Below are 52,710 nucleotides of genomic sequence, written 5' to 3' on the forward strand. Positions count from 1 at the left end.
CGCACCACACGCTTCTGAGGGACGTTCGCGTGGTCCAGCTCGGTCGTATGGGACTGAGTCGCGCGCATCCCAAGGGTGTCCCAATTTTCGATGGTTCTCCAGCCGGTGGCCTCCCGCGGCAGAAACCCAAAGATCAACGGCAGCTCGCCGTCTTCTCCGGTGGCCTCGACGTCCTTGCCGAACAGCCCAAGTCGGGTCCATACGGGAGCTAAGGTCGTGAAAATTTTGGTCCCGGTGAAGGTCACAGATCCGTCTTCAGAAACACGAGCCTCGGTGACTGAGTCAAAGAGGACGGCGTCGTTACCCGCCTCAGAGATGCCGAAGGCAAAGATGTGCCCCTGCGCCGCTTCACTCAGGACCTGTTCGAACGCGGTGTGGCCAAGCTGCACCATTTGCCGCGCAACCGATACCCAAATCTGGTGCATGTTCACCGCCAGGGAAGTGGCCGGAGCGTAGCTGGCCAAGAGTCGTTGAGCCTTCACCAGGTGCGGCAACTCCCACCCCAAACCTCCGTGTTCAGTCGGAACCAACGCACGTAAGTAGCCCGCCTCCTGGAGCTCATCAAGGTCTTCGTGGCAGAACTCGTTGCGTTCGTCGTACCCTGCCGCTCGTCCTCGAATACGTTCCAGCAGCTCTGCGCTCAGGACATCGTCGATCGACATATATGAACCTCTCACGTATTCAGGGCACCCGGGCGGTCCACGCAGGCGTGCCAAATTTTTCAGCCACCAGCTCCTCGGCCCGTTCGAGCTCATGGGGTCGGATTCTCGCCACCCTGGCTCCATAGCGCTGCGCGAATGAGTGGGTGAACACGCCCATGATGTCCTCGCGTGACATACCCGTCTGGCTGCGAAGCGGGTCTACCCGCTTGGCGGCGGAGGTATGGCCCTTGTCGGATAGCTTCTCGCGTCCGATGCGAAGCACCTGAAGCATCCGCTGCGCATCTATGTCGTAGCTCATGGTCACATGGTGGAGCATTCCTCCGTTCGCCAACCGTTTCTGAGCTGCGCCGCCGATCTTTCGACCGTGCCCCTGGCCTTCAGCTGCGGAGACGATGTCGTTGAGCGGCTTATAGGCCGCCTGCACCCCGACCTCGGCCAGCGCCTCCATCACCCAGCTGTCAAGAAACGGATAGGAGTCGGCGAAGCTCAACCCGTCGACCAGCGATTGGGGGAAACACAGTGAGTAGGTGATGCAGTTCCCTGACTCCATGAACATTGCCCCTCCACCTGATATGCGACGGACCACGACGGCATCCAGGTCTTCAGCAGCCTGACTATCGACCTCGTTGGCCAGAGATTGGAAGGAACCTATGACGACCGCGCGTTCGGTCCAGTCCCAGAGCCGCAGGAGCGGGGGGCGGCGGCCCGCACCCACCTCCTCCGTGAGCACTTGGTCCAGGGCGACATTGACTGCAATAGGCAACGTCGTCGCCGGTAAGACCTCCCAATCATAATCCTCCCAGCCCGTAGCGCGTCCCAAAGCCCGGCGAACCGCGACGGCGACCGCACCGGCATTGAACCCGATCATCTGGGCTTCTGCTGGAAGCCCCATCGTGACCGCGTGCGCGATCTCTTCACCAGAGGAGGAGACTGGAAGCCCTACTAGTGATGAGTTGAGCGCCGAGAGCGCCTCATCAGGTTCCAGGAAGAAATCACCATTGACCGAGGCGGCAGAGATGAAGGCACCATCCCCTGTCCCAGAGACCTCTAAATCGGCGACTACGAGTTTCCCTCCCGGGACCTTATATTCACCATGAACCATGGCTTCCATCCTAGGAGGTGAGACGGACTTGGGTATTCCGCTGACAGCGGATGTACATCCGGATGAACCCCAGGCACCTGGATGGTTGTACCGACCATGACCTCCACAGCTTCACGCCCGCTATCTCTGTTGGACCTCGCCCGTGTGCGAGAGCACGAGTCGATAGCTCAAGGGATCGGTCGGTCTCTTCGGCTGGCCCAGACGGCAGACGCACTGGGCTACAGGCGAATCTGGTTCGCCGAGCACCACAACATGCCCGCTGTTGCCAGTTCCGCGACTGCGCTGCTTATCCAGCATATTGCCGCCGGAACCCAGAACGTCCGGGTAGGCGCTGGCGGAATAATGCTGCCCAACCATTCGCCACTGATCATCGCTGAACAGTTCGGGACCCTCGAGACACTGTTCCCTGGCCGGATTGACCTAGGCTTGGGCCGCGCGCCCGGAACTGACGGGGTCACCACGCGCGCGCTGCGCAGGGACGGCACAGAGGCCGATAGGTTCCCTGAGGACATCATGGAGCTTTCCGGCTACCTCACTGGCCACACCAGAATTCCCGGCGTCCACGCCTACCCCGGACGGTCCACACGGGTTCCGCTGTATATCCTCGGCTCTTCCCTATACGGAGCCCAACTGGCAGCTCAGCTGGGAGTTCCCTATGCCTTCGCCAGTCACTTCGCGCCACAGATGCTGGAGCAGGCGGCACACACCTACCGGGAGAACTTCCAGAGCACGGGCTCACTCCAGGGCCCTGACGCCCGTCCTCACTTCATCGCCGCGGCAAACGTCATTGCACACGACGACGCCGCTATCGCCGCTGGGCAGCGCAGAGAAGCTGAGGACGGTTGGATTCGAACCATGCTCGGGAGAAACAAGACCCTTTCAACAGAGGACGTCACCCAGCTGAGGGATCACCCAGCAGGGCAGCAGGTGCTAGGCATGTTGTCGAAGACCGTCGCCGGTACCCAGGATGAGGTGGTCAGTTGGTTGGACACATTCGCGGACCAGGTCAGCGCTGATGAGCTCATCCTGGTGAACCTGGCTCCCGATGAGGACGTCCAGCACCGCACCCTCGAGCTGCTCGCTCCAGAGCCTGGCGGTGCCTAGCGCTTCCGATAGGGTCGTGACATGACCTCAGTAGCTGTGCCGATTGAACTCAGATGGGGAGATCAGGACCCCTACGGGCATATCAACAACGTAGCGGTCCTGCGGATTCTGGAGGAGGCTCGCGCACGGGCCTTTTGGACTCCGCCTGGATCATCTGGCCCGCCGGGAGTTTTTCCGCCACTTGAACCTGACCAGCAGGTCTGGGCATTAGTGGCTGACTTTCAGCTCAAATACCGCAGACAATTGCCCTATCAGCGGGAGCCAGTCATTGTCGAAATGTCGATCCCGCGAGTCGGAGGAGCGAGCCTCGTGATCGATTATGCCGTGAAGATCAGTGCGGAGTCCGCCGCATGTGTCACTGCTCAGTCGACGCTGGTCATGGTCGACCGGGACTCCGGCTCACCCCAGCGACTCAGTCCAGAAATACGCCGGAGGTTGCTGGACTACGGCCCAGCCGCGCGGATCTAGGCTGAGGTGTAGAAGTGATGTTCGAAGACTTGTCTTGCCCGCCGTGTGGTGCGCAGGTAATAGTCTTCGAATTCGGCCGCATGGCCAGGTTCAAACCCGCACCATCGTGACACCGCTTCCAAATCGCGGCGGGAGCTTGGCAGAACATCGGCAGTCTTGGCCGACCAAATCATAATCCCTGAACGTACTTTGGTGCAGAGCTTCCAAGCTTCAGCCAGGACGTGGGCATCGTCGGGACCCATCAGTTCGGTGTCCACTAGCCCATTGAGCACCTGAAGGGTGTTGGTTCCTCGCAATACTGCGTGCTGATCGCCGTGCTGCAGCTGATACAGCTGAACGAGCCACTCCACATCGGAGAGCCCGCCCCTTCCCAATTTCACGTGCCGGGATGGGTCGGCACCGCGCGGAAGCCTTTCCGACTCCACCCGAGCCTTGATCCGTCGGATCTCCCGGAGCTGGTGGTTGGTCGGCGGAGAGCCGTAACGGACCTCGTCGACAAGCTCCATGAAGTCCACCGCCAGCCAGTCCGAGCCAGCAACGGGGCGAGCTCTTAGCAAAGCTTGCCGTTCCCAGACATCCATCCAGCGCCTGTAGTACTCCTCGTAGGAGTCCAGCGATCTGGAAAGGGGCCCCTTTTTCCCCTCAGGCCGCAGATCTGCATCAAGCTGCAGAGCGAACTCACCACGAATGGCAGGTTTGACCGGCTTCGAGAGCAACTGGGTCAGTCGCTGGGCCAGCTTCTGGGCTTGGCGATCTGCAGCGGACTTATCTGCATGTGGCAGTGGTCGGTGCACGAACATCGCGTCCATATCCGAGCCATAGCTGATTTCACGACCACCCTGCCGCCCCATAGCGATGACCAAGAAGTCAACCAACCGCCCTTCAGCTTCGAAAACTTCCTCCTCAGCCACCCGCAGCGCACCCAGAGTGGTGACTCGGTCGACGTCGGCCAGTGCTGCACCGACCATTTGTTGGTCCCGCACACCACAGGAATCTGCGATGGCGATGCGCAGCTGCTCGCGCTGCCGGATTAACCTGGCCAGCCGGACCGCGGTGTGGGCGACGCCCTCGTGGCGGTGCAGGGCGTTCTCCATTTCAGTCCACAACGTCTCGAAGCTGCGCGGAGCCAGCGACTCGTCATCACCGAGCCATTTGGCGGACTCTGGGAGGTGCTCCAGAACATCGGAGATGAACCGCGAGCTGGTCAGTAACTGGCAGAGCCGCTCTGCAGCCACAGAGGAGTCACGCAGCATCGTCAGATACCACGGGCTAGTCCCTAGGGACTCGCTGAGTCGGCGGAAGGCCAAGAGGCCGTGATCGGGGTCCACACCTTCAGCGAACCAGCCCAGCATCATCGGCAGAATCCGCTTCTGCAGGGTAGCTTTCCGAGACACTCCTGCGGTGAGAGCTTCAATATGCCGAAGGGCACCGTCGGCATCGCTGAATCCCAGGGCGGTGAGCCGATCGGCGACAGCCGCTGCGGAGAGGCGAACCTCGGCATCGGAGAGTACAGCGGTTGTGGACAACAGGGGCCGGTAGAAGATCGTTTCGTGGAATGATGAGACCTCGCGTGCCACTTTTTGCCACTCCGCACGGACATCCTGGGGTCCCGCCCGTCGCGCCTGACCGGGGCTTCGGATGGCGTGGGCCAACGCTCGGAGTCCGGAGTCCTTGTCAGGCATGAGATGCGTGCGCCGCATATCGGCCATCTGGATGCGGTGCTCGTAGAGACGCAGCTGCCGGTAGCACCGACTCATTGCCTCTTGGTCGTTACTGGAGACGTACTCCCCGGCCCCGAGAGCCTCAATGGCGGAGAGCGTATCCCGGATCCGGAGTGCTTCGTCGACCCTGCCGTGTACTAGCTGCAGCAGCTGCACAGTGAACTCGATGTCGCGCAGGCCACCGCGACCCAGCTTGATCTCCCGATCGGCAGTCCGGTGGGGAATGTTGGCAAACACCCGACGCCGCATGGCTTGGACGTCCTGGACGAATCCTTCGCGGGCTGCGGCTTGCCAGACGAGCGGCCCCATTTCTGTCATGTACTCCTGACCCAGCGCTGGGTTGCCGGCAATTGGGCGAGCTTTCAGCAGAGCTTGAAACTCCCATCCGGCCGCCCACCTTCGGTAGTACTCGCGGTGGGAGTCCACGGTGCGTGACAACGGCCCGTCCCGGCCCTCCGGGCGAAGATTGGCGTCGACCTCCCATAGTGCGGGCTCACCTTCGGACGACATGATGACCTTAGTCATGCCGCTGGCCAGTACGCCGGCAAGTTCACCCGCCTCGGCGGCGTCGAAATTCTCCGGCGCCCGGTGCGCAAACACCACATCGACGTCAGAGATGTAGTTCAGCTCTGCTGCGCCGCATTTCCCCATGCCGATCACGGTCAGTTCAAGCTCTTGGGCCTCGGGTCTTCGAGCGATGAGTTGTGCCCTGCTGACCGCCAGGGCCGCATCAATCGCAGCGGAAGCCAGATCTGCTAACTGCCGGCCCACCGTCGGTAGATAAGCCTGAGGATCAGGCGACACGAGGTCACGTAAGGCTACGCGAGTCAGTTCCCGCCGGTAGCCGATTCGCAGCGCAGATCCGGCATCCTTGGCAGCGAACGTCTCACTGAGTTCAGCGACCGGGTTCTCGACATCCGGATCGGCGTGGACCGCGCTCATAAGCAGCCGCCGAAGCTCACCGGTTGAAAGCTCATTATGAGCCTCCTCCCCGGTGCCAAGGTCTTCGTCGAAAAGTATCTCGACTTCATCCGGATGCCGAATCAGGAACTCAGCCAGTGCCTGCGACGCCCCCAGGAGTCTCACGAGTGGAACAGCTCGCGGATACCAGGAGCCCTCGGCTTTGCCAAAGAGTTCCCGCACCCGTGGAGCACGCTCCAGGAGCCGGATCAGCAACAAAAGTGCCTGATCGGCATCGGGGGCATCATGCAAAGTTCTGGTGAGCGCCCCGGCATCGAGGTCCTTCAGTTGGGGATCGGCCAAGAACTTCTGGGCACGGTCCAGCTCCTGAAAACCAGCGGCAATCAGTTCGCGGGGAGTCGACGCCTCAGTGGAAGTGCTCACGCTTCATCGCCGCTGGGTATATGGGATGGGCACCGCTCAAATCATCCCCAAATACGTGTTGACTTCAAATGGAGAGACGTTGACGCGGTACTCGTCCCATTCTTGCCGTTTGTTGCGCAGGAGGTTGTCGAACACCTGCTCACCGAGCACACTGGCGACCAGCTCAGAATCCTCCATTTGCCGGATAGCGTCGTGCAAGGTGCCAGGAAGGGGTTTTAGGCCCAGGACTTTGCGCTCGGCGGTGGTCAGTGACCACACGTCCTCATTGACGTGATCCGGCAACTCATAGCCCTCCTGAATACCTTTCAGTCCGGCACCGATGACCATGGCATAGGCCAGATACGGGTTAGCGGCCGAGTCGATGCCGCGGAACTCTACCCGGGCTGAGCCGCCCTTAGTGGGTTTGTAGAGAGGGACTCTGATGAGCGCCGAGCGGTTGTTGTGACCCCACGAAATGTGGCTGGGAGCCTCTCCGCCACCCCAGAGCCGCTTATACGAGTTGACGAACTGGTTTGTGACCGCGGTGAACTCCGGTGCATGGGTCAGAATCCCGGCAATGAACTGCCGCGCTGTCGTGGAGAGGTTGAACTCAGCGTTGGGACTGAAGAAGGCATTGGTATCCCCCTCGAAGAGGCTGAAATGAGTGTGCATCGCTGAGCCAGGGTGCTCGCTGAAAGGCTTGGGCATAAATGTCGCGTACTTGCCGTGGGCCAACGCCACTTCCTTGACGATGGTGCGGAAAGTCAGAATATTATCCGCGGTCGTCAACGCATCTGCATAGCGCAGGTCAATTTCGTTCTGGCCTGGACCGACCTCATTGTGGCTGAACTCCACAGAGATCCCTACTGCTTCCAGCATGTTCACGGTGTGGCGTCGTAGGTCCTGGGCCACGGAACCAGTGATGTGGTCGAAGTACCCGGACCGGTCCGCAGGCACGGGCCGCCCGCTGCTGTCCATCTCCTCCGATTCCAGCAGATAGAACTCAATCTCCGGATGTGTGTAACAGGTGAAACCCATTTGCCCGGCTGCGTCGAGCTGGCGCCGCAAAACGTACCGGGGGTCACCTACGGCAGCCTCTTGGTCTGGGGTGAGGATGTCGCAGAACATCCGCGCTGTGGGCTCATCCTCACTGCGCCAGGGAAGGATCTGGAAGCTGGAAGGGTCCGGCTTCAACAGCATGTCCGACTCGAACACTCGGGAAAGTCCCTCAATGGAGGACCCGTCAAACCCCAGCCCCTCTGCAAAGGCACCTTCTACTTCAGCGGGAGCAAGCGCTACCGACTTCAGCGCTCCGACCACATCGGAGAACCATAGGCGGACAAATCGGACATCGCGCTCCTCAATGGTGCGCAGTACAAATTCCTGCTGCCGATCCATGCTGATATTCCGCCTCCTGAAATTGGTCCTGCTCAAGCCATGCCCACTCTACCCAACCTCAGAGGCGCACCGGAGTAGTCTTGAGGCCATGTCCAATGATGAGCACAGCGCGCCCTACAACGGCCCGGAGAAAGCCGCTGCGGCAGAGACTCCGAAGAGGATCCGCACCCACCATCTTCAACGCTTCAAGAACGATGGTCAGAAGTTCAGCATGCTTACCGCTTATGACGCGATGATGGCCAATGTCTTCGATGAGGCAGGCATTGAGGTTCTCCTGGTGGGCGACTCCGCTGCCAATGTTATGCAAGGCAGCTCCTCGACACTGAGTATCACTGTGAATGAGCTGCTGGTCTACGCAAAGTCCGTAGTCAACGGGGTCAGCCGTTCACTTGTTGTTGCCGACTTGCCCTTCGGCAGTTATCAGGTCTCCCCGGAGCAAGCGGTGGGCACAGCCGTTCGTTTCATGAAGGAAGCTGGAGTGCATGCGGTGAAAATGGAGGCGCATGCGGCAACAGTGCCTCACGTAAAGGCGGTGGTGGAGGCGGGAATTCCTGTCATGGCGCATATCGGATTCACCCCACAGTCGGAACATCAGCTGGGCGGGTTTCGGGTCCAGGGCCGGGGTGAACACGCCAAGAAGGTGATCGACGACGCTCTCGCCCTGGAGTCAGCCGGAGCGTTCTGCGTCCTGGTAGAGATGATTCCTGCTGAGCTCACCGCTGACCTTGAGGCAGCGCTGCAGGTACCGACGATCGGCATTGGCGCCGGAGACGCAGCCACCGGCCAGGTGCTGGTCTGGCAGGACATGCTCGGGTTGAACAACGGCCGGCTTCCCCGGTTCGTCAAGCAGTACGCAGATCTGCGCGGGACGATCACCGATGCGGTACAGAGTTTCCGTCGCGACGTAATCGATGGGAAATTTCCTGGCCAGGAGCATAGCTTTCGAGCTGAGTGAGGGCACTCCAGGCGGCTCAGGCGTCGTCGCCGTCGTCTTCCCACTCTTCGTTGCGCTGCTCCACCTTCTCCAGCGCTCGGGCGGCCTCAGCGTAGGACTTGTACGGGCCCAGAAGGTGCTTCCACGAGGATTGGGCACCGTGCTCCACTTGGCCGGTCGTCATGTTGTACCAATAGTCAGTCACCTCACCAGACTACGCCCTCCGGGGGTGTGACCGATAGAATCGAGCACATGCCTTCTGCACCTTCTCCCGCCCCTGTCGGGACTCTCGTTCCAGGTTTTCTGACGCCGAAAAGGACGGTCCCAGAGCACATTGACAAGCCCAACTACGTCGGCCTGTCAGAGCCACCGAAGTACACCGGTCCTGATGCCTTCGATGCTGAAACCGTGGCGCGAATTCGGCGGGCTGGCCAGTTGGCAGCGAACTGTATGGTGGCCACTGGGGATTTGATCCGGCCCGGCATCACGACCGATGAATTGGATGCCTTCGCTCATGACTACCTCATCCAGCGCGGCGCCTACCCTTCATGCTTGTCGTACCGAGGTTTCCCGAAGTCGATCTGCACCTCAGTCAATGAAGTGATCTGTCACGGCATCCCCGACTCAACGGTGCTGCAAGAAGGGGACATCGTAAATCTCGACATCACCGCGTTCCTCGATGGCGTTCACGGGGACCACAACGTCACGTTCCTGGTGGGGGAAGTCGATGAGGAATCCCGCCTGCTTGTAGAACGCACCCATGAGGCCATGATGCGCGGTATCAAAGCGGTGAAGCCGGGACGGCCGATCAACGTCATCGGCCGTGCCATTGAATCGTACGCCCGACGTTTCAACTACGGAGTCGTCCGTGAGTTCATTGGTCACGGTGTGGGCCCTGCATTTCATACGGGGCTGGTCATTCCCCATTACGACGCCGCCCCCGACTATTCTCAGCCGATCGAACCTGGGATGGTCTTCACCATTGAGCCCATGCTGACCCTCGGGACGCGGCATTGGGACATGTGGGAGGACGGCTGGACTGCAGTGACTCGGGACCGGAAGCGCACCGCACAGTTCGAACACACTATCCTCGCCACAGAGAGCGGAACTGAAATTCTCACCGCGCCTACTGCCTGAGAATAGCCCAGTCGATGGTGTGGGCACGCTATTCTGTTGGGTGAATCACAGCGGTGCAGCGTGGCGCCGGTTTCCCTCTTTTGCCTGACCCTGGAGAGTCATGACCAAACCAGATACGTTCGCGCCCGCTGCCGAGGCGATGGGCCCCGCCAGCGCAACCCTTCCCCCACTTCCACATAGAGCCATCGGAATTGACGTGGGCGGTACGGGAATCAAGGGTGGAATCGTCAACCTGCGCAAAGGAAGCCTGACGGGGAAAAGGTTCCGCATCCCTACACCTAAGCCGGCAACTCCGGAAGCGGTTGCTGCTGTCATTGGGGAGATTCTCGATGAGCTTCTCTCACGCGAGAAGGCACCTGCTGCCGAGGAACTGTCCGTCGGAGTCACAGTGCCGGGGATCGTGATTGACAACGTGGTGCTTTCGGCAGCCAACATTGATGAAACCTGGTTGGAGTGCGATACGACGCAACTGCTGAAGAGCCTGCCTGGCCGGACCTCCACGCTCAATGACGCAGATGCGGCAGGTTTAGCTGAGGCGCGTTATGGTGCGGGCGCCAATCGGCCAGGGACCATCATGACCGTGACACTGGGAACTGGTGTCGGAACCGCAATAGTCCACGACGGAGTCTTGGTGCCGAACTCTGAGTTGGGGCATCTGGAGTTTGAAGGCGAGAATCCCGCCGAGCGTAAGGTCTCGGCTGCTGCGCGTGAGCGTCTGGATATGCCCTGGGCCGAGTATGGGGAGACCTTGCGACGGTTCTTAGTCCACATTGAGCGGATTCAACCCGTCAGCAAGTTCATCATCGGCGGAGGGATCTCTAAGCGCAGTGAGGACTTCTTGCCCGCGGTGACAGGACTCCGCGCCGAGGTGGTGCCCGCCCAGCTGACGAATGATGCTGGAATCGTCGGTGCCGCGCTTTATGCCGCTGAACGTGCGCGAACCGCCGATCTGCGATCGGCACACGCTTAGCGAGACTTTGCTCACTTTTCTTTCTTGAACCCCGTGTTACAGGAGTGTTTCGTGTAGCGTCTCGGTTCTCGCTTCACGCGGATGGTGGTCATCTGGCCATGTCCGCAAGGAGCCAACCGTAGAAGTAGATGACGCACCGAGCGTCTCCATGAGACCCCGTAAGACATAAGAAAGTGATGCAATGCGCAGCCTCAAAGAGAGCATCTTCAAGTCCCCTAAGAACAGCAACCGAATTCTCAACGTTCTCCGAGCGTCGGACCACACCGAAAGCCGCTCCGTCATGAACATCGCCTACGGGCAGCCCAGCCTCGGCAGCCACTCCGGGTTCAATCGCTGAGACCCAGGGCGTAGCGTGCGCCGAGCCGGGTCCCTCGTGGACACCGACTCGGCGCTCATTTGCTACTATTACTCCTTGTGCCGTTCGCGGTACTTGCGCCGATAGCTCAGTTGGTTAGAGCACTGCGTTTACACCGCAGGTGTCGGGAGTTCGAGTCTCTCTCGGCGCACCATAATTCTGAAGGTCTATTGTGGATCGAGATTGCTGATCGCAGGCCCTTCAAGAACCTCCCCGTCTGGGGCGAACCGTGAGGCATGCAGCGGACAATCCCAAGAGCACTCCGCGTCGTTCCACGTCAGCACTCCTCCCAAATGCGGGCACACTGCCGAGACTCGCCGGGTCACACCGCCGACTGTGGAGCTGCCGACTGGTTGGCCACCGAGCCGTCCTACCTCTCCCTGACCCTCATCGGGTGCCTCCTCCGGAAGCGTCCCAAGCTCGGCTTTGGCCCAGTCCCGGGTCATTCGCGCACCGATCGATGCGTTGTCCTTGAGGCTGGTGGTCAGTCCGCTGACGGAGGGCGAGCGTTCGGTCAGAGTCGTTGCCCATGGCATGTGTCCACCGAGGATCTGCGAAGTGATGGCCAATGCGGCAGCAACCCCGTTGGTCATGCCCCATTTGTTGAAACCGGTCGCGACGAACATTGAACCGCCACCGCCCGGGAGCAGACCGAAGTACGGCACACCGTCTGCCGGACGGTAGTCCTGAGCAGACCAGGCATGGGTCCGCTGCGCGCCCGGGAAGTGACGGTGCGTCCAAGCCTCCAAATCACGTACGGCCTCCGCCGGCGATGCAGCTCTGCCCACTTCGTGCCCGTTGCCGCCGACCACCAGCAGCTCGTCACCCGCTATCGGCGCCGACCTCAAACTGCGGCCCGGGGCGTCCACTCCGAGGTACATCCCCTGGGGAGGGGTCATTCCTGACGGAAGCGTGAACGCCTGCGCGTAGGAACGGAGCCCCTGCATTCTGGCAAAGTGAGCGCCACGGTCGAGGACCGGCGTGCCGGTAGCCAGCACCAAACTGCCACTGGTGAGATTCCCGGCAGTGGTTTCGATTGCTACCGGCGGACCTGAAGCGGCACCGACCAGGCGCGTCTGTTCAAAGATCAGCCCGCCGCGGTCCAGCACCTCGGTAGCGAGGCTCTGCAGTACCGCTGTTGGTTGGATTTGAGCTTGATCCGCCAGCCGTACCGCCCCTGCAATTGGATAAGGCAGTTCATCAACTTCTGCCCATTCCGCCTTGACCCCCGCCGCTTGGCAGGCTTCAAGCTCCTCCTCCAGTGTTCCAATACTGTCTGAGAAGTGTGCATACGTGTATGCAGGGCGCCTTTGGTATTCGACACCGCGGTCCTCCAAGTACCGCAACAACCAGGATTGGGCTTCACGATTGCCGTCGACATAGGCCTGGAGAATTTCGTCCGACCGGGAAGAGCGGACCGCTGAGAGGTTGGTGCCCTGAAGAAGGGAGACTTTCCCTGTGGTGTTTCCGGTAGCAACTGCCCCGACCTGCCGAGCTTCAATCACGACCACTCGCTGACCGGCTCGAGCCAGGAGCACAGCAGTAGTCAATCCGGTCAACCCCGCTCCAACGACCACGGTATCCCAATCAGAGCCAGCTGGGAACGGACCTTGGTCGGGAACCTGCACCGACTGCGCGTCAAGCCATAGTGAACTCATCGACAAACTTTCTCCTGGGAGCAACGGATCTCCATCTTCAAAATTGTCGCTGGACACCAGCGTGACATTGCCCCTGAAGAAGCTGACCAGGGCAGGATTGGCTGTGCGGTTCTGTACCAGTGAGTTTCGTTCAAGAGCTACTGTCGGGTATAGTAGATCAGTCGGACCTCAGTGGTCCGTGCGTCGTAGGAACGTTCTTCAGCCGAGCCAGTGGTCGTCACTGGTATCGAGCTTCATGGCAGTGGTCTTCTCGCGGCGAACTGAGTGCACCGTCCGGTGCGTTCGCGACTGCCAGGCTCTTGGTTGCACTGATTACTCATGCGCCCCGATGCCTGGCTCATCCTGAAAGGCATCCGCCATCTCTGATACACCCATGACGTTCGTTGACCTCAACGTACCCGCTCCCCTGGTTCGCGCTCTGGCCGCAGACGGCAAATTCCAGGCTTTTCCGATCCAGCAGCAGACTCTGCCGGACACGCTGACCGGACGCGACGTCCTGGGTCGGGGAAAAACTGGTTCTGGTAAGACGCTCGCCTTCTCCATCCCTCTGGTGGCGCAGCTTTCCGACAATGCCAAGCGAGTCCCCCGTAAGCCGCGAGGTCTTGTCCTGGCTCCCACCAGGGAGTTGGCAACTCAGATCAACGCCGTTCTGGAGCCACTGGCAGCTGCCTACGGCCTTCGGACCACCACCGTGTTCGGTGGTGTGAGCCAGAAGCGCCAGGTGGACGCCTTGCGGTCCGGTGTCGATATCCTCGTCGCTTGCCCGGGTCGGTTGGAAGATCTGCTCGACCAGGGCCAACTGACCCTAGACGCCGTTCGCGTGACTGTTCTTGATGAAGCCGACCATATGGCCGACCTTGGGTTCCTTCCGGGTGTCACGCGTATTCTTGCAAAGACTCCTCAAGACGGTCAGCGAATGTTCTTCTCGGCAACGTTGGACAACGGCGTGGATAAGCTGGTCAAGCGATTCCTCCACAACGAGCTGCTGCATTCAGTAGATGAAGTGACATCGCATGTCTCTGCGATGACTCACCACGTGTTCGAGGTTCCTTCAGATGAGAAGAAGCCATTGGTCAAGGCGCTGGCCTCCGGCACCGGCAAACGAATTCTATTTACCAGGACCAAGCATCAGGCTAAGAAGCTCGCCAAGCAGCTGACCGCTGATGGCACCCCAGCGGTGGATCTCCATGGCAATCTTTCGCAGAACCAGCGGGACAGAAATCTCGCTGCTTTCGGTGGCGGAGATGTGCGCGTGTTGGTTGCCACAGACGTAGCTGCTCGTGGTGTCCACGTAGATTCCGTAGAGCTCGTGGTCCACGTGGATCCACCGGCCGAGCACAAAGCGTATCTGCACCGTTCAGGACGCACCGCGCGCGCAGGGAGCAGCGGAGACGTGGTCACAGTGATGCTTCCAGAACAGCGTCACGACACGCAGGCATTGCTGCGCAAGGCAGAGATCAAGGCCCAGCCGCTAACTGTCACCAGCAACTCACCCGCCGTGGCCGAGCTGGTCGGTGCTGTCGCGGACTACGTGAAGCCACCGGTCCAGCCTCTCCAGCAGCAGAGGGCACCATCACCGCGTGGTGGACGGGGCCCGCGCAGTGCTCAAGGTTCACGCCGCAACCAGGGTGGTCGCCGCTCCAGGCAGGCCAGTGGCTCCAGAGGCTGATTGAACGCCGGGAGTTGTGACTCCCGGCGGTTCACCCATCTCAGTTGGGCGGCATTCGGAATGGCTGCTGGTACGTCTTCGGCTGAACTTCTCCCTCGCGGTTGATATTGGTCTCCGCTCCGGTGACTCGATCAGTGTTTTGCGCTGTGACCGTCCTCCAGCGCCCTTCTTGCTGGAGCACCACGAATGTGAAGAGCCCCCGCCTTCTGGCGGCTGGACTGCCTTCTGGTGACTGTTGTCCGGTCAGTGACCATTCCCACACAATGACTGCGGACTCTTCGCTCAGAGGCCGTACTTTCACATGGTCCACGGTCATATGAGAATCTGCGAAGATCTTCCGGAATCCGTAGTCGTGTGCTGAACGGATGCTGTCTTGGTCTTCCCACCAGAGACCGACGACATTGATGAAGTCAGCGTCCTCGACGAACAGTGCAGCCAGGGAGTTGGCGTCGTGCCTGTTCCAGGCTGCGGCAAAAGCGTTGGGGAGTTCTTCTGGTGTGCTCGGCTGTGCGCTCGGGTCGAGGTCAGAAATCTCTCGTATCCGTTCTCTCAGGTCTGGGTGGACTGAGCTGATCATACTGTCTGGGATGGTGTGAGCCATTTGGGAGTACACCCTCCAGGCTCTGCGTTTCCATCGGTCAACGCCGTGTGGAAGGCTTGGAATATGAATGCTCTGGAGAATAAGACAGTCGCCATCATCGGGGCGGGGAGCGTCGGCGCATCCACCGCGTATGCAGTGATGATCCGCGGCTCTGCTATGAACGTGCGACTCTATGACATTGATGCGGCGCGAGTCGAGGCCGAGGTGTTGGACCTTGCCCACGGCAGCCAGTTCACCGGTGCAGGCGAAGTCTCCGGCAGCAACGACCTTCGTGAGGTCGAAGGCGCCGACGTCGTTGTCATTACTGCTGGTGCCAAGCAGCATCCCGGTCAAACGAGGTTGGACTTGGCGGCTACGAATGTAGACATACTGAGGTCCCTGATGCCACAGCTGCTGGAGAGGGCTCCGCAGGCTATCTTCTTATTGGTGACCAATCCCTGCGATGTGCTGACCACTGCAGCGCAGCAGATCTCGGGCCTCCCCGCCCAGCGAGTATTCTCCACTGGCACCGTCCTCGATACGGCACGCCTCCGGTGGTTGTTGGCTCAGCAGGCCAAGGTGTCGCGGCAAAGCGTCCACGCCCAGATCATCGGCGAGCATGGAGATACTGAGTTTCCGCTCTGGTCCAGCGCCAGCATCGGCGCTACGCCTCTCGCTGAGTGGGAAGTTGGAGGAGAACAGATCTTCACGTCCGAACGCCTCAATTCGGTGGCCGACGAGGTCCGTAATGCCGCTTACCATGTGATTAGAGGCAAAGGCGCGACCAACTACGCGATTGGTCTCTCGGCCGCCCGGATCATCGAGGCTGTTCTCCATGATGAGCACGCGGTGCTCCCAGTCAGCACGGTGTTGCGGGGATTTAGGGGTATCGATGGCGTTGCACTGTCCGTGCCGAGCGTAGTCTCCAGACGCGGAGCTGAACCCGTCCTGACCACTTCATTGTCGGAGTCTGAGGCAGATCTCCTGCAACAGTCTGCCGCGGGGTTGCGTCACGTTCAGAAGTCATTGGGGCTCTGATTCCGCCCCCCCTCAGCTGTTGCCGAACGCCTCGCTCCGCAGCAGATGCGCCGCTGTCGGGGACCCTTTGCATCGTGAGATCCAGCAAACGAAATAACAATTCGGCCATGAAGAGAAAACGACCCGCCGGAGGAGGCGGGTCGTTTCACGTGGTGGCTCTACGGAGCCATGTGGGCAATGCGCCCGGATTTTGGTGGAGCATATCGGACTCGAACCGATGACCTTCTGCATGCCATGCAGACGCGCTACCAGCTGCGCCAATGCCCCATATTCGCTTGTCTTGCCGAGGCTTTCTGCCCGTTGGCAACCCCTACACGTTACACCGCTGTCGGAGGTTCGGGCAAATCCAGATCGAGCTTTGGTACGTCGGCATAGAGACGGTCCAGACCGTATACGGCTCGCTCTTGTTCGTGTTGGACATGCACCACCATGTGCCCGTAGTCCAGGAGAACCCACGTGCCTGAGTCCTTACCCTCACGGCGCAGCGGCACAGAATCGTGCACCGTCTTGACCTGTTTTTCAATCTCTTCGCAGATAGCACCAATCTGACGCTCAGAGGGCGCAGAGCAGATGAGAAAGGCATCTGTAATTCCCAGGCGTTCCCCCACGTCATACCCATTGATATTGGTGGCGAGTTTGTCGGTGGCGGCCGATGCGGCTGTGCGCAATTCGGCAAGTACGGTGTCAGGAACAGTCATATGTGTCATTCAGTTTAGAGGAAGACGAAGTAGACAACGGCTGCGATCGCAGCAAGCAGAAGGACTGCCATCACGATCACGGTCCATGTGAGGACCTTCTGCCGGTCTACTTGTCGTGAGGTGGCATCGATCATCTTGTTGAGATCAAGCCCATGGGCACCCCGAGCGTGCACCGGCTCGATCTGGCCGGTCGCGTACTGCATGTCCTCAGGGTCGTGCTCCAGCGAATCACGAACCATCTTTTGAGTCAGGATCGTCGACTCTGGCCGTTCGCGGCTCCGGCGGCGGCGGTCCTTCTCCGCCTTGGCGTGTTCCTTGCGCATGCGTTCTTGGTTGGCCTGCATGGCCTTGGCCGCAAGTGCCTGCTGTCGCTTCAGAAGCTCTGGGTCGACTGACGTCGGGTCGTCGACTCGGGCGATCTCCGCGTTGGTCGAATCCAGCTCAGCAAGCAATTCAGGACTCAGGGGCGGAATCGACTGAGTCTCGCGCAGCATTCGCCGAACCCTGCGTGATTCGGGGAGAGTATCGGGATCCACGTCTGAGTTTTTGGAATTTCCCTCAGCTTGTCCCTCGTCACCCGAGGAGGTCTCGACGATCTCTTCGGCCACCGGCTCAATTTCTTCGCCGGGGAAGTCCAGGACCCGACTCATGACCTGCGTGGTCTCCTCCCCAGCATCCAGGGCGAGATCAGCCTCAGCGTCAGCGATCTCCTCCTCAGGACGCGCCGGCGCTTCCTCGGGTTCAGGAAGCACTGCGGGGTCTGAAACTTCTTCGTCGGGGCCGAGTTCTTCAGCGGGTGAGTCATCTCCGTGGACCAACGGCTGAGCCGCGTCACTATCTAACTCCGGTTCGTCTTCGGCCTCGTCGTCTGTCTCCGGTTCCTGCGGGAGCTCGTCGCTCTCGGAGGCGATAGTTGCACTTACTGCTCGGGACAGTTCGTCCTGGGCGTGGTCCTCATCAAGCTCCGCAGTGGTTTCGGGCTCTGAGTCCGGCGATGAGTCCGCCTGCTCGCTTGAAGTACTGTGCTCGTGCTGGGCATCATTCTCTCCAGCCTCCGGGGTCTCTTCTACTTCGCGCTGGGCCGCTAATTCAGCCTCGCGGCGGCGGCGCAACTCCTTGCGGGAGACTGGCAGGTACCGCTCGCGGAGTTCTCCGCCGTTGGCTGCATTCTGCTCAGTAATGTCTGCGCTCATGAGGAACCCTCCCGGTGGTATTGCTCAATGGTATGCCCAGGTGAACTGAGATTCGGCTCATCAGCCGCGCGTGTGCCTGAACCATCTTGGTAGAGCCTGTGCTTGTTGATGTACTGGACCACACCGTCCGGAACCAGGTACCAGACCGGATCGCCAGCCTTACCTCGTGCCCGTAGATCCGTTGAACTGATAGCCATCGCTGGGATCTCCATCAGTGAGATGTTCTCGCTGCGCCCAAAGTCTTCACTCTGATAGCCCGGCCGGGTCACAGAGACGAAGTGGGCCAGCTCCCACAGCTCCTCCACATTCTTCCAAGACATGATCTGCGCCATGGCGTCCGCCCCGGTGATGAAGAACAAGTCGGCGTCTCCGTACATTGCCCGGAAGTCCCGAAGAGTGTCAATGGTGTACGTAGTGCCACCTCGGTCGATATCCACCCGCGATACTGAGAATCGCGGGTTAGAAGCAGTCGCGATCACGGTCAGTAGGTAGCGATGCTCCGCTGGTGTGACGCGCCTGCCGGCCTTTTGCCACGGCTCTCCCGTGGGCACGAAGATCACTTCATCAAGGCTGTATTCTGCGGCTACTTCGGAGGCAGCCACCAGGTGACCATGATGAATGGGATCGAATGTTCCACCCATGATGCCAAGACGGCGTTTGCGGTCATCCGGACCGGTCCGAGCGGGAGTGCTGAAAGGGGGTGTCAAATCAGTGGTGGCCCTGGGGGTCAGCTGGAAGTTCCTTACCCTTCCCGGAGAAACCGAGGGTGATCAACAAGCTCAGCATGAGGATGGCGAAGATGATGATGCCGTACCAGTAGGCTGGCATCGGCAACTCGTAACCATGGTACTGGTCGGCAAGCAGTGCGAGAACGGGCAGGTTCATGCCTCTCCCTTTGAATGGTGTGTCAAGATCTGACAAGAGTCTACTAGGAAATTGCTCAAATCCCCGCAATCTCGGCCTGAGAGCCGGGTTCGTCGCGGCTCTCCACCCTCGGAGCGGAGGACTGAGCGATGGACCTGGCTCAGCGCGTCTGGCCGTCTCCGCGGACGACCCACTTGGTTGTGGTCAGTTCCGCCATTCCCATGGGCCCGCGGGCGTGGGTCTTCTGGGTGGAAATGCCTACTTCAGCGCCCAGGCCGAACTCACCGCCATCAGTGAACCGTGTGGATGCGTTCACGATCACAGCGGCGGCATCTACCTCGGCGATAAACTGATCTGCCGCAGATGCTGAGTCAGTGACGATGGCTTCGGTGTGACCAGTGCTGTACCTGTGTATGTGGCTGATCGCCTCATCGATCGTGTCCACTACGGCCACCGACATCTCCAGGTCGAGGAACTCGGTGCGATAGTGCTCCTCGGTGGCGGATTCGGCGACCCCAGAACCGGTAGGCATCCACTGCGCGGCCCGCTGGTCAAGATGCAGCACGACGCCGGCATCCGCCAGCGCGGCCAAAGACTCTTTACCGGCCTGCTCAGCCTGAGCGTGAAGGAGCAGGGTCTCCGCCGCATTGCAGACGCTGGGCCGGTGAGTCTTCGCGTTCACTACTATCTCCCGGGCTTTTCTGGGGTCCGCCGTAGCGTCCACATAGACATGGACATTTCCTTCCCCGGTTTCGATGACAGGAACTCTTGAGTTGTTGACCACGTGTTGAATGAGCTCGTGGCCACCTCGGGGAATCAGAACATCGACGCTGCCACGCGTGGTCATCAGCTCCGTTGCGCCTTCTCTGCCGAGAGGGTCGATGGTTTGTACCGCGTCCACTGGGATATCGGCTGAGCGCAGGGCATCGCGTATAACGTTCAATAGCATCTCGTTGGTGGCCATAGCAGCAGACCCGCCACGCAGGATGACAGCATTGCCAGACTTCAGAGCCAGCGCCGCGATATCGACCGTGACATTCGGGCGCGCCTCGTAGATGACACCGATCACCCCAAGGGGCACCGCGACTTGGCTCAGTCTGAGCCCATTAGGCAGAGTTCGCCCCTGCACGACCCGACCAATGGGGTCTTCGAGCCTGATGATTTCCTCAACCGCCTGGGCTAAGCCTTCGATGCGCTCAGGGGTGAGTCTGAGTCGATCCTGGAGAGCGGCTGAGAGACCAGTCTCCCGACTGCGGGTGAGGTCGTGCTCGTTGGCGCCGAGGAGGGAGGTGGCTGAGTCCCTCAGCCCCGCAGCGATCGCCTCCAGGGCTCGATCCTTGTGCTGACGGTCCAACCGTCCCAATGGCCGGGCCGCTTCGCGGGCGCGCCGGGTGATCTGGGTGATGTCTGCAGTCATGCTGGTACCTCCACTCGGGCCATGTCATCAGTATGAATTACAGGGCGTTGGTAGTCCTCGCCCAGCTCTTGAGCTATTTGCGCAGTCTTCTTCCCGCGCATCGTCCGGACTTCCTCTGCCGAGAATGAACTCACACCACGCGCGCGCACCTGTCCGTCTGGACTGCTGATCTCGACGACGTCGCCGGCCTCGAAGCTGCCTGTCACCTCAATGATCCCGGCGGCGAGCAGGGAACGACGACGCTCAGCGACAGCGCTGACTGCCCCCTGATCAATGGTGATTCTGCCTTTGGTGTGGGCCAGATGCGCCAACCATGCGGACCGTGCCCCACGCCGCTTACCGCGCGGCAGAAACAGGGTTCCTACTTCTTCTCCAGCGAAGAGTCGCTCAGCGTTGGCCGCGGAGGTCAAGCGTGCGGGAATACCATGAGCTGTCACAATCTGAGCGGCCTCAACTTTGGTGACCATGCCCCCGGTACCGATCCCAGCACGACCCCGTGGGCCAAGAGTCACTCCACTGAGATCTTCGGTCCGGGCAATCTCCGCGATGGGCTTTCCCCCCGCCTGCGGCGGCCCATCGTAGAGCGCGTCGACGTCGGAAAGCAGGATGAGGCCATCAGCGTGGATCAGATTGGCCGTCAGGGCCGCCAACCGATCATTGTCACCGAATCGGATTTCTGCGGTGGCCACGGCGTCGTTCTCGTTGATGATCGGAATAACGCCCAGTGCAAGCAGTTTCTCCAGGGCGCGCAGAGCGTTGACGTAGGTGGCGCGTCGAATGAGATCTTCTACCGTGAGCAGCACCTGGCCGACTTCAGCGCCGTGGTGCCCGAATGCCCGTGAGTAGTGTGCCAATAACTGCCCCTGCCCGACGGCTGCAGCGGCTTGCTGGGCTGCCAGGTCTTGAGGGCGCCGGTCAAGCCTCAAAGGGGCCAATCCTGCAGCGATCGCCCCGGATGAGACCAGGACGATCTCAATGCCGCGGCTGCGCAGCCCCTGGCAAGCGTCGACGAGACGGTTCAAAGCCTGGACGCTGATCCCGCCGTCCACGGTGGTCAGGCTGGAGGATCCGACCTTGATGACAAGGCGTTTCGCTTCCGTGACGTTGAAGCTCACCGTTCCTCCTGCTGGCCGGCGACTGCGTCCACATCCTCGGCTTCATCTGTGGCATAGAGCTTGTCCATCTCAGCGCGAACCTGACGCTTGCTGGCGCGGCGGTCGGCCTGGTCTTGTTTCTTTTCCGCGCGGGTCGGCCGGTGTTGGTCCTCGAACCGCAGGTCGGTTCCTCGGGCACCGAGGTGTTCAGCGCCGGCTGCCATGGTCGGCTCCCAGTCGAAGACCACACCGTCCTCTTCGGCACCGATGACCACTGATTCCCCGGGCACAGCACCCAGGCGGAACAGCTCGTCTTCAATCCCGATGGCTTGAAGTCGGTCAGCCAGATAGCCGACTGCCTCATCGTTATTGAAGTCTGTCTGTTGGATCCAGCGTTCAGGTTTGGAGCCGCGAACTCGCCACAGAGGTTCGCCGCCCTTCTCTTCCCGGCTGATGGTGAAGCCCCTGTCGTTGATTGCCTTGGGCCGAATGGTGACCGGAACCGGTGCCGCCTCGACTTCCTGGGCAGCGCGAGCTTCTTGGACCAGCCCCGCCATGGCGAAGCTCAGTTCGCGGAGACCCTTCCTCGAAACCGCCGAGATCTCAAAGGTTCGGAATCCGCGCTCCTCCAACGTGGCGCGCACCAACCCAGCCATCTCTTCCCCGTCTGGAAGGTCCGTCTTGTTCAGTGCCACCAAGCGCGGACGTTCAGTCAGAGGTAAACCGTCTGCAGCGTAGGCAGCGAGCTCATGTTCGATCGCGTCCAGATCCGCAATAGGATCACGGTCCGTCTCCAGGGTCCCGCAGTCCAGGACGTGGACCAGGGCAGCGCAGCGCTCCACATGACGCAGGAACTCGTGGCCCAGCCCTTTGCCTTCGGCAGCACCAGGGATCAGTCCAGGTACGTCTGCGACCGTGAAGCGGGTCTCCCCTGCCTCGACGACGCCCAGATTGGGCACCAGTGTGGTGAAGGGATACTCGGCGATCTTCGGCCGTGCTGCGGACATGGCAGCAATGAGGCTGGATTTGCCTGCTGACGGGAAACCAACGAGAGCGACGTCTGCCACGGACTTCAGTTCAAGCACAACGTCGCTCTGCTGCCCGGGGGTGCCTAGCAGGGCGAAACCTGGGGCCTTCCTCTGTCTTGACGCAAGGGCGGCATTGCCGAGCCCGCCGACGCCGCCTTCTGCGATGCGGGCTCGGGCACCGGCGCCGACGAGGTCGACCAGAACGGTGCCGTCGCGGTCCTTGACGACGGTGCCGTCAGGGACAGTGAGTTCTAGGGTGCTGCCCTTGTGGCCGTGACGGAGGCTGCCCTGGCCTACACCGCCGCTTTCGGCGCGGCGGTGCGGGCGGTGGTGGTAGTCCAGCAATGTGGTGGTGTTGGGGTCGACGACCAATTCCACGTGGCCGCCGTCTCCGCCGTTGCCGCCGTCGGGACCGCCGAGGGGCTTGAATTTCTCTCGGTGGACGGAGATGCAGCCGCTGCCGCCATCTCCGCCGCCGGCATGCAGCACCACCCGGTCGACGAAATGTGCCATAGCTGGATCCCCTTTTAGATGTGGTATTCAGAATGCCAAAAAGCCCGGCGAGCGATGCTCAGCCGGGCCTTATGGAAGTGGTAGTCACCTCTGGTGACCACTACGAGGCGTTGGGAGTGAACCCGTCGCCGAAACTCATATGAAGGCCGGCTCAGCCGACCGCTGGAACAATGTTGACGACCTTGCGGCCGCGCTTGCTGCCGAACTCCACAGCGCCATCAGCAAGTGCGAACAGGGTATCGTCCCCACCGCGGCCAACATTTGTGCCGGGGTGGAACTTGGTGCCGCGCTGGCGAATGAGGATCTCGCCTGCAGAGACAGCCTGTCCTCCGAAACGCTTCACGCCAAGGCGCTGGGCGTTGGAATCGCGACCGTTGCGAGTCGAGCTCGCACCTTTCTTATGTGCCATGGGTCTTTACCTCTCAGGAAATGGAAAATCTAGGACCAGTCTATCGCCCAGTTCAGGCGATGGACGTTACCTTGACGCGGGTCAGCTCAGAACGGTGACCCTGACGCTTGTGGTAGCCGGTCTTGTTCTTGTACTTATGAATGACGATCTTCTTGCCACGAAGATTCTCTTGAACCTCGGCAGACACGGTGATCTTGGACAGCTCGTCGGCGGAGGTCGTGACCTCATCCCCGTCCACCAGCATCACCGCTGGCAGCTCGATGGTGCTGCCTGCCTCGGCCTCGACGCGGTCAAGGGTCACGTGGTCTCCGACGGAAACCTTCTCCTGGCGGCCGCCTGCGCGGACAATCGCGTACACCACTTGGGACTCACTTCTCTCGTTGAACGTGCATGAAAAAGTATCTGTGCACAGAATAGTGCCAGCGATCCAGTCTACTCAGACTTATTGGCCTGAGCAAGTTCTTCAGCACTGACACCCACACCCAGCATCACTGGCTCAGCCGCCGGTGTCTCGGTCTTCGGCTTAGCCGGAGCTGCGGTGGCGAATGATGCTTCCGAACCCTGGACAGCGGTCTTGACTTCTGTGACCTCACCGGAACTGCCTTGGGCGGACCCGGCTGCTCGGCGACCGCGCCGCCGACTGCGAGTCTCGAGCGCAGACTCGAGGTCTCCCAGTGAGGCTGGTGCTGGCGGTGCGGATGCTGCCGTGTTCTTGCCGCGCGGCAGCTCAACCGGTTCTCCCCCAATGGTCAGGGTCGGCGAATCGGCTGACTTCGCTGACTGCTGTGAAGTCGAGTCTGCGGCGTCGTCGTTCTCGGATTTGGCTGAGCCGTTGGTGGCCGCGGCAACTTTGGCCATGCCCTGAGAGGCCTTCTCCAGTTTCTGCATTTCTCTGGGATCTGGCTGGTGACCGGCGTCGTCGGTCTTCTTGCCACGCTTTTTGCGTTTCTTGGCGCTCTTACCGGAGGCCACATCGCCACCTGAGGTGTAGGAAGGCCTGTGCTCCACCGGTTCAGGGTGAGTGATGATGCCACGTCCTGAGCAGTGTTCGCATTCGCTGGAGAACACTTCCAGCAATCCGGTGCCCATGCGTTTACGAGTCATCTGGACCAGGCCGAGGCTCGTCACTTCGGCGACTTGGTGTTTGGTCCGGTCACGACCAAGGCACTCAACAAGGCGGCGCAACACGAGGTCTCGGTTGGATTCCAGGACCATGTCGATGAAGTCGATCACGATGATGCCACCGATATCGCGCAGGCGCAGCTGCCGGACCATCTCTTCTGCGGCTTCAAGGTTGTTCTTAGTGACCGTCTCTTCGAGGTTGCCACCAGAGCCGGTGAACTTGCCGGTGTTGACGTCCACTACGGTCATGGCTTCTGTCCGGTCGAAGACCAGTGAACCGCCGGAAGGCAGTTTCACGTTCCGGTCCATAGCCTTATTGAGCTGCTCATCGATCCTGTGGTGGGCGAAGATATCGTCGACCTCGTGGTCCTCCGACTCCCACTTACTGCACCTGTCGAGCAGGTGCGGCGCCACATAGGTCACGTAGGCCTCAATGTTGTCCCAGGTTTCATCGCCCTGGACGTCCATGGCAGAGAAGTCTTCGTTGAAGACATCGCGCACGACCTTGATGGTGAGGTCCGGCTCGGCGTAGAGGAGCTCTGGTGCAAGTACCTTTTTGTCCTGGGTCTGACTCTGGATAGTCTCCCAGAGCGAACGCAGCCGATTAATGTCGTTGGTGAGCTCTTGTTCGGAGGCACCTTCGGCGGCCGTGCGCACTATGACCCCGGCGTTGTCGGGTAGCTGCTCTTTGAGGATCTTCTTCAGTCTGGCGCGTTCGGTATCTGGGAGTTTCCTGGATATACCGGTCATGGACCCGCCGGGAACGAACACCAAATACCGCCCAGGAAGCGAGACTTGACTGGTGAGTCGGGCGCCCTTGTGGCCGACGGGGTCTTTGGTGACTTGAACCAACACTGAGTCGCCAGATTTGAGGGCGTTTTCGATCTTGCGGGGGGCGTTGCCAATATTGGCGCCCTCCCAGTCAACTTCGCCCGCGTACAACACGGCGTTGCGCCCGCGGCCGATGTCTACGAACGCAGCTTCCATGGATGGCAGAACGTTCTGCACCTTGCCCAGGTACACATTGCCGATCAGCGAATCCTGTGTGGTGTGGCTGACGTAGTGCTCGGCAAGAATCCCGTCTTCGAGGACGCCTATTTGGATGCGTTCCCCACGTTGCCGGACGATCATTTTGCGGTCTACTGATTCGCGGCGGGCTAAGAATTCAGCTTCCGTGATGATGCCGCGGCGGCGACCACCGTCCCGTGAGGCACGGCGCCGCTGCCGTTTGGCCTCCAGGCGCGTGGACCCCTTGACACTGGTGACCTTGTCAGAGGCATCCGAGGCGGCTTCTCTGCCGGCCCGGATGCGGGTCACTGTGTGGCCGTCCTCGGAGTCTTCTTCGATCTCCATGTCTGAAGAACCACGCCGGCGGCGGCGCTTCTTACGAATGACCTGGGACTCATCCTCGTCGTTAGGGGACGACGAGGGTTCAGGCTTGTCGCGGGCCTCTTCCTGAGCGGGTTCTTCCTTCGCCGAACCTTTGGACTGTTCAGCGTTGGAGCTGTCCTGATCCGTTGCGCCGTCTTCCTGGTTGTCGCCGGCCCGGTTTCGGCTGCGCCCGCCCCGACGGCGTTTGCGTCGGTTTTTTCGGTTGGAGCCGGACTCGCTGTTCTCATTCGAGTCGTTGCCCTCGTCGGAGTCGTCTTCCTGATCGTCAGACGGGTTGCGGCTGCGATCTGGGGACTGGTTGTGCTGAGGCTTCTGGTTTCGATCCCCAGAGTCACCCCGCTCCCCTTGACCCTCACCACGCGAAGGTTCGTTGCCATCCTGCGTTTTTTTCGGCTTCGAAGGGACTTTTGAGAGATCTGGCGCCTGGAACATGACATCCAGGGGGTCAGCTTCCTCTGGCGCGGAGTCGACAGCCTTCTCAGGTTTAGCTCCGGCGCCGGGATGTCCCGGCTCAGGGGCCGAAAAGGGGTTGAAAATTTCTTCGGGTTCGCTGGAAGTCGTGGTCATTAAAAAGTCTGCTCCCGCCGTGGTCTGCGCTGCCACACTCGGCGAGCCCACGACTGTTGTCGGTGGTCGGGTCACCGGTACGGTCCTTACGCCGGGCGCTGCCTGTCTCCAACTGCGGAGACGGCGCGCTCTGCTCAACGGAAGCCACGTCCCGGTCACGCGCGATGATGTGGGCGGCGGCATCTTGCTCTGGTTCGTTCTGCCGTGCGGACTGGTCTCTCATGTGTCCACGACGGGTGCCGGCCTAGCCGCTTCTTCGCGTGTGAAAGCCTTCTCAGAGATCCAGGTGTGGTCTGGGCCTCTAATATCTTCAGTATCGCACAGTATTGACAGGCTCACCGAGAGGTCAGCCGCCGTTGTTCCATCTTTCGGCACTGGGCCCCGCCAGGACCTGGCCCTCACGCTAGGTTGGGTCTGCTTTCGACGTGCCCACATGGTGGAGGTTTCGCGCGTACCATAGAGGGATGTCCATGACGTTAGATGCCCAGGAATCCCGCTCGGAGGATTCACCTGGATCACAGTCTGCCGCATTGAATCCCGGGCGTGTCCTGCCGGCTTTCGCGCGGCCTTTCGGTTTTGCGATGTGGCTTCTGGCCACTGGCATTGTCGGCGCCTTGGCCAGTTTCTTACTGCTCTACGAGCGTGTGCGGTTGTGGAACGATCCTGAGCATGTGACCGCTTGTGACGTCAACCCGTGGGTCTCCTGTGGTGAGGTGATGCAGACCTGGCAGGCGTCGACTTTCGGGTTCCCCAACATCTTTTTGGGAGTGGTCGGGTTTCCGCTGCTCATCGGCGTCGCTGTGACTTTGTTGGCGATCGGCGGTCGCGTCCCCTCGTGGTATTACATGGGACTTCAAGTCGGTGTGCTGTTTGCGTTCGGGTTCAGCACCTGGCTCTGGTACTCGGCGGTGTTCAGCATTGGAGTGCTGTGCCCCTACTGCATGATCGTCTGGGCTGCAGTGATCCCAATGTTCGTGGTGACTACGGCGCGGAACATCATGCACGGGGTGATTCCCGGCTCTGAGGGCCTCAAGCGGATGACTCGCGAATGGTGGTGGGTTGCGGTGGTCGTGATCTATCTGCTGGTCATCGGTTCTATTCTGCTGAACTTCAGTGAGGCTGTGACGTCCGCGTTCTGATCCTCTGCTGTTCGCGGCGGGTCTCAGGTGAGCGCGGGGGTCCACTCTTTCAGGTCCCAGTTATGGGCATAGGCGTCCAGAATCGCTGATTCCACCTGCTCCACCGTCACCGCCGGAGCGACGTCGTTTGCGGCACCAGCTGTGAGCGGATCCCACCTAAGCCCCATGGCGCTATAGGTATCGGTGAGGACGCGGCGGATGCGTTGGCCGTCTTCGACGATGATGGATGATGAGAACAGCCAGCCCGTCGCGATTTGCCGCTGGGCGGTCCCTATAATTTTGACGCGCACGTCCGGTTCGTCGGGACGAAAACCGTGAACTGAGTGTTCGCCATAACAGTATTCGTCCGGAAGGGGCCCAATGCGCGCGCTGATCCCCGCTGTGTTGAGAGCGTGGGCATAGAGCTCGGCGAATGCGGAGAAACGTGCTTGTGACTCCCGGATGGGATCTGGATCGGGTTCGATGTGGTCCACAATGAGCGAGCCTTGGGTATAGGCGGCGGCCCGTCCCCCCGCTCGGCGCACCACCGGTTCAAAACCGAGGTCTCGACTGGCTTGTTGTGCGGCGCTGAATCCGGGAAGGCGGCTGTCTCGCTGACCGAACGCTACGGTGGGCTGCGGCCGGTAGATCCGCAGCAGGGGCGGCGTGGCCGGCGGATACTTAGGACCTGAAGCGTGCCGACGTGTTCCTTCCAGCAGACGCAGTCCGAACTGGAGGTCCTCGGCAGGACCGAGTGAGTGAGACTGCCGGTAGACTCGCAGACTCTGCTGAGGTCCCACTGAGCGCCTAGATTTCTGCCGTGCCCGGGTGCGCAGGCGGGTCTCGGCGGGGCGCACCACGGAGTCAATTAGAAGTCCCAGTCTTCGTCTTCCGTCTCGACGGCTTTCCCAATGACGTAGGAGCTTCCCGACCCGGAGAAGAAATCGTGGTTCTCGTCAGCGTTGGGGCTTAGTGCCGACAGGATTGCCGGGTTCACGTTGGTCACATCCGAGGGGAACATCGCCTCGTAGCCGAGGTTCATGAGCGCTTTGTTCGCGTTGTAGTGGAGGAACTTCTTGACGTCTTCGCTCAGTCCCACACCGTCGTAGAGATCGTGGGTGTACTGGACCTCGTTCTCATAGAGTTCGAAGAGCAGGTCGAAGGTGTAGTCCTTGAGCTCCTGGCGACGCTCTTCTGTCTCAAGCTCCAGCGCCCGCTGGTACTTATATCCGATGTAGTAGCCGTGGACGGCTTCATCGCGAATGATCAGACGGATGATGTCTGCGGTGTTGGTCAGCTTGGCTCGCGAGGACCAGTGCATCGGCAGGTAAAAACCCGAGTAGAACAGAAAGGACTCCAGGATGGTCGAAGCCACCCGTTTCTTCATACCGTCATTACCGTGGTAGTAGTCCATGACGATCTGCGCTTTACGCTGGAGGTTGGGGTTCTCCTTGGACCAGCGGAAAGCGTCGTCGATGTCCTTAGTGGAGCAGAGGGTGGAGAAGATCTGCGAGTAGGACTTAGCGTGAACGCTCTCCATAAAGGCGATGTTCGTCAGCACGGCTTCTTCATGCTGAGTCAACGAGTGCGGGATCAGCGCCACCGCGCCCACCGTGCCCTGAATGGTGTCCAGCAGCGTCAGCCCGGTGAAGACCCGCATGGTGAGCGTCTTCTCATCCTCAGTGAGGGTTGCCCAGGATTGGACGTCGTTAGACACTGGGATCTTCTCCGGCAACCAGAAGTTATTGACCAGGCGGTTCCAGACCTCACCGTCCTTGTCATCAGGTAGACGATTCCAGTTGATCGCCTCGACGTGGGTGAGCAGCGTCGATTGAGTCTCGTTCGTCACTGAAGTGGTCACGTCGGTATCCGGTCCTTCTGTTGGGTGGTGCACGTGTGATGGGTTCTGTGGCGGGGCTGAGCTGAGCGTCCTACAACATGCAGGATACGCAACCCTCAACTTCCGTGCCTTCTAGGGCCAACTGACGAAGACGAATGTAGTAGAGGGTCTTGATGCCCTTTTTCCACGCGTAAATCTGCGCCTTGTTGATGTCCCTGGTGCTGGCAGTGTCTTTGAAGAACAGGGTGAGGCTGAGCCCCTGATCCACATGTTGAGTGGCCACGGCATAGGTGTCAATGATCTTCTCGTAGCCGATCTCATAGGCATCCTGGTAATACTCCAGGTTGTCGTTCGTCAGGTACGGGGCCGGATAGTAGACGCGGCCGATCTTGCCTTCTTTACGGATCTCAATCTTCGAAGCCACCGGGTGGATGGAGCTGGTGGAGTTGTTGATGTAGCTGATGGAACCGGTCGGAGGAACTGCCTGCAGGTTCTGGTTATAGATCCCGTGTTTCTGGACCTCAGCCTTTAGCCGCCGCCAGTCCTCTTGAGTCGGAATGCTCACGTGAGCGAAGAGCGCACGTACCGTGGAGGTTTCCGGCTCCCAGACTTTCTCTGTGTACTTGTCGAAGAATTCACCACTGGCGTACTGGGAGTTTTCGAAACCGTCGAAAGTCTCTCCAGTCTCCTTAGCAATGGCGTTGGACGCACGGAGGCAGTGGTACAGCACCGTGTAGAAGTAGATATTGGTGAAGTCAAGACCTTCCGCTGAGCCGTAGTGCACCCGTTCCCGCGCGAGGTAGCCGTGCAGGTTCATCTGGCCAAGGCCAATGGCGTGGCTGCGCTTATTGCCCTCAGCAATCGATGGCACTGACTCGATGTAGGACATGTCCGATACCGCCGTCAGGGACCTGATCGCAGTCTCAATAGTCCTGCCGAAATCTGGAGAGTCCATCGTCTTAGCGATGTTCAACGACCCCAGATTGCAAGAAATGTCTTTACCGATGGTCTGGTATCCCAGGTCTGGGGTGTATGCGCTCGGCTCCGAGACCTGCAGTATCTCAGAGCAAAGGTTGGACATGGTGATCCGCCCAGCAATCGGGTTGGCCCGGTTTACCGTGTCTTCGAACATGATGTAGGGGTAGCCGGACTCAAACTGGATCTCTGCCAGGGTCTGGAAGAACTCACGTGCGTTGACCTTCGTCTTCCGGATGCGGGCGTCGTCGACCATCTCGTAGTACTTCTCAGTGACTGAGACTTCCGAGAAGGGTTTCCCATAGACCCGTTCTACGTCATAGGGGCTGAACAGGTACATCCCCTCGTTCTTCTTGGCGAGTTCAAACGTGATGTCCGGTATGACCACACCGAGGGAGAGCGTCTTGATGCGGATCTTCTCATCGGCGTTCTCACGCTTAGTGTCCAGGAACCGGAAGATATCCGGGTGGTGGGCATTAAGGTAGACCGCGCCGGCACCCTGGCGTGCACCGAGCTGATTGGCGTAGCTGAATGAGTCTTCCAGGAGCTTCATCACTGGAATCACGCCTGATGACTGGTTCTCGATTTGCTTGATGGGCGCACCGTGTTCGCGGACGTTGGTGAGCGACAGTGCGACGCCGCCTCCTCGCTTGGAGAGCTGGAGGGCGGAGTTGATGCCGCGGGCTATCGACTCCATATTGTCTTCAATCCGGAGCAGGAAGCAGCTGACCAGTTCCCCGCGCTGCTTCTTTCCGGCGTTGAGGAACGTGGGGGTGGCGGGCTGGAAACGTCCGGAGACGATTTCTTCCATCAGCTGCAGGGCGTGCTCTTCACTGCCCCGGGCGAGGTACAGCGCGACCATACATACGCGGTCCTCGAAACGCTCGAGGTAACGTTTCCCGTCGAATGTTTTCAGCGCGTACGAGGTGTAGAACTTGAAAGCCCCCAGGAATGTGGGGAACCGGAACTTTCTGGCGTATGCCGTGTCCCAGAGCTGGTGAATGAACTCACGAGAGTAGCGATCAAGCGTCTCCTGCTCGTAGTAGTCGTTCTCCACTAGGTACTTCAATTTCTCGTCAAGGTCATGGAAGAAGACAGTGTTGACGTTGACGTTGTCCAGGAAGTACTTCCGGGCTGCCAGCTGATCAGCCTCGAACTGGATCTCGCCATTGGGCCCATAGAGGTTGAGCATGGCGTTGAGATCCTGGTATCCCAGCTCAGCCCACTCTGGCGGCACTTCTTTCGCCAAAGTGGAGCCGACTACGCCGCTGAGAGGCTTGACTGCTGTTTCCAAAATTCTTCCAATCCCTTGTGGACTTTGGACACGTCCTCTTGGGTGCCCATCAGCTCGAACCTGTATAGGTGCGGAACTTTGCATTTTTGAGCAACTATGTCGCCAGCTATGCAGTAGCTGTCGTGAAAATTCGTATTCCCTGCGCCGATTACTCCCCGTATCAGTTCACGGTTGGGCTGTACGTTGAGGAACTTGATGACTTGCTTGGGTACCGACCCGCTACCACCGTCGGCTCCATACGTAGGAAGCACCAGAACAAAAGGCTCCATAGCGTGCACGGTCTCGCTACGTGTGTGCAGCGGGAGCCGTGCGATCTGACCTTGTGGCAGGCCAAGCTTCTCGACGAATCTATGGGTGTTGTTCGACACGGAGGAGAAGTAGATCAGCTGCGCTGAGGTGTGCATGCGCCTGTCTCCTCCCTGACGTGATTTAAGCTACTGCCGCCTGCTGCACATTGGCCTGGGCAGCAAGCTCAGAGATCTTGTCGGGACGGAACCCGGACCAGTGGTCGGAGTCAGTGATGACGACTGGCGCCTGCATGTAGCCCAACGCACGAACCCGCTCCAGAGCGTCAGCATCCTGGGAGATGTCCACCGACTTGTACGTGACACCGTTCTTGTCCAGAGCGCGGTAGGTGGCGTTGCACTGCACGCAGGCGGGCTTGGTGTAGATGGTGACGCTCATGGGGGAAGGTCCCTTCGGGTGTAGTTCCGCTTCTCAAAAGTCTGTGCCAGAAGGGGGCCTGATTGACGGCCCCTGGCTACCCCTCAATACTACATCTTGTGTTGCCGGAAGTCATCAGGCACTAGATGCTGTACTCACATCAGTGTAGTTATCCACCGCCTGTGCACAACGACCTGTGGAGCGTCTCTTGCACTATCTCAGGGATGTAGGGTCACTTAACGGCAGTACTCCACAGGAGTGCACAAGCGGGTCCCCAAGAAAAACGAAAATATCCACGGCGTGTCGCGGTGGGCAGCGCCTGGATCGTAGAGACCACGACAATTCAGAGGCGCAACACGACTTTCCCGCTTGCTTGGGCGTCTCGTGCGGCAGAGAATGCTTCCTTGGCCTCGGTGAGGCTGAATTCATGGGTGATGATTCCCTCGATGCTTGCATCGGCCGCCAGAATCCCTACAGCTGCGGTGATTTCGTCCTTGAAGCGGAATGACCCGAACAAGCGCAGCTCCTTGGCGATGTAGGGAGCCAGATTGATCGGCTTGACCTCATCGGGCACCATCCCGATTTGAACTACTGTCCCTGCGGGGCGGGCTGCTGTCAGCGCTGCTGAAATGGCAGCGGGAGCACCAGAGCATTCGAGGACCACGTCGTAGTCATTGAGCCTCAGCTGCGCCTGTGCCACATTGATCACTTCCTCCGCACCCAGCGCCTCTGCTCGAGCAAGAGGGCCGTCCAGGACATCGCTGACATCGACAGAGACTGCACCAGCAGCTCGTGCCGCCACGAGTGCGAGCAGACCGATGGGCCCTGCACCGGACACGAGTACACGCCGGCCTTCGAGATTTCCGGCCTTGGACGCACCATGCATCGCGACCGCCAGCGGCTCGGCTAGGACCGCTCGGCGCACAGGGAGCGAGTCCGGCAGAGGAACGATCATGGCGGCGTCCACCAGCAGCTGATCGGCGGCAGCACCCTGCGTATGCGGCCAAGTTGAGGCGCTTCCGAGGTATGAGCCGCCTGGCCATAGATGAGGGTGGTCCGGATTCTCAGACTGTGCTGGGCCGAATCGGGCCGGATGCACAGTCACCGGGTCCCCAGGCTTCAGCTCCCCCGACGGGTCCTCAGCCACCCTGCCACTGAGCTCATGACCAGGTATCAGTGGCTCCTTGACAACGAACGCGCCGTTCGCTCCGTCATAGAAGTAGTGGAGGTCAGAGCCGCAAATGCCAACATAGTCAACGTCAATAAGCACCTGTCCTCGCTGAGGACGGGGTGAATCCACCTCCTCGAGTGCCACCCGACCGGCGGATTCTATGTACAGTGCACGCATTGTTGTCCTCGTGGGGATTCGGGATTCAGACAACGGCGCTCATCCCACCGTCAATAAAGATGTTCTGTCCCGAAACGAAGCTCGATGCTTCAGAGGACAAGAACAGCAGAGCACCTGACAGTTCTGCGAAACTCCCCCAGCGACCAGCGGGAGTCCGGGCTCGCAACCATGCGTCGAACTGTTCATCTTCTACCAAGTCCCGATTCATCTCTGTGGCGAAATATCCCGGGGAGATCGCGTTGACCTGGATGTTGTACCGGGCAAGGTCGGCAGCCATGCCTTTGGTCAGCTGGGCAATTCCGCCCTTTGTGGCAGAGTACGGGGCGATGGTCTGGCGGGCGAGCTGTGATTGCACTGAGGCGATGTTGATGATCTTCCCCGATTCGCGCTCCACCATAGCCGGGGCGATGAATCGGGAAACGTAAAAGGCACTGGAGAGATTGCTGGCCACCAACGCGTCCCAATCCTGGGGATCGAATTCATGGATGGGCGCACGACGCTGCAGTCCGGCGTTGTTGACGAGAACATCCGGGACCCCATGTTCGCGGATCAGTTTCGCTGCGCCTTCTTCGACAGCGTCCTTGTCCGTGACGTCGAACCTTACGATAAGTGCGGGCTGGCCCGACACCTCCTCGATATGCTTCGAGGTCTCGGCCAGGGCGGAGGCGTCTCTTCCGTGAAGTATGACTCGCGCCCCCGCCTCTGCCAGTGTCAGCGCCAAGGATCTGCCGAGACCACGTGAGGATCCGGTGACGAGTACGAGCTTATCCGTCACATCGAAAAGATCCTTGACTCGAGAGTGTGGGAACTGACTGCTCATAGAAGCGAGACTCCTGCGTAGATGATGACGACCAAGACAAACCCGATAACTGACTGCAGCGCCTGCTGCACTGTCCACGTCTTCAGAGTAGTCTTCACGTCCATACCCATAAGTCGTCCGACGAGCCAGAATCCCGAATCGTTGACGTGACCGGCGAAGACTGATCCAGCCGCGGTTGCAAGCACAATACATGCCACTTGTAGCTCATTGAAGTCACCAGCCAGCACGGCTGGGGAGGCCAGACCCGCAGCGGTCACCAACGCCACAGTGGCGGAACCCTGGGCGAGACGGATCGCTACCGCGATCAGGTATGCCGCCAGAATGACTGGCATACCTGTGCCGGAGAGCGTGTCGGCAATGGCTTCACCGATGCCCGAGGCGCGCAGCACCCCTCCGAACATGCCTCCTGCGCCGGTAATGAGGATCACTGAACAGACCGGGCCCAGTGCGGAGTCAAGCAGCTTCTCCAATGCCGTCCCGTTCTCCCCCCTGCGGTAACCCAGCACGAAGGTCGCCACCAGAACGGTGATCAGCAAGGCAATTCCACTGGTACCGATGAACATCAGCGTTTCGACCCACAACTGGTCGCCGTCGACGACGCCGGCACTGGAGAGCGTGTTCAAGCCAGTGTTAAAGAGGATCAGCGTCATGGGTGTAAGCAGCAGGGCCACGATCGTCCCCACTGCAGGTGGGTTGGCTGGCTGGTCATCATCACGCTCGCCGAAGATCGTGGGAACCGGCAGCATCACGCGTTCTCCCACGAACCGGCCCCACATATAACCCGCCACGTGCCACAAGGGGTAGGCGATTATCAGACCTACCAGCAGCACGAGCCCAATATTGGCTTCGTAGAACTCACTTGCAGTGACGGGCCCTGGGTGTGGGGGGAGGAAGACGTGCATCACAGAGAACGCGGCAGCAGTTGGGATGCCGAACAGCACCACTGACTTATCTGAAATTCTCCGGGCTACAGCGAACACGATGGGCAGCATCATCACAAGGCCAGCATCGAAAAACATGGGGAAGCCCAGAAAGAGAGAGGCGATACCCAGAGCGAGGGGGGCACGTTTTTCGCCGAAAACATTGATCATCTTGTCAGCCAGCGCCTTCGCTCCACCGGAGTGTTCGACGAGCCGGCCAAGCATGGCACCTAGGGCCACCAGCAAGGCAACTCCCGCCAAAGTGGAACCGAAGCCGTCGGTGAGGACACCGCTGATGGCGCCCATCGGAACGCCAGCGACAATTGCCGTCAGGGCCGACACCACAATGAGGGTGATGAAGGCGTGCACCTTGAACCTGATGATGAGGATCAGAATGAGAGCAATAGCTCCCGCCGCGATGGCCAGCAGTGGTCCAGTGCCCAGAGTCTGGGTCCATTCGTCCATAAGAACTCCATTGTCGATGTGGAACTCATGTGCCCGTAAGAGTTGTGTTACCGGTCACAGAGGCGATCGACGTTGAGTGTGCCACATACATCACACCTTTAGCAACCACAGGTCATATCAGTGAATACTGGGCTGATCTCATCATCTAGTCTTGATCCATGTCACAGGCCTCTCACACTTCCGTGCTCGACGACCTTGGCCGCCGCATTGCGGGTAACGAGCTGCCTCCTGGAGAAGTACTGACACTCGCTGAACTGGAGAAGCAGTACGGGGTCTCCCGCACTGTGATCAGAGAATCCGTGCGTGTGTTGGAGGCCAAAACGATGGTGGAATCCAAGCGGCGCATAGGGGTCACAGTGACTCCTATGAAGCGCTGGCACGTACTGGATCCGATGCTCATCCGCTGGCGACTTGAGTCCCCTGCCCGAGTGCAGCAGCTGATCGCCCTGACCGAACTCCGCTTAGCCGTCGAACCTGCCGCGGCCAGGCTTACGGCTGTGCGCGCCTCGGAAGACACCCGAGCAGAAATCTGGCGACTGGCGAGCCTGCTTAAGACACTCGGGGAATCCAACCGGGGTGATACTCAAGAGTATTTGGACGCCGATGTGGCTTTCCACAATTGTCTGCTGGACGCGTGCGGAAACCTCATGCTGAGCGCCATCAAGGAGCCCATTGCCCAGGTCATCAGCGGTCGTCACCATGCAGGCCTTACCCCCGGAACTCCGGTCCATGAGTCTCTGCACAACCATGTGGAGGCGGCCGCCGCGATTGTGCGGGCGGACGCCGACGCCGCAGAAAGCTACGTTCGCGCCTATGTAGAGTCAATCCTCGGTGAGGTACGCGCCATCGGCTGAAGACCGGCGAAGATCCCCTAGGCAATTCCGTTCGGTGGCTCCTCGCCATCTAGGACTGCCAACACGTTCTCGACTGCGGCTGCTGCTGTGCGTTGCACAGATTCTTTGCTGTGCGCTCCGGAATGCGGAGTAGCAACGACCCTCGGATGACCCACTAAGGGAGAATCGCGCGGGGGTTCGGTCTCGTAAGCGTCTAGGCCCAACCCGAACACATGCCCAGCCTCCAAGGCTGCTGCAGCTGCATGTTCGTCAATGAGACCACCGCGAGCCGTGTTGATGATGATCACCCCTGGCGGCATGGCAGCGATTCTCTCAGCTGAGACAATATGGCGTGTCTTCTCGTTCAGGGGGATATGCAGACTGATCACGTCACTGCTGACGAAGACCTCATCCAGTGTTACAGGGGTGATACCGAGCGCGGTGATCTCCTGAGCACTGAGCCCCGGGTCGAATCCCAGCACCTGCATGCCAATACCGCGGGCCATTTCTGCCGTATCGCGACCTATGGCCCCCAACCCCACGAGCCCTAGCCGGCGTCCAGCCAACTCGATTCCCTCAAACCGTGGCCAGTCCCCTGCGGCCACGGCAGTCGAAGCCTGCGGGATCTGCCGGGCCACGGCAAACATCAGGCCCAGAGTGAGCTCAGCGACTGAGTGGCCATTGGCTCCGGGAGCATTCGTGATGCGAACCCCGGCTTTCCGCGCAGCTTCGAGGTCAATGCGGTCATACCCGACGCCATAGCGAGCAATGACTTTCAGTTGAGGTGCCTGGGCAAAGAGCTCGGCCGGGAAACTGTCCAACCCTGCGATGACAGCTTCGACTCCGCCCAGTGCTGACTTGAGTTCTTCCGCAATCATGGGTCGTCCATAAGGATTGGCCACCAGCTCTGCACCGCGCTCGCGTAGCGGTTCCAGGGCCGCAATCTCAAGGTTGGAAGACAGTGAAGTGGGGGTGATGAGTACCTTCATATCTCACTCCATCCTGTTCGAGGGCTCTGGATTGGTCCGCGTGTAGCCCTCAAGGTAGCGGCTGAATTCCTCGGCGTAATAGTCAGCGAGCTCTGCCCGAGGCCTGATGAGCTGGCGGTCTTCCTCTCTGAAGGCGGGTTGGTCATCGTCGAGTCCTACCGCCCTGATGCCCATCCTCACCGCCCCCACTACGGAACTGTGCTGCAGTGCGGAGACTTCCATCTCGGCACCGAAGACATCAGCGGTGAGCTGGGTCCAGAAAGGGGAGGACAGTACGCCGCCCGAGAGGATGATGCGCCGAGGGCTGCCATTGAGTGCGATGAGCTCCCGGTAGCAGTGGTAGAGGGACAGCGTGACGCCGTGAAGCACGGACTGGTACATCTGTGCACGCGAATGCGCAGGATGCAGCTCCAAGAAGCCGCCTCTTCGCTGGTCCTGCCACCCGGGGCAGCGCTCTCCGAAGAGGAACGGCATGAACAGCGGCAGATCCTGCGGAGCAGAAGACAGTTGCGGTTCCAGGTCCGCATACGTCGTGTGGGAGTCAAAGAGCCGATCCTTGGCCCAGTCCACGCAGTTGGTACACCCTGAGGCCGCCGCACCAGAGAGCCACCCCACCGGGGAACGATACGACCAGGTGCTCATTCGCGGCGAGAACGACGGGGCGGAGACCGCGTACCTCAGAGCGCCGGAGGTCCCCATGGAGAATGTCATGTCACCCTCCGCGGTCGCGCCGTTACCCACCTGGTTCATGCCCCCGTCAGGACCAGGTATGAGGACTGGAACGCCGGATTTGATCCCGAGCACCTTCGCGATCTCCGGGGTCAGTGGCGCGGTGGTCTGATCGTCGTGGAGCTCAGGTAGCACGACCTCCTCGATATCCAGCCGCGAGAGAACCGACTGGTCCCACGAGCAAGTCTCACCGTTCATCAACCCAGTTCCGGAGGCTTGGGAGACGCTAGTCCAGCTTTGACCTGTCATCCGCGCGAAGTTGTAACTGTTCTGGTCCAGAACCAACCCACCAGCAATGCTGATTCCTTGTGACTTCAGCAGCATCAGCTTGAATGCCGGGTAAATGGCGTTGACCATGCAACCGGTGCGTCGATAGAACCATTCGGTAAATGCCTCATCCTTTCGCAGTTCGGAACAGAGGTCCTGCGCACCGGTGAACGGCCACTCCTGAACTGGTGAGATTTCTGCCAAGTCGGAGGCTCGCAGCGTCATCCCGTGCCATGTGCCGGAGAGCGCGATCAAGTCCACTCGGTGTCCTGCCAAGGCCTGCCGGCCCAGTGTCATGAGCTGAGCGAAAACACTCTCAGCGTCGCGTACCGCGGGGTCTGCGCCGGGGAGCTCAAAACGACGGGTCTGGACTGACACCTCTTGGGAGGAAGTGTCGAAGAGCATGGACTTGGCTGACGTCGTGCTCGCCTCGAGCGCAAGAATTTTCATACAGTCGCTTCCTTGGGGTCTGCGGAACTGAATTTCCTCAATGGTATGATCATTTCGGTCAAAAAGTGAACCGAAACACAGGAGGCTACCGTTGTCCGTTCCGCCGCAGCCCCCCGTGCTCGATCGATTATCGGCCCTCGGAATCGTCCCGGTGGTCTCAGTCAGCACTGCGGCACAGGCAGTTGAGGTGGCTCGAGCCCTCGCGGAGGGTGGGCTGCCGGCTGCTGAAATCACTTTCCGCACATCCGCAGCGGCGGAGGCGATAGCGGCGATCACTGCCTCCGATGCGGAGGTTCTCTTGGGCGCAGGTACGGTCACGACTACTGAGCAGGTTGACCAGGCTGCTGCTGCGGGGGCCATGTACGTCGTCTCCCCCGGGACCTCGGCTACTGTGGTCCACCACGCCAGAAGTCTTGGGCTGCCTGTACTTCCTGGAGCTGTGACCGCCACCGAGGTTCAAAATGCGTTGGAACTTGGACTCACGACCGTCAAATTCTTTCCCGCCGACACCTCCGGGGGTCCTGCTGCCATCAGAGCCCTTGCCGCACCTTTTGGCGAGATCTCGTTCGTCCCGACAGGTGGGGTGGGGATGGAGAATCTTAGGGAGTATCTGAACATTCCCGCAGTGCGGGCCGTCGGGGGCTCCTGGATGGTGCCCCAGGTTCTGGTTGAGGCGGGGAAATACGCTGAGATTGCACAGTTGGCCTCCGAGGCTGCAGCCGCCGTGGACCGTATCCGGTCACGCTCGGCATAGACGCTCGCACAGTCTCAGCTCTCCACCCAGTCGAAGGTTTTGGTGACGGCCTTCTTCCATTCAGCCAGCCGCTTCTCGCGGTCACCGGCGCTCATGGTGGGCCTCCAGCGTTGTCCTTCAGTCCAGTGCTCAACCAATTCAGCTGTGGAGCTCCAATATCCGGTGGCCAAACCCGCAGCGTATGCCGCACCCAGTGCGGTGGTTTCAATCACCTCAGGACGGACAACGTCCACTCCGAGTACGTCGGCCTGAAACTGCATCAGAAGGTCATTGACGACCATGCCCCCGTCGACTTTCAGTTCGGTAAGGTCCTCCGGCGCAGAAGCGTTCATGGCTTCCACGACTTCGGCAGACTGAAAAGCAACAGATTCCAATGCAGCTCTGCAGATGTGATCGGCGTTGACGTAACGTGTCAGACCGACAATGACCCCGCGGGCCTCTGATCTCCAATAGGGGGCGAAGAGCCCGGAGAACGCTGGGACCACATAGGCTCCCCCGTGGTCCTCCACTCTGGCTGCGCGAGTCTCGGACTCAGCAGCCTCGCTGATGAGCCCCAGGTTGTCACGCAGCCACTGGATGAGCGATCCGGTGACTGCAATCGACCCTTCGAGGGCGTACACCGGTTTTTGGTCTCCGAACTGATAGGCCAGAGTCGTCAGTAGCCCGTGATCGTTCCGCACGAGATCGTGACCGGTATTCATAAGCATGAAGTTTCCGGTGCCGTAGGTGTTCTTTCCCTGCCCGGTGTCGAAACACGCCTGGCCTACAGTGGCCGCATGCTGGTCTCCCAATATGCCTGCAATCGGGACGCCCGGAATCCCGGTGTCCTGGGAGCACTCGGCGTAGACTTCGGAAGAACTTGCAATCCTCGGCAGCATCTCGAGCGGGACGCCTATGGCGGCGCAAATATCGCCGTTCCAGTCCAGGGTGTCGATGTTCATCAAGAGCGTTCGCGAGGCATTGGTGACGTCGGTGACATGCACTCCCCCGGACACCCCGCCGGTGAGGTTCCACAACAACCAGGTATCCATTGTTCCGAACAACAGCTGGCCTGCTGCTGCGCGATCATGGGCACCGTCCACGCGGTCGAGAGTCCAACGGATTTTAGGGCCAGAGAAGTACGTGGCCAAGGGAAGCCCTGTACGCTCCTTGAACCTCTCCGTGTCCGGTTGGTCACCTTCACCCGCGGCGGCGAATTCGTCACAGAGGCTCTGCGTGCGGGTGTCTTGCCAGACGATGGCCCGGTGAATCGGTTTTCCGGTCTCACGGTCCCACACCACAGTGGTCTCCCGCTGGTTCGTAATGCCCAATGAGTCGATCTCACTGCTGTCCAGTTCCCCCTCGCGGAGCGCACCGGCAATGACTTCCCGCGTATTCGTCCAAATTTCTGCCGCGTCGTGCTCGACCCAACCGGCCTGCGGGAAGTGCTGATCGTGTTCCTTCTGCGCGGAGGAGACAATATGCCCCGCATGGTCGAACACAACCGCCCGGGTCGAGGTTGTGCCCTGGTCAATGGAGAGCACATAGGCTCCCCTCGAGTGGCTTTTCATGACGGGAGCGCCTCAGCTTTCTCGCCGGGGACGGCGTGGTGGGCCGATATGAGTTCTGCGGCCACGGCGTCGTCGTTGACTGTCTCCGCTTCCTGAACTGCTTCTACATGAGACCGGTAGGCTGCCTTTTCTGCGGCTGACTGCTCACTTGTCCACTCCAACAGGGGAGCCATTATCTGAAGGATCTCATCCACGGCGCTGAGCCCACGATCACCGGTTTCGTAGTTCAGCCGCGTCCGACGAGCCATCACATCGTCCAAATGCAGGACACCCTCCGCTGTGACGGCATACGCGATCTCAGCCCGCAGATATGACGGAGCGTGCTGAAGGGGCCGGGCCAAGTCCGGCTGCGCGTCGATGAGCGCGGTCAACTCACCCAGCAAAGAGCCGTATCGGTTGAGCAGACGGTCAACCCGCTGGGAATCCCATCCGTACCGCTCTGCAAGGTGCTCAGCCTGATCCACCCACTCGCCGTACCCTTGTCCTCCGAGCAGCGGCAGGACGGCTGTGATGGATGCTCGGTCCTTGAAAGTGCCTTCCACGGCGAAGTCGACCACATCTTCAGCCATCACGCGGTACGTGGTGAGTTTGCCTCCAGCGACACCTGTCAGCCCCGGAGCCAACTGCATCACCGTATGTTCGCGGGAGACTTTCGCGGAGGCTGATTCGTTCATCTTGACCGGTTGCACAAGCGGCCTCAGGCCAGCCCAGGTGGCCAGCACATCATCCCGGGTGAGATCTTCGCCGAGTACCGCATTGGCGTGTTCCAGGACGTAGTCGATGTCCGCAGATGTGGCCGCCGGAGAATCCACGGCTTCGTGCCAGGCCGTATCCGTGGTTCCGATCGACCACACATCGCGCAGCGGGATCAGAAAGAGGACCGACTTCTCAGTCTGTGTGATCACACCTACCCTTCCTTCGGCAGCGATCCGGTCCCGTGGGACCGTAATGTGGATGCCTTTCGAAGCCAGTACCTGCAATCCGGAGGTCGCCTTAGCCGAGCGTTGAGCTTCGCCGGTCCACACGCCGGCGGCCAGAATGACCTCTTTGGCGTGAACATCGAACTCCTCGCCTGTGAGCCGGTCTCTGATTCTCGCGCCCGTGACACGCTTATCTGCTTCGACTGAGTCGCCTGCCTCCTCCCGGAGGTACTCGATCACTTCGGTGCGGGACGCCACCGCGGCTCCTAAGCTGTGAGCAGAGCGGGCAAGAGTAAGGACGAGTCGGGCGTCGTCGACCTGGGCGTCGTAGTATTCCAAAGCACCGTGGTACTTCTCTGGGTCCAGCGCTGCGAAGCGCTCACGCAGCCGGCCCCGCCCTAGGTGGCGGTGGAAGGGCACCGCGCGGCCCTTGGACCCTCGCAGCAGAGAGGAGCCGGAGGCCAATGTGTCGTAGAGAGTCACGCCGGAGCCGATGAAGGCCCGATCCACCACGGGTGTGGTGAACGGGAAGATGAACGGCAGCGGACGGACCAGGTGCGGTGCCAGCCGGCGCAGCAGCAGATCACGTTCACGCAGAGCTTCGGACACCAGTTTGAAGTCCAACATCTGTAGGTAGCGCAGCCCACCGTGAACTAGTTGTGATGACCGGGAGGACGTTCCCTCCCCGAAGTCTCGGGCTTCAACCAACCCGGTGTCGAGACCCCGACCAGCGGCATCAAAGGCCGCAGAGGCACCGACTACTCCTCCACCGATCACCAAGACGTCCAACGGTTCAGCGCCAGGCTCGGAGGTGGCGCGCAGGCGGTTTAGGGCGTCATGACGGGATGCTGCATTGAGCGACACGGGCTTCACTCCTCCAGGGTACAAGGCAGGAAGAACGGTTCACTCAATCGTGACCTCCAAGCCTCTTCCCAGATAGCCAACCTAGGGTCGAGAATCAAGAGAGCACCTGTTCGACCGACCTTGCAGGACAAGGAGTGAGTTATGTCCTCTGGCATTACGCCAACTGAGGAGATCCCCGCCGACCAATTGGTCAGGCAGGCCGACGGCGACCTATACCGGCAACTGCTCGACCAGCTGAACTCCAATGCTGAGCAGCACGGCGAGCCCGGTGCAGTCCAGCGGATGGTGGAAATTCGCCGACAGCTGACGGAGTTCCAGCTGCACTACAAGTTCGGCATGGACGAAGTGCTCACTAAAATCAACGTGCTGCGCGAGGAGTTTGAACACACCAGGGACTACTCCCCCATTGAACACGTCAACTACCGGTTGAAGTCGCTTGAGCGCATCCTGGACAAGGTCCGTCGGTACGGGTGTGAGCCCACACTCGAGGGCATCCGACACTCCATCAGGGACATAGCCGGAATCCGGATCACCACCAGTTTCGTCTCCGACGCCTTCTGGGTCGCGGAGATGCTGTGCAGCCAGCCTGATCTTCGAGTGGTGGAGGTCAAAGACTATATTCGCCGGCCCAAGCCCAACGGATATCAGAGCCTGCACGTCATCCTGCAGGTGCCCGTCTACCTCTCCAATCGCACTGAATTCGTGTACGTGGAAGTGCAGATTCGCACAGTGGCGATGGATTTCTGGGCCTCATTGGAACACAAGATCTACTACACCTACGACGGTGAGGTTCCCTCCGACATCTTGGATGAACTGCGCGACGCCGCGGTGCAGGCAGCAGCTTTGGACACGCAGATGGCTGAAATCCGCGACAAGGTCACCGCTCTGCGTGAACAAGCACCGGCCTCCGGGCAGGGCGCCACAGGCCCGACGCCGGCTGACCGTCCCGATCCGGGACACTGGTTCCGCGGCAGTGATGACGCCACTGGCCCCACTGACCCGGATTCACCCTTTTTCACCTGGCAGGACGGGCGAAAAAGCAGCAACTAGCACATATTCTGCGCAGTCAGTCGCAGTCTCTTTCAAAATAGGCTAGAGGCTCCGCAGTGAATCGGGGGCCGGGAATGGGAGCCTGTGGTGCCGCACGTTCGAACCGACGGCTGCGGCCGCTCCCAGATCGTCTTCCAGGACTCGAATCCCATGCGGACCGGCTTCGGTGATCCGCACACGCACCGACTCGCCATTGGGCAGCTCCAGTAGCCACAGCTCGGCGAGGAACGCCAAGCCCGTTTCATCGAGTGCTTCCTCGGCCGTCAGCCAGTCGACTTCCTCAGTAATTTCTCGCCCCATGGCGTCGTGTGCAATGAAGCCGTCCCCGGACATGCGGATCCACCCAATGCGGTCTCCTTCAGGGCGGCGATGCTCGATCCATGTTTCGTCCATGGGGGCATATTAATGGGAATCAGTGGGGTCATCAAGGATTGTGCAGCCCATCCCTTTGAGGTGCTGCTGCAGCGTCCCCATGGGTGGCTGAAGCCCGAATCAGAACCCTACCGGCCCCAGGGAAAGTGGTTGATGGGGCCGTAGCCTTTGCCCACATCAAGCTCTTCGGCGCCCTGAAGTGCCCGTTGCATCCAATCTTTTACCGAGTCCAGCGCTGCGTTCCAGCTCAACCCCCGTGCGCGCAGGGTGGCGAACGCCGCGGAGACTGAACACCCAGTCCCATGGGTGTTGGTGGTCTTGACTCGAGGGGTGCTCACTGAGTAGGTCGCCGGGCGGCTGCCACCGACAGCCGGGAACACCAGACTGTCGGTGACGCTCGGCTGCCCCATATGGCCGCCCTTGGCCAGGACCACGGTGTGGTGGGCGTCGGCGACTCGTTCGGCCTGCCGGATCAGTTCTGCCGACGATGACGCCGGCTCGGCACCGGCCAGAATGCCCAGTTCAGGAACATTGGGGGTCACCAGATCCGCGCGGTGAACGAAATCAATGAGTGAAGATTCAGCTTCCTCGTCGAGCAGCCGGTCCCCACTGGTAGCGACCATCACGGGATCGACCACGAGCGTCGGTGCACCGGTGGAGTCGAAGGTGGCTTCCCACCACTGGGTCACGGAATCGATGATCGCCGCTGTGCCGAGCATCCCGGTCTTGACCGCATGGATGGTGACGTCATCACTCACCGCGTCCAATTGAGCCCGCAGGAAGTCCACCGGCGGCACGTGAATCTGCCGGACACCCTGGGTGTTCTGAGCAACAAGAGCAGTAACCACACACATGCCGTAGCCGCCATGAGCGGCGAATGACTTCAGATCAGCTTGGATTCCCGCCCCTCCCGTGGGGTCGGTACCGGCGATCGAGAGAATATTGGGTATGCCCACAAGCAGTCCCTTCGTACGTACTAACGTGACAGGTTCTACGGGTGTGTTCTCAGCGCCTGAAGCGCACCCCGTGCCGAGCACTTACGGTATCAGTCGATGATGCGATGAGCACCGTCACGGCGCGGATCGTCAGCTCCGGTGATGGTCCCAGACTCATGGTCGATGACCAGCGCCTGAACGGATCCGAAACTGGAGGTGGGCCACTCTTCAACACCCCACCCCAGCTCCTCTAGGTCGGCGATGAGCCCGCTGGACTGGCCCTGCTCCAGGTACAGGAGACTGCCCTCTCCCCGGAAACGCGGCGCCTCCAGTGCCTCCTGCAATTCAACGTCCTGCAGCGCCCACTGTGACAACACCGTGCCCAGCGCCGGTAGGATCTGCATTCCTCCAGGTGTGCCGATAGCCATGACCGGTAGGTCCTCCTCATCGAGGACCATAGTGGGGTTGGACCAGGTCACCGTCCGCCGACCCGGTTCAGGCTGGTTAGCCGGAGAGTCGATGTCCGAGAACCGTTTCAGCGCGTTGTTGAGGAAGTAACCATCGACCTCCTGCCCAGAGCCCCAAAAGTCGGTCACGGTGTTGGTCATGGAAACGGTGAGCCCGGTATCATCCACTGCTGAGATATGCGTTGTGTTGGCATGTGCGGAACCTTCGGGACCGCCTGGTGCGGCCTGCGGCAGCTCTTCTGGGCCCTCAGGCGCGATCTGGGCGTTGGCGTGGGGGTCGGTGAGCTCGTCCACAGGGACCTCGACCGCAGTCGGGTCTCCGAGATCGTTACGGATGGTCTCTTCCGCAACGCTCCATGCTCTGGACTGCGTGTCGATGTACTCTGCGGAGTCCGGGGCCATTTCTCCGACGCCGTCCGATTCGGCAATCTGCAGCATTTGGATCAGCGCAGCACCTGGCAGAGGTGGTGGCGCGGAGACGACCTCGTAGTCACCGAAAGCACCCGCCACAGGTTCGGCTGTGGCGATCTCGTAGTCAGCCAGGGAGTCACGATCGATGCCCTCAGCCTGCTGGGCGAGAGACTCGGCGAGCTGCCCTGTGTAGAAATCCTCCCAGCCTGCCTCAGCCAGGCGCTGCAGCGACTGCTCCAGTTCGGGCTGGACGAGCGTCTCGGAGGTGCCGAGTGGTTCGCCCTCCGGGTAGAACGCCTCCAGATCGCTGAGGTAATCGGGCCCCGCACCGGAGCTGATCCGGTCGCTGAGGTACTCAGACACAGTGAATCCGTCCCCTGCCAGTTCGATCGCTGGTGCGATGACCTGGTCCCACTCCAACTCGCCGTAGTCCTCATGGAGCTGCCCCATACCGGCGACGAACCCAGGGACGCCGGTGCCGGTGGCTGGGATGTCTCCACTTGTGTTGACCACCTCGCGGTAGTCGTAGAAGACCGGTTCGTCGTCTGGGCCCGCGATGATGACTGAGCCTCCTCCCCCCATACCGGAGGCCACCGGCTCCAGAACTCCAATGGCGAAGGCTGCGGCGATCGTTGCGTCCACTGAGTTTCCGCCCTCGTGGAGAATCCACTCCGCTGCGTCGACTGCCTGCTCATGTCCTGCGCTGACGCCGTGGGCGTGAAGGGCTGGGGACGACTCCTCCGCAGTCTCCGACTGCTCGGTCTCGGGGGTCGCGTCGGCTGTCGGCTCTTGTGTGGGCTCCGGCGTCTCCTCCTGGGTGGGCTCCTGTTCGGTAGTCGCCGGCGGGGACGGCTCATCCTCGGCGATACCGCACGACGACGCGCTCAGACACGCAACAGCGAATGGAGCGAGGAGGAAGGTCGTTTTCCGTTTCAGTGTTATCACCTCGTAAGAAAGTTGGGTAGTCGAAGCAGTGTTTCGAAGGGGCCGCGGGCCGCAAACGCGCGCCACAATACGCACAGCGCGATGATCAGTCCGATGATGACTGCACTGAGCAGCAGGCCCCGATTGGGGTTCTCGGAGGCCGGTCGGACCAGCACGGCAATCGCTGCCAGGTGGAGGCAATATGCGGTCAGCGCCAGCTGACCGGTCACCACCAGAGGGTACGCGAGCCGTCCGAGCCGTGGGGTGAGGATCAGCATAGTGCCGATTATCAGCGCTGACGTTCCAACGGCGGAGAGTACCCACAGGGGCATCTGGGAGTGACCTGAGGCCAGGAGCAGATGGTCTGGACCCACCTGTTCGGCGTCAGGTTCGCCTAGGATGCGAATCAGCGCCCAGGATGCCAGGGAGCACACACCGGCGGTGACTGCTCCGGCGATGATGAGCATGCGGTGCACCCCAGGGCTGCGCAGATCGAGTCTGCCCAGCCACATGCCGAACAGGAATGGCGCGATCCAAACGATAAGCGGGTAGGGCCCGGTCAGAACGATGGCAGCGGCTGAGTCGAGCGGATTGTGGACTAAGGAGGCCGGTCCCTCAGGCAAGTCTCCAACGCTGTGAAGCACAATATATGTGATCGGTCCAAATACCGTCATGGCGGCCGCAGTGCCCTGCAACCATCCGCTGGGCAGCCGGACCGCGACAAGGGCGCACACGAAGAGCGCCGCGTACAGCATGAGAATTACATTGACGCCGGTTGGGAGCTGCTGGAAGACCAGACCAAGGAGCATCAGTACCGCAGCCCGCCAGGCCAGACTCGGCCATAGCGGCGCAGACGTGAACTTCAGGCTCCTGGCGAGGATCGTGACGCCAATTCCTGCCAGAACGATGAAAAGGATGGCGGCCCGACCGTGAAGCACTGAGACGATCAGCGCGGGCAACCCGGCTGAGTCTGCCGCACCTACGTTAACGATGATCATGCCGAAGATCGCCAAGGCACGGGTACTGTCCAACGCCGTTATCCGGGATGCGGACTGTCCGTAAGTCGCCTGGTCTTCCACTTGGGTCATCGTAGCCAAATGTATCTCCGTGACCTGCGGGGTGCCTGAGCAGCGCCTCAGTATCTACGGCGGGTACGCCACTCCGGTCCCGGTGACCTGCAGACCAATCGTTTCACCCACTTCGAGTGGTTCGGCGTTGAGCTGCCGGACCCGCACTTCCTCATCGCGTCCGTGGATGCGGACCAGCGCTGTGGTGTCATGACCGAAGTAGTCGGCATCAAGGACCAGACCCAGCACGCCGTAGCCTGGGGCTGTGACCGCAATCTGTTCAGGCCGAAGCAGCAGACTTGCAAAGCCGGTAGGAGCGGCGTTGCGCAGCGGCACGGTTCCCAGCGAGCATTCCGCTGAGCCTTGTGAAACATAGGATTCCAACACCACGGCTTCCCCGAGAAACTGCGCCGTGCCGAGGTCGGCCGGGAGGCTGTAGATGTCTTCTGGCGCTCCGGCCTGCCGGAGGGTGCCCTCTTGGATCACTGCCACAGTGTCGGCGAAGGACAGGGCCTCATCCTGGTCGTGAGTCACCAAGAGAGCTGTTGTGCCGGTGGAACGCAGAACGCGTTGGACAGCTTTACGAGTACGTTCGCGCAGGCCCGCATCCAATGCGGAGAATGGCTCATCGAGCAAAATGATCTGTGGACTGCGACCCAAGGCCCGTGCCAGTGCGACCCGCTGCTGCTGCCCTCCGGAGAGCTGGTCAGGTCGACGGGCCGCGTACTCTGCCGGGAGACTCACCAGATCCAGTAGCTCATCCACTCGCGTACGCGTTCGTTGGCCCCGAGGCAGACCGAATGAGATGTTTCCCCCCACACTCAGGTGCGGAAACAACCCTCCGTCCTGCGCAACCAGCCCGATGGAGCGCCGGTGGGCGGGCCGAGCGGTGATGTCGGTCTCGTCGAGGCGGACAGTGCCGGCGTCAGGACGGAGGAAGCCCGCGACAATGCGAAGCAACGTCGTCTTACCTGATCCCGAGGGTCCGACGATGGCAGTGGAGGTACCTGCCGGGCAGGTCAGGGTGACGTCATGCAGAACCTGGTGGCTGCCGTAACTGTGGCTGACGCTTTTCAGGTGCAACGCACCGGCTGTGCCAGTGGGGCTCACGGTTCCTCCTTCAACATGCGGGAAATCATCAGCCACGCGGGTATAGCGGCCAACAGGACGAGCAGCACGGCGAACGGAGCTGCCGCTGCGAGGGATTCATTGCCGGTGTAGGTCCAGAGTCTGGTGGCAAGAGTGTCGAAGCCCGTGGGGCGGAGCATGAGCGTCGCGGGCAGCTCTTTGATGACTGTGAGCATTACCAGCAGGAAGCCGGAGCCGATACCGGGGGCCATTAGGGGAAGTGTGACTCGCACGTAGGCGGTGAGCGAGGATTTGCCCAGTGCCCGGGCAGCTTCTTCAAGTTCGGGAGGCGCACTGAGGGCCGCTGCGACCGCAGGTCCCAGGGCCAAAGGCAACATGAGCGTGCAGTAGGCGAGAACAAGCAGCCATGTTGTCTGGTAGAGCGCCGGGACCACAGAGATGCCCAGCATCACCACCGACAGTCCGATCACGACCCCCGGCAGCGAATGGGCGAGATACGCCAGTCGTTCCAAGCCGCGGGCGAGGATCGAGCCTCGGCGTGCAATGTACACCGACAGCGGCACTGCTAACAGAGTCGTAGCACCGGCACCTAGTGCGGCCACCCAGAGAGAGTTGCCGAAGGCTCCGGCCACCTCCGCTATGGATCCAGGCGTTGAGACACCCCGATAGGCCCAGTAGGCCAGTGCGGTGCCGGGAACAATGAGGCTAAAGAACACCACGCTCCAGGCAATTGTCAGGGCTGGGACTGTCCACCGGCCCATGCTCAGCCGCATCGCTGATCCCGAACCACCCGGGCCGATGGCCGCGTAGCGGGTGGAGGTCCGGCGAAAACGGCCTTCAACGAGAAGAACCACCATAGTCAGTACCAGCAGCACTGAGGACAGGGCGATACCGCCGAGGCGGTCGAAGCCCATAGAGAAACTGGTAAAGACTGCACGAGTAAAGGTGTCGAGGCGCAGGATTGACACAGCACCAAAGTCAGCAATGACGTAAATGGCGCACAGCAGGCCACCGGAGGTGATTGCTGGGGCGGCCTGGCGGACTGTCACGGTGAAGAAGGTGTTCACGGGACCACGACCCAGAGCCCTAGCGGCCTCCTCCTGCGCTGGCCCTACCCGGGTCAGCGCAGCCGCAGCCGGCAAGAACACATAGGGGTACGTCACTGTCGTGATGACTATTGTGGCTGCGATGAAGCCTTCGAAGGTGGTCCCAGGGTTGACCAGCTGGTTCATGGACTGCCAGCCGAAAGCTGCCACGTAGCTTGGCACAGCCAGTGGCAGCGCCGCCGCGACCGCCAGAGTTCGACGTAGCGGAATGGAAGTCCGCGTCACTAGCATGGCCATTCCGACTCCGATGACCAGACACAGTCCGGTGACCACGGCAGTCAAGGCCAACGATGTGCTCGCCAGGCGTGCGCTGCGGGTACTGAAAACAACCTCAAAGAAGTCAGCGGCGGGATATTCGGTGGCTCTGACGACGAGGTAGAAGAGAGGTAGCAGCGCCACACCTGTGGTCAAGCAGGCCAGGACCCCCAACCACCACGGTGCCCCTGAACCGTTCCCATTTCTCAAGAAGCTCCTGCGCCGAACTCTGACTCGCCCCGCCGGGCCGGCAGGCACGGTTAGGCCGCCCGGCTCACCGAGCCGAGCGGCCTGTTCCGCAGGAGATTCGGAAATAGTCGAGATGGAGCTAGCCCGCCATTCCCGCTTCGGTGATCATCTGGATTGTGGTTTCGAGGTCGTCCAGTTGATTCAGATCAATATCAGGCACATCGAGCTCATCGAGGTCCGGAAGTCCGGCCGGCGCGTCGAGTCCATCGACCATGGCGTACTCAGAGGTTTCTTCCACGAAGTACTGCTGGCCCTCCTCGGAGAGGAAGTACTCCAGGAGCTCGACTGCGGCCGCGCTGTCCTCATTCAGTATTCCGGCGCCGGCGACGTTCATCAGCGCTCCAACATCTCCGTCACCGAAGAGATGGTTTGCTGCAGGCAGATCTTCGGGGTCAACACCGCGTTCTTCCGCCTGTGCGTAGAGATAGTAGTGATTGACCAAACCCATCTCCAGAGCGCCGTCGAGCACCTCAGAGACGATCGGTCCGTTGCCCTCCCGGTACTGTGGGTCGTTCTCGGTCATCTGCTCTAGCCAATCTTGGGCGGCATCTTCACCCTCGGCGACGCGGAATGCAGTCACGAATGCCTGGAAGGACGCGTTGGTCGGGGCAATGCCCACCCGCCCTTCGAACTCCGGGCCAGTGAGGTCTTCAACTGTGTTCGGAAGCTCGGACTCATCAACGAGATCAGTGTTGTAGATCAGCGTCCGCAGGCGCCCTGACACACCTACCCAGGTGTCTGCATCGTCCCGGTACAGCTCAGGTACGCGGTCAAGAAGATCCTGGTCGAGGTCTGCGAACATCCCTTCCTGCGCCACTGCTCCGAGCGCTCCAGCGTCCTGGGCCAGGAATACGTCTGCCGGAGTGTCCTCACCTTCTTCCAACAGTTGTGCGGCGAGTTCTGCGGTTTCACCGAAGCGCACTTCAACGTCGATTCCGGTCTCATCCTGGAACTGGTCAATCAGCGGCTGAATCAGTTCTTCATTCCGGCCGGAGTAGAGCACCAGGCTCTGAGCTTCGGCCCCCTCTGCCCCGTTGGCGCCGTTGCCGTTGGTGGTCTCCTCATCATTTCCGCAGGCAGTGAGCACCAATGCGGAGGCGGCTGCGACAGCTAATGCCGAACGGGTTGTGCGAATCATTCGTTTGGGTCCTTTCCAAGAGGCTATGAGTGCCCTTGGGTGCGCGTGCGGGTCTCCACTGCGGAAACCCAGATCACTACTATACGTCACAAAAACATTGCCTAATTGTCTTGCGTAACACAGGTGACCCTAAAGCAGGAGAGCCGCCACCAAAGGCAGCGTCAGCAGCGACACTCCGGTGGTTCCGACCAGCACTGCTGCGGCCATCCGACCGTCGCCGTCATATTGCTCGGAGAAGATGAAGGCGGTGGTCGACGAAGGAGTCGCTGCGAGGATGATCAATGTGCCCGCCCACACCGGCCCCAGTGCGTCATAGAACGGTAGTACTGCCAACCAGGTCAGGGCCGGCAGGAGCAGAAGCTTCACGCCAGTTCCGATACCCACCGACAACAGCGGTACAGCTCCACTGCGCACTCCCTGCAGAGCCGGATG

The 52,710-nt window shown here is 60.5% G+C and carries 49 protein-coding genes and 2 tRNA genes (1 of these 51 only partly in view); 13 read left to right on the forward strand and 38 right to left on the reverse strand.

Annotated features, from left to right (window positions below; translation table 11 throughout):
• Together FH975_RS01950 and FH975_RS01955 are read right to left on the reverse strand one after the other, a co-directional pair.
• Positions 1–662: the 5' portion of an acyl-CoA dehydrogenase family protein gene (locus FH975_RS01950; protein ID WP_162319790.1), read on the reverse strand. The gene continues 499 nt to the left of window position 1, outside the view; only the first 662 of its 1,161 coding nucleotides appear in the window; its start codon is at positions 660–662; its stop codon lies beyond the left edge, outside the window.
• Positions 663–681: 19 nt separating this feature from the next.
• Positions 682–1,764, reverse strand: a complete 1,083-nt coding sequence (locus tag FH975_RS01955; RefSeq protein ID WP_235928273.1) for a lipoate--protein ligase family protein — start codon at positions 1,762–1,764, stop codon at positions 682–684.
• 96 nt (positions 1,765–1,860) lie between these two features.
• Between FH975_RS01955 and FH975_RS01960 the strand changes: the two genes are divergently transcribed.
• Together FH975_RS01960 and FH975_RS01965 are read left to right on the forward strand one after the other, a co-directional pair.
• Entirely contained in the window at positions 1,861–2,868 is a 1,008-nt protein-coding gene (locus FH975_RS01960) for an LLM class flavin-dependent oxidoreductase (protein WP_162319792.1), read from the forward strand.
• A gap of 21 nt (positions 2,869–2,889) precedes the next feature.
• On the forward strand, positions 2,890–3,336 hold the full coding sequence (locus FH975_RS01965; RefSeq protein WP_162319793.1) for an acyl-CoA thioesterase: 447 nt from the start codon (positions 2,890–2,892) through the stop codon (positions 3,334–3,336).
• Here the strand turns inward: FH975_RS01965 and FH975_RS01970 are convergent.
• Together FH975_RS01970 and glnA are read right to left on the reverse strand one after the other, a co-directional pair.
• Complete coding sequence (locus tag FH975_RS01970; RefSeq protein WP_162319794.1) at positions 3,333–6,401, reverse strand: bifunctional [glutamine synthetase] adenylyltransferase/[glutamine synthetase]-adenylyl-L-tyrosine phosphorylase; 3,069 nt, start codon at positions 6,399–6,401, stop codon at positions 3,333–3,335. The genes FH975_RS01965 and FH975_RS01970 overlap by 4 nt on opposite strands.
• A gap of 36 nt (positions 6,402–6,437) precedes the next feature.
• Entirely contained in the window at positions 6,438–7,778 is a 1,341-nt protein-coding gene (gene glnA, locus FH975_RS01975; RefSeq protein WP_162319795.1) for a type I glutamate--ammonia ligase, read from the reverse strand.
• A gap of 88 nt (positions 7,779–7,866) precedes the next feature.
• Between glnA and panB the strand changes: the two genes are divergently transcribed.
• Positions 7,867–8,733, forward strand: a complete 867-nt coding sequence (gene panB / locus FH975_RS01980; protein WP_162319796.1) for a 3-methyl-2-oxobutanoate hydroxymethyltransferase — start codon at positions 7,867–7,869, stop codon at positions 8,731–8,733.
• 16 nt (positions 8,734–8,749) lie between these two features.
• On the opposite strand, the gene FH975_RS01985 is transcribed toward panB, so the two are convergent.
• Positions 8,750–8,917 carry an SPOR domain-containing protein gene (locus tag FH975_RS01985; protein ID WP_162319797.1) on the reverse strand — a complete coding sequence of 56 codons (168 nt, stop codon included), beginning with the start codon at positions 8,915–8,917 and terminating at the stop codon, positions 8,750–8,752.
• 47 nt (positions 8,918–8,964) lie between these two features.
• On the opposite strand from FH975_RS01985, the gene map reads away from it, so the two are divergent.
• The 4 genes from map (at position 8,965) to FH975_RS02005 (ending at position 11,328) form a co-directional block, all read left to right on the forward strand.
• Positions 8,965–9,849, forward strand: a complete 885-nt coding sequence (map, locus tag FH975_RS01990) for a type I methionyl aminopeptidase (RefSeq protein WP_162319798.1) — start codon at positions 8,965–8,967, stop codon at positions 9,847–9,849.
• Positions 9,850–9,988: 139 nt separating this feature from the next.
• Complete coding sequence (gene ppgK, locus FH975_RS01995) at positions 9,989–10,819, forward strand: polyphosphate--glucose phosphotransferase (RefSeq protein ID WP_162320042.1); 831 nt, start codon at positions 9,989–9,991, stop codon at positions 10,817–10,819.
• Positions 10,820–11,000: 181 nt separating this feature from the next.
• The gene (locus tag FH975_RS02000) at positions 11,001–11,156 is read left to right on the forward strand and encodes a hypothetical protein (protein ID WP_162319799.1); all 156 of its coding nucleotides are present in this window, start codon (positions 11,001–11,003) and stop codon (positions 11,154–11,156) included.
• Between the two features lie 95 nt (positions 11,157–11,251).
• Positions 11,252–11,328: transfer RNA gene (locus FH975_RS02005), tRNA-Val, on the forward strand.
• A 13-nt stretch (positions 11,329–11,341) separates the two neighbouring features.
• Here the strand turns inward: FH975_RS02005 and FH975_RS02010 are convergent.
• The gene (locus FH975_RS02010) at positions 11,342–12,832 is read right to left on the reverse strand and encodes an FAD-dependent oxidoreductase (protein ID WP_162319800.1); all 1,491 of its coding nucleotides are present in this window, start codon (positions 12,830–12,832) and stop codon (positions 11,342–11,344) included.
• Between the two features lie 373 nt (positions 12,833–13,205).
• Between FH975_RS02010 and FH975_RS02015 the strand changes: the two genes are divergently transcribed.
• Positions 13,206–14,501, forward strand: a complete 1,296-nt coding sequence (locus FH975_RS02015; RefSeq protein ID WP_162319801.1) for a DEAD/DEAH box helicase — start codon at positions 13,206–13,208, stop codon at positions 14,499–14,501.
• A gap of 40 nt (positions 14,502–14,541) precedes the next feature.
• Here FH975_RS02015 and FH975_RS02020 read toward each other — a convergent pair whose 3' ends face one another.
• On the reverse strand, positions 14,542–15,102 hold the full coding sequence (locus tag FH975_RS02020; protein ID WP_202922937.1) for an SgcJ/EcaC family oxidoreductase: 561 nt from the start codon (positions 15,100–15,102) through the stop codon (positions 14,542–14,544).
• 63 nt (positions 15,103–15,165) lie between these two features.
• Between FH975_RS02020 and FH975_RS02025 the strand changes: the two genes are divergently transcribed.
• The gene (locus FH975_RS02025; protein ID WP_162319802.1) at positions 15,166–16,119 is read left to right on the forward strand and encodes an L-lactate dehydrogenase; all 954 of its coding nucleotides are present in this window, start codon (positions 15,166–15,168) and stop codon (positions 16,117–16,119) included.
• Positions 16,120–16,310: 191 nt separating this feature from the next.
• Here the strand turns inward: FH975_RS02025 and FH975_RS02030 are convergent.
• The 11 genes from FH975_RS02030 to FH975_RS02075 all read right to left on the reverse strand — a co-directional run bounded on the left by FH975_RS02030 (position 16,311) and on the right by FH975_RS02075 (position 26,416).
• A tRNA-Ala gene (locus FH975_RS02030) sits at positions 16,311–16,386 on the reverse strand.
• A gap of 50 nt (positions 16,387–16,436) precedes the next feature.
• Positions 16,437–16,826: a ribosome silencing factor gene (gene rsfS / locus FH975_RS02035; protein WP_328821735.1), complete on the reverse strand. Its 390-nt coding sequence runs from the start codon at positions 16,824–16,826 to the stop codon at positions 16,437–16,439.
• Between the two features lie 5 nt (positions 16,827–16,831).
• Positions 16,832–18,010 carry a hypothetical protein gene (locus FH975_RS02040; protein ID WP_162319804.1) on the reverse strand — a complete coding sequence of 393 codons (1,179 nt, stop codon included), beginning with the start codon at positions 18,008–18,010 and terminating at the stop codon, positions 16,832–16,834.
• On the reverse strand, positions 18,007–18,717 hold the full coding sequence (nadD, locus tag FH975_RS02045) for a nicotinate-nucleotide adenylyltransferase (protein ID WP_268896640.1): 711 nt from the start codon (positions 18,715–18,717) through the stop codon (positions 18,007–18,009). The genes FH975_RS02040 and nadD overlap by 4 nt, the downstream gene beginning before the upstream one ends.
• A 1-nt stretch (position 18,718) precedes the next feature.
• Complete coding sequence (locus FH975_RS16255) at positions 18,719–18,895, reverse strand: hypothetical protein (protein ID WP_202922938.1); 177 nt, start codon at positions 18,893–18,895, stop codon at positions 18,719–18,721.
• 139 nt (positions 18,896–19,034) lie between these two features.
• Positions 19,035–20,291, reverse strand: a complete 1,257-nt coding sequence (locus tag FH975_RS02050) for a glutamate-5-semialdehyde dehydrogenase (RefSeq protein WP_162319805.1) — start codon at positions 20,289–20,291, stop codon at positions 19,035–19,037.
• The gene (gene proB / locus FH975_RS02055; protein ID WP_162319806.1) at positions 20,288–21,406 is read right to left on the reverse strand and encodes a glutamate 5-kinase; all 1,119 of its coding nucleotides are present in this window, start codon (positions 21,404–21,406) and stop codon (positions 20,288–20,290) included. Before proB ends, FH975_RS02050 begins: the two co-directional genes overlap by 4 nt.
• Positions 21,403–22,926, reverse strand: a complete 1,524-nt coding sequence (gene obgE, locus FH975_RS02060; protein WP_162319807.1) for a GTPase ObgE — start codon at positions 22,924–22,926, stop codon at positions 21,403–21,405. Before obgE ends, proB begins: the two co-directional genes overlap by 4 nt.
• 151 nt (positions 22,927–23,077) lie before the next feature.
• On the reverse strand, positions 23,078–23,335 hold the full coding sequence (rpmA, locus tag FH975_RS02065) for a 50S ribosomal protein L27 (RefSeq protein WP_119903252.1): 258 nt from the start codon (positions 23,333–23,335) through the stop codon (positions 23,078–23,080).
• A 52-nt stretch (positions 23,336–23,387) separates the two neighbouring features.
• The gene (gene rplU, locus FH975_RS02070) at positions 23,388–23,696 is read right to left on the reverse strand and encodes a 50S ribosomal protein L21 (RefSeq protein ID WP_162319808.1); all 309 of its coding nucleotides are present in this window, start codon (positions 23,694–23,696) and stop codon (positions 23,388–23,390) included.
• 71 nt (positions 23,697–23,767) lie between these two features.
• Positions 23,768–26,416: an Rne/Rng family ribonuclease gene (locus tag FH975_RS02075; protein ID WP_407938602.1), complete on the reverse strand. Its 2,649-nt coding sequence runs from the start codon at positions 26,414–26,416 to the stop codon at positions 23,768–23,770.
• A 464-nt stretch (positions 26,417–26,880) separates the two neighbouring features.
• Between FH975_RS02075 and FH975_RS02080 the strand changes: the two genes are divergently transcribed.
• Positions 26,881–27,555, forward strand: coding sequence for a vitamin K epoxide reductase family protein (locus FH975_RS02080; protein WP_235928276.1), 675 nt, complete (start codon positions 26,881–26,883; stop codon positions 27,553–27,555).
• Positions 27,556–27,578: 23 nt separating this feature from the next.
• Here FH975_RS02080 and FH975_RS02085 read toward each other — a convergent pair whose 3' ends face one another.
• The 8 genes from FH975_RS02085 to FH975_RS02120 form a co-directional block, all read right to left on the reverse strand.
• Positions 27,579–28,334, reverse strand: coding sequence for a lipoate--protein ligase family protein (locus tag FH975_RS02085; RefSeq protein ID WP_162320046.1), 756 nt, complete (start codon positions 28,332–28,334; stop codon positions 27,579–27,581).
• 68 nt (positions 28,335–28,402) lie between these two features.
• The gene (gene nrdF, locus FH975_RS02090) at positions 28,403–29,383 is read right to left on the reverse strand and encodes a class 1b ribonucleoside-diphosphate reductase subunit beta (protein WP_138253261.1); all 981 of its coding nucleotides are present in this window, start codon (positions 29,381–29,383) and stop codon (positions 28,403–28,405) included.
• An 82-nt stretch (positions 29,384–29,465) separates the two neighbouring features.
• The gene (nrdE, locus tag FH975_RS02095; protein WP_235928366.1) at positions 29,466–31,598 is read right to left on the reverse strand and encodes a class 1b ribonucleoside-diphosphate reductase subunit alpha; all 2,133 of its coding nucleotides are present in this window, start codon (positions 31,596–31,598) and stop codon (positions 29,466–29,468) included.
• A gap of 11 nt (positions 31,599–31,609) precedes the next feature.
• The gene (gene nrdI, locus FH975_RS02100; RefSeq protein ID WP_162319811.1) at positions 31,610–32,047 is read right to left on the reverse strand and encodes a class Ib ribonucleoside-diphosphate reductase assembly flavoprotein NrdI; all 438 of its coding nucleotides are present in this window, start codon (positions 32,045–32,047) and stop codon (positions 31,610–31,612) included.
• A gap of 25 nt (positions 32,048–32,072) precedes the next feature.
• The gene (gene nrdH, locus FH975_RS02105) at positions 32,073–32,327 is read right to left on the reverse strand and encodes a glutaredoxin-like protein NrdH (RefSeq protein ID WP_162319812.1); all 255 of its coding nucleotides are present in this window, start codon (positions 32,325–32,327) and stop codon (positions 32,073–32,075) included.
• 322 nt (positions 32,328–32,649) lie between these two features.
• Positions 32,650–33,654: a zinc-binding dehydrogenase gene (locus tag FH975_RS02110; RefSeq protein WP_162319813.1), complete on the reverse strand. Its 1,005-nt coding sequence runs from the start codon at positions 33,652–33,654 to the stop codon at positions 32,650–32,652.
• A gap of 25 nt (positions 33,655–33,679) precedes the next feature.
• On the reverse strand, positions 33,680–34,474 hold the full coding sequence (locus FH975_RS02115; protein ID WP_162319814.1) for an SDR family NAD(P)-dependent oxidoreductase: 795 nt from the start codon (positions 34,472–34,474) through the stop codon (positions 33,680–33,682).
• Positions 34,471–35,859, reverse strand: coding sequence for a GntP family permease (locus tag FH975_RS02120; RefSeq protein WP_162319815.1), 1,389 nt, complete (start codon positions 35,857–35,859; stop codon positions 34,471–34,473). The genes FH975_RS02115 and FH975_RS02120 overlap by 4 nt, the downstream gene beginning before the upstream one ends.
• A 158-nt stretch (positions 35,860–36,017) precedes the next feature.
• Here FH975_RS02120 and FH975_RS02125 point away from each other — a divergent pair, with 158 nt between their 5' ends.
• Entirely contained in the window at positions 36,018–36,713 is a 696-nt protein-coding gene (locus FH975_RS02125; protein WP_162319816.1) for a FadR/GntR family transcriptional regulator, read from the forward strand.
• Between the two features lie 17 nt (positions 36,714–36,730).
• On the opposite strand, the gene FH975_RS02130 is transcribed toward FH975_RS02125, so the two are convergent.
• Together FH975_RS02130 and FH975_RS02135 are read right to left on the reverse strand one after the other, a co-directional pair.
• The gene (locus FH975_RS02130) at positions 36,731–37,681 is read right to left on the reverse strand and encodes a phosphoglycerate dehydrogenase (protein WP_162319817.1); all 951 of its coding nucleotides are present in this window, start codon (positions 37,679–37,681) and stop codon (positions 36,731–36,733) included.
• 3 nt (positions 37,682–37,684) lie between these two features.
• Entirely contained in the window at positions 37,685–39,127 is a 1,443-nt protein-coding gene (locus FH975_RS02135) for a gluconokinase (protein WP_162319818.1), read from the reverse strand.
• Positions 39,128–39,218: 91 nt separating this feature from the next.
• On the opposite strand from FH975_RS02135, the gene eda reads away from it, so the two are divergent.
• Positions 39,219–39,881: a bifunctional 4-hydroxy-2-oxoglutarate aldolase/2-dehydro-3-deoxy-phosphogluconate aldolase gene (eda, locus tag FH975_RS02140; RefSeq protein WP_202922939.1), complete on the forward strand. Its 663-nt coding sequence runs from the start codon at positions 39,219–39,221 to the stop codon at positions 39,879–39,881.
• A 14-nt stretch (positions 39,882–39,895) separates the two neighbouring features.
• Here eda and glpK read toward each other — a convergent pair whose 3' ends face one another.
• Complete coding sequence (gene glpK, locus FH975_RS02145) at positions 39,896–41,431, reverse strand: glycerol kinase GlpK (protein ID WP_162319819.1); 1,536 nt, start codon at positions 41,429–41,431, stop codon at positions 39,896–39,898.
• The gene (locus FH975_RS02150; protein ID WP_162319820.1) at positions 41,428–43,224 is read right to left on the reverse strand and encodes a glycerol-3-phosphate dehydrogenase/oxidase; all 1,797 of its coding nucleotides are present in this window, start codon (positions 43,222–43,224) and stop codon (positions 41,428–41,430) included. Before FH975_RS02150 ends, glpK begins: the two co-directional genes overlap by 4 nt.
• A gap of 132 nt (positions 43,225–43,356) precedes the next feature.
• Here FH975_RS02150 and FH975_RS02155 point away from each other — a divergent pair, with 132 nt between their 5' ends.
• Positions 43,357–44,265 (forward strand): GTP pyrophosphokinase, encoded by a 909-nt coding sequence (locus FH975_RS02155; RefSeq protein WP_202922941.1) that lies wholly within the window; start codon positions 43,357–43,359, stop codon positions 44,263–44,265.
• 42 nt (positions 44,266–44,307) lie between these two features.
• Here the strand turns inward: FH975_RS02155 and FH975_RS02160 are convergent, their stop codons facing one another.
• The 8 genes from FH975_RS02160 to FH975_RS02195 all read right to left on the reverse strand — a co-directional run.
• The gene (locus tag FH975_RS02160) at positions 44,308–44,658 is read right to left on the reverse strand and encodes a hypothetical protein (protein WP_162319821.1); all 351 of its coding nucleotides are present in this window, start codon (positions 44,656–44,658) and stop codon (positions 44,308–44,310) included.
• A gap of 107 nt (positions 44,659–44,765) precedes the next feature.
• Complete coding sequence (thiD, locus tag FH975_RS02165; RefSeq protein WP_328821736.1) at positions 44,766–45,593, reverse strand: bifunctional hydroxymethylpyrimidine kinase/phosphomethylpyrimidine kinase; 828 nt, start codon at positions 45,591–45,593, stop codon at positions 44,766–44,768.
• A gap of 89 nt (positions 45,594–45,682) precedes the next feature.
• Entirely contained in the window at positions 45,683–47,395 is a 1,713-nt protein-coding gene (locus tag FH975_RS02170; protein WP_162319822.1) for a gamma-glutamyltransferase family protein, read from the reverse strand.
• On the reverse strand, positions 47,392–48,462 hold the full coding sequence (locus FH975_RS02175) for a DUF418 domain-containing protein (RefSeq protein WP_162319823.1): 1,071 nt from the start codon (positions 48,460–48,462) through the stop codon (positions 47,392–47,394). Before FH975_RS02175 ends, FH975_RS02170 begins: the two co-directional genes overlap by 4 nt.
• 54 nt (positions 48,463–48,516) lie before the next feature.
• Positions 48,517–49,551, reverse strand: a complete 1,035-nt coding sequence (locus tag FH975_RS02180; protein WP_162319824.1) for an ABC transporter ATP-binding protein — start codon at positions 49,549–49,551, stop codon at positions 48,517–48,519.
• Positions 49,548–51,101, reverse strand: coding sequence for an ABC transporter permease (locus FH975_RS02185; RefSeq protein WP_202922942.1), 1,554 nt, complete (start codon positions 51,099–51,101; stop codon positions 49,548–49,550). The genes FH975_RS02180 and FH975_RS02185 overlap by 4 nt, the downstream gene beginning before the upstream one ends.
• Before the next feature lie 118 nt (positions 51,102–51,219).
• On the reverse strand, positions 51,220–52,278 hold the full coding sequence (locus FH975_RS02190; RefSeq protein WP_162319825.1) for an iron ABC transporter substrate-binding protein: 1,059 nt from the start codon (positions 52,276–52,278) through the stop codon (positions 51,220–51,222).
• Positions 52,279–52,407: 129 nt separating this feature from the next.
• Positions 52,408–52,710 (reverse strand): AEC family transporter (locus FH975_RS02195; RefSeq protein WP_202922943.1); only part of this gene is annotated, 303 nt, incomplete at its 5' end.

This window comes from Nesterenkonia haasae (assembly GCF_010119385.1).
Taxonomy (GTDB): Bacteria; Actinomycetota; Actinomycetes; order Actinomycetales; family Micrococcaceae; genus Nesterenkonia; species Nesterenkonia haasae.

Excerpts from the sequence above, each read along its gene's own strand:
- nrdI (WP_162319811.1), bottom strand. The coding sequence starts at position 32,047 with ATGCACACCTCAGCGCAGCTGATCTACTTCTCCTCCGTGTCGAACAAC.
- obgE (WP_162319807.1), bottom strand. The coding sequence starts at position 22,926 with ATGGCACATTTCGTCGACCGGGTGGTGCTGCATGCCGGCGGCGGAGAT.
- FH975_RS02015 (WP_162319801.1), top strand. The coding sequence starts at position 13,206 with ATGACGTTCGTTGACCTCAACGTACCCGCTCCCCTGGTTCGCGCTCTG.
- FH975_RS02075 (WP_407938602.1), bottom strand. The coding sequence starts at position 26,416 with ATGACCACGACTTCCAGCGAACCCGAAGAAATTTTCAACCCCTTTTCG.
- nrdH (WP_162319812.1), bottom strand. The coding sequence starts at position 32,327 with ATGAGCGTCACCATCTACACCAAGCCCGCCTGCGTGCAGTGCAACGCC.
- glpK (WP_162319819.1), bottom strand. The coding sequence starts at position 41,431 with ATGAAAAGCCACTCGAGGGGAGCCTATGTGCTCTCCATTGACCAGGGC.
- FH975_RS02175 (WP_162319823.1), bottom strand. The coding sequence starts at position 48,462 with ATGACCCAAGTGGAAGACCAGGCGACTTACGGACAGTCCGCATCCCGG.
- FH975_RS02020 (WP_202922937.1), bottom strand. The coding sequence starts at position 15,102 with ATGGCTCACACCATCCCAGACAGTATGATCAGCTCAGTCCACCCAGAC.
- FH975_RS02040 (WP_162319804.1), bottom strand. The coding sequence starts at position 18,010 with ATGAGCGCAGACATTACTGAGCAGAATGCAGCCAACGGCGGAGAACTC.
- FH975_RS01955 (WP_235928273.1), bottom strand. The coding sequence starts at position 1,764 with ATGGTTCATGGTGAATATAAGGTCCCGGGAGGGAAACTCGTAGTCGCC.
- FH975_RS02110 (WP_162319813.1), bottom strand. The coding sequence starts at position 33,654 with ATGCGTGCACTGTACATAGAATCCGCCGGTCGGGTGGCACTCGAGGAG.
- FH975_RS02130 (WP_162319817.1), bottom strand. The coding sequence starts at position 37,681 with ATGAAGGTACTCATCACCCCCACTTCACTGTCTTCCAACCTTGAGATT.
- map (WP_162319798.1), top strand. The coding sequence starts at position 8,965 with ATGCCTTCTGCACCTTCTCCCGCCCCTGTCGGGACTCTCGTTCCAGGT.
- FH975_RS01960 (WP_162319792.1), top strand. The coding sequence starts at position 1,861 with ATGACCTCCACAGCTTCACGCCCGCTATCTCTGTTGGACCTCGCCCGT.
- FH975_RS02080 (WP_235928276.1), top strand. The coding sequence starts at position 26,881 with ATGTCCATGACGTTAGATGCCCAGGAATCCCGCTCGGAGGATTCACCT.
- FH975_RS02120 (WP_162319815.1), bottom strand. The coding sequence starts at position 35,859 with ATGGACGAATGGACCCAGACTCTGGGCACTGGACCACTGCTGGCCATC.
- FH975_RS02135 (WP_162319818.1), bottom strand. The coding sequence starts at position 39,127 with ATGAAAATTCTTGCGCTCGAGGCGAGCACGACGTCAGCCAAGTCCATG.
- FH975_RS01965 (WP_162319793.1), top strand. The coding sequence starts at position 2,890 with ATGACCTCAGTAGCTGTGCCGATTGAACTCAGATGGGGAGATCAGGAC.
- FH975_RS02125 (WP_162319816.1), top strand. The coding sequence starts at position 36,018 with ATGTCACAGGCCTCTCACACTTCCGTGCTCGACGACCTTGGCCGCCGC.
- rsfS (WP_328821735.1), bottom strand. The coding sequence starts at position 16,826 with ATGACACATATGACTGTTCCTGACACCGTACTTGCCGAATTGCGCACA.
- FH975_RS02000 (WP_162319799.1), top strand. The coding sequence starts at position 11,001 with ATGCGCAGCCTCAAAGAGAGCATCTTCAAGTCCCCTAAGAACAGCAAC.
- FH975_RS02010 (WP_162319800.1), bottom strand. The coding sequence starts at position 12,832 with ATGAGTTCACTATGGCTTGACGCGCAGTCGGTGCAGGTTCCCGACCAA.
- panB (WP_162319796.1), top strand. The coding sequence starts at position 7,867 with ATGTCCAATGATGAGCACAGCGCGCCCTACAACGGCCCGGAGAAAGCC.
- FH975_RS16255 (WP_202922938.1), bottom strand. The coding sequence starts at position 18,895 with ATGAACCTGCCCGTTCTCGCACTGCTTGCCGACCAGTACCATGGTTAC.
- FH975_RS02050 (WP_162319805.1), bottom strand. The coding sequence starts at position 20,291 with ATGACTGCAGACATCACCCAGATCACCCGGCGCGCCCGCGAAGCGGCC.
- FH975_RS02190 (WP_162319825.1), bottom strand. The coding sequence starts at position 52,278 with ATGATTCGCACAACCCGTTCGGCATTAGCTGTCGCAGCCGCCTCCGCA.
- ppgK (WP_162320042.1), top strand. The coding sequence starts at position 9,989 with ATGGGCCCCGCCAGCGCAACCCTTCCCCCACTTCCACATAGAGCCATC.
- FH975_RS02025 (WP_162319802.1), top strand. The coding sequence starts at position 15,166 with ATGAATGCTCTGGAGAATAAGACAGTCGCCATCATCGGGGCGGGGAGC.
- glnA (WP_162319795.1), bottom strand. The coding sequence starts at position 7,778 with ATGGATCGGCAGCAGGAATTTGTACTGCGCACCATTGAGGAGCGCGAT.
- FH975_RS02115 (WP_162319814.1), bottom strand. The coding sequence starts at position 34,474 with ATGAGCAGTCAGTTCCCACACTCTCGAGTCAAGGATCTTTTCGATGTG.
- rpmA (WP_119903252.1), bottom strand. The coding sequence starts at position 23,335 with ATGGCACATAAGAAAGGTGCGAGCTCGACTCGCAACGGTCGCGATTCC.
- FH975_RS02155 (WP_202922941.1), top strand. The coding sequence starts at position 43,357 with ATGTCCTCTGGCATTACGCCAACTGAGGAGATCCCCGCCGACCAATTG.
- FH975_RS02160 (WP_162319821.1), bottom strand. The coding sequence starts at position 44,658 with ATGGACGAAACATGGATCGAGCATCGCCGCCCTGAAGGAGACCGCATT.